Source organism: Azospirillum himalayense, assembly GCF_042657465.1.
Classification (GTDB): Bacteria; Pseudomonadota; Alphaproteobacteria; order Azospirillales; family Azospirillaceae; genus Azospirillum; species Azospirillum himalayense.
Genome location: NZ_JBHSLC010000118.1, coordinates 229,863 through 284,738, shown reverse-complemented (window position 1 = coordinate 284,738; position 54,876 = coordinate 229,863). Strand labels below are relative to the sequence as shown.

Sequence of the window (54,876 nt, the reverse complement as noted above, 5' to 3'; positions counted from 1 at the left end):
CAGGTACCAGCCGTCCACCAGCACGAAGAAGATGATCTTGAACGGGATCGCCACCATGGTCGGCGGCAGCATCATCATGCCCATCGACATCAGGATCGACGACACCACCATGTCGATGATCAGGAAGGGCAGGAACAGCAGGAATCCGATTTCGAAGGCCCGCTTGATTTCCGAGATCATGAAGGCGGGGACCAGGACGTGCAGCGGGGTCTGCTCGGCGTCCGTCACGTTCTCGATGCGCGCCATGTCCATGAACAGGCGCAGGTCCTTCTCGCTGGTGTGCTTCAGCATGAACTCGCGCAGGGGGGCGACCGTGCGGCGGAACGCCTCCGTCTCGTCGATGTCCTGGTTGATCAGCGGCTGGATGCCCTGGTTGTAGGACCGCTCGAACACCGGAGCCATGACGAAGAAGGTCAGGAAGACCGCCAGAGACATCAGCACCGTGTTCGGCGGCACCTGCTGGATGCCCAGCGCCGAGCGCAGGAAGGACAGCACGATCACGATGCGTGTGAAGGCCGTCATCATGATGAGGATCGACGGCGCCAGCGACAGCACCGTGATCAGCGCGACCATCTGGACGATGCGCCCGGTGGTCGATCCCCCGGCGTCGCCCAGGTCGAAGGTCATGCTTTGCGCCAGCGCCGGCCCGGCGGCCAGCGCCCCGGCCACCCCGATTGCCAGCGCCAGCAGGCCGGCGAACGCCAGCCGCTTGGTCATGCCCCCGCCGGTGGTCATGACCGTTCCCCGGCGGGCGGCAGGGCGGTGGATGGCAGGGCGGCGGATGGCGGAGCGGAGGCTTCGGCCAGTGCGCCCTGGAAGCCGCCGCGCGGCGCCTCGTCGACCACCTGGTCGCCGAAGGCGCTCAACAGCAGCAGATGCTCGCGGTCGTCGCGGCGGACCAGCACCAGCCGGCGCTTGCCGTCGAGCGGCAGCACCTCGACGACGCCCAGCCGGCGCTGTCGTCCCGACTTGGCGGTCATGCCGCCGAAGCCGATGCGGCGCATCACCCAGGCCACCAGCACGATCAGCGCGATGACGAAGGCGAGGGCGAGAACGAATTGGATGTACTGGTCGAGGCCCATGGATCAGGTCAGCTCTGTCGGGACGGCGTGGCCGGCGGGTCGGGCGGAAGGTCGCCGGGCGCGGCGGAGGCGCCGCGGCCATAGGCGGCGCTGGCACGCTGGCGCGCGGTGTGGGGGTCGTGGCGCCCCTCGGCGGCGGCGGCCAGCGTCTCCCTCTGGCGGGTCAGCGCGGCCGCGACGGCGTCCAGGGTCGGCAGCAGGCGTTCCAGGGCGGCGGCCAGCTCGGCGTCGCCGCGGGCGGACTGCGCCTCGGCGCACAGGGTGGCGACACGGGTGTCGAGCCCGGTCAGGTCGGCGGCCAGTCCGGCCTCCATCTGGGCACGGGTTTCCTCCAGCGCGGCGGTCAGCGCCTGGATGTCGCGGCGGAGCGTTGGGGTGCCGGTCACGGCGCCTCTCCGGCGGTCGGTTCCGCGGACGGTGGCAGCGTGCCGTTGGCGCGGTAGACGTAGGCGAGGATCTCGGCCACGGCGGCGATGGCCTCGATGGGGATTTCCGAGTCGATGTCCACCGCCGACAGGATCTGCACGAGGTCGGCGTCCTCGCGCACCTTCACGCCGTTGGCGAAGGCCAGCTCCAGGATCTGCTCGGCCACATGGCCCTTGCCGGTGGCGACCACGCGGGGCAGGGACTGGTCGCCCAGCTCATACTTCAACGCGACCGCGACGGGCCGGTTGGGGAGGGGGCGGTGGTTCGGAGTCGGCTCGGACAAGGGGCTCCTGCCGGATGGCCTGTGTCGATGGGCGTATCCTGGCGGAACATGCTTAACGAAGCATGAAGCTCAAGCGTGACAGCGGAGGGCGAAGCGGTGCCCATGGCCGGTGTGATAGGTGGGATTCATCTTTGATTAACTGAAACGGCGGAAGATCGGAATGCTGTGATGCATCCCGCCCGCCTTGCTGCGCGCCTTCGCGCGTCCGGGCGGCAGGCCCTCAGACCGGAACCCGGCGATGAATCTCGAAAATCTCGGCCTCTTCAAGCTGATGTCGCGCAAGATGGGCTGGCTGACCGAACGCCAGAACGTGATCGCGGCGAACATCGCGAACGCCGACACGCCGGATTACAAGGGCCGGGACCTGAAGCCCTTCACCTTCCGCGACGCCTTGTCCGACAGCCGCCGCCTCCAGCCCAGCGCGACCAACGCCTCGCACCTCCAGGGGACGCGCGGCGCGGGCGGGCTGAACCAGGAGCAGCGCCAGCGCAATCCCTACGAGACGGCGCCGGACGGCAACACCGTGGTCCTGGAAGAGCAGATGCTGAAGCAGGGCCAGACCGGCATGGACTTCCAGACGATCACGAACCTCTACAAAAAGCAGGTCAACCTGATCCGCTCCTCCATCCGCAGCGGCGGTTAAGGAGCGGCGGGGGTCGGGCAGAAGGAGGCGGAACATGGATCTCTACACGTCGATGGCGGTGTCCGCGTCCGGCATGAAGGCGCAGGGCACCCGCCTGAAGACCATCGCGGAAAATCTGGCCAATGCGAACACCACGGCGGAAACGCCGGGTGATCTGCCCTATCGGCGCAAGGTCGTGATGTTCCAGAACGCCCTGGACCGCCAGATGGGGGTCGATCTCGTCCGCGTCGCCAAGATCGACGTGGACAAGAAGGACTTCGAGCGGCGCTACGACCCCTCGCACCCCTCCGCGGACGCCGACGGCTACGTTCTGCTGCCCAACGTCAATTCGGTGGTCGAGGCGATGGACATGCGCGAGGCGCAGCGTTCCTACGAGGCCAACCTGTCGGCGGTCGACAGCGCCCGCCAGATGCTGACGCGCACCATCGACATCCTCCGCGCCTGAAGCCGCGACGCTTTTTCTGAAGGAAGGACGCACGTCCCATGGTCAACCCGATCAACGCCGCCGCGGCCTACGCGAACACCGCCGCCTCCACGACTGGGCCGGGCATGGCCCCGCGCAACGGCGTCAGCTTCGGCGACGTGCTGGAACAGACCGCCAAGGAGGTCATCGGCGACCTCAAGCAGGGCGAGACGATGACCGCCAAGGCCGCCGTCGGGCAGGCCGACCTGACCGACGTGGTCCAGGCCGTCACCAACGCCGAGGTGACGCTGCAGACCGTCACCGCCGTGCGCGACAAGGTGCTGTCGGCCTACCAGGAAATCCTGCGCATGCCGATCTGACGGCGCCTTGCGGACCCTGGGCGAAGCGTCATGAGCGAAACCGACGTCATTGAGATCTGCCGCACCTCGATCATCACGCTGGTGTTCGTGGTGGCGCCGGTGCTGGTCGCCATGATGGTGGTCGGCACGGTCATCTCGGTGTTCCAGGCGGTCACCCAGATCAGCGAGCAGACCTTGGCCATGGTGCCGAAGGTGCTTCTGGTCTTCGGCCTGTCGATTCTGCTGATGCCCTTCATGCTGGGCGAGTTGCGCTCCTTCTTCGAGCATGAGGTCGCCGACCGAATCGTCGCCATCGGCACCGGCGTGAACACGGTCCCCAACGCCGGAAACCTGCCCGGCGGCGGCGGATGAACCTGCTTCAGCAGTTTTTGGGCGACCAGATCTTCCTCTGGTTGCTGGTGTTCGCGCGCGTCGGGACGGCCTTCAGCATCATGCCGACCATCGGGGACGCCTTCGTCTCCGCCCGCACGCGCCTTCTCTTTTCCGTCGCGGTCAGCGTTCTGGTGGCGCCGGTGCTGGGCGACCGCATGCCGCCGATGCCCGACAACGCCTTCCGCCTGCTCGTCCTGATCGCCGGGGAGGTGACCGTCGGCATCTTCATGGGCACCGTCGCGCGCCTGCTGATGGGTGCCCTGGAGGTGGCCGGGACGATCATCGCGCTGCAGTCCGGCCTGTCGAACGCCCAGATGTTCAACCCGGCCATGGCGTCGCAGGGATCGCTGCCCGGCGCCCTGCTGGGTTGGCTGGGGCTGCTGCTGATCTTCATCACCAACCTGCATCATCTGCTGATCATGGCGGTGGTCGACAGCTATTCGACCTTCGCGCCGGGAGCGGCGATTCCCATCGACGACATGGCCAACGTGGTCGGGCAACTGGTCGGCAAGTCCTTCGTGATCGGCGTGCAGATGTCGGCGCCGTTCCTGATCTCGGGCATGCTGTTCGCGCTGGCGCTGGGTCTGCTGAACAAGCTGGCGCCGCAGATCCAGGTGTTCTTCCTGTTCACCTCGCTCCAGGTCGCGCTGGGGCTGTTCATGTTCGCCCTGACGCTGGCCGCCATGATGATGTTCTGGCTGACCCACTTCGAGGCCGCCTTCGTCGATTTCCTGAGACCGGGCTGAGCGGGGAGAGAGCCGGTGTCCGAAGACGCGGATGAATCATCCAAAACAGAAGATCCGACGCAAAAGAAGCTTGAAGAGGCCCACAAGCAGGGCCAGTACGCGATGACCCAGGAAATCGGCAACTGGCTGATGATCGCTGCGGTCCTGGTGATCCTGGTCACGACCCTGCCCGGAACGCTGAAGGGCATGGTGCCCCGCCTGAACTTCTTCTTCGAGAACCTGGATCAGATCCCCATGGACCAGGGCGGGGTCGGTGCGGTGCTGATGCGGGTGATGAAGGACATTCTGTGGGCGCTGTGGCTGCCGATCCTGTTCCTGCTTTTCGCCGGTGTGATCGGCACCATCGGGCAGAAGGGCTTCAACGTCTCCTGGGAACTGATCGCGCCGAAATTCAGCAAGCTGAATCCGATCTCCGGCATCGCCAACCTGTTCAGCGCCCAGAAGGGCGTCGATCTGCTGAAGAGTCTGGCGAAGGTCGCGGTGGTCGGCGTCGTCGCCTACATCGCGCTCCAGCCGATGATGCTGACCATCGAGCATTTCATCGGCATCGACATGATGATGCTGCTCCGCGAGATGGACGGCCTGACCTTCCGGCTGCTGGCCGGCGTGCTGGCCATCCTGACCCTGATCGCGGGGGCTGACCTGTTCTGGCAGCGCCACAGCTTCGACAAGAAGATGCGCATGACCAAGCAGGAGGTGAAGGACGAGCACAAGCAGGCCGAAGGCGATCCGCACGTGAAGGGCCGCATCCGTCAGTTGCGGTTCGAGCGGGCGCGCAAGCGCATGATGGCGGCTGTGCCCAGCGCCGACGTGGTGGTGACCAACCCGACCCACTTTGCCGTCGCGCTGAAATATGATGCCCAGACCATGGGTGCCCCCATGGTGGTGGCGAAGGGCGCCGACGCCGTCGCCTTCAAGATCCGCGAGATCGCCGAGGAGAACGGCGTGCCGGTGATGGAGAATCCACCCCTCGCCCGTGCGCTCTATGCCGCATGCGATATCGACGAGGAGGTTCCGTCCGAGCACTATCGTGCCGTGGCGGAAGTCATTACCTATGTCTTCAAGCTGAAAGGACGCGCGGTGCGGAACTGAAGGCCGTTCCCGGACCTTTCCTTGCGGCGAACGGCTGACCTGGAGTTCCGGTGGACGACACGACCTCTTCCTTTGCCGACAGCGCTCCCGCCGGACGGCGCACCGATGGTGTCGCGGGGGTGGGGGAGCGGCCCGGCGGCGCCTTCGCCACCGGCGTTCTGGCGGTCCTTCTTTTGGCCGGGCTGGCCGCGGCGGGGGCGGGGGTGGTTCTGGACCGCGACCCGCTGGCCTGGGCCGGGCTGACCACCGCGGGCGCGGGAGCCTTGGTCCTGGCGATCCGCATGGTCCGTGCACAGCGGCGGGTGGCCCGCGTCGGCTCCCTGCTGGGCAGCGCGCTGGAAGGGCTTCCGTCCGGCCAGCTGGTCTGCGACGGGGCCGGGCGTGTGGTCTTCGTCAACAGTACCTTCCGCTCGCTGACCGGCTGGAGCGAAGGAGAACCACCGTTGCGCGCCCTGGAGCGCCAGTTCGCCGACGATCCGGACAGCGCCGACGCCTTCCGCCGCCTGTGCGAGCGGGTGAAGGGCGGCTATTCCGGTTCCATCGAACTCGCCATCCGCCAGCAGGGGCGCGCCGCCGAATGGCGCCGCATCCAGGGCCAGCCCATCGACGGGCACGCCGGGGCCGTGATGTGGCGTGTCGAGGACATCACCGCCCGGCGCGAGCTGGAGCAGGTGACGCGCCGCGAGCAGACCCAACTCGTGGATTTCATGGACCACGCGCCGATCGGCTTCTTCTCGGTGGATCAGGACGGGCATTTCCAGTTCGTCAACGCGACCCTGGCAAAGTGGCTGGGCTGCGCGCCGGAGGATCTGGTCGAGGGCGGGCGCCGTCTCCACGACGTGCTGGCCCATCCGCCTGCCGCCTCCGCTCCCTACGACCTCCTGGAGGGCGGCGGGCTGGAGCAGCGCGGCGAGATCGCCATGCACGGGCTCCAAGGCCGCCGCTTCCAGGCCTATGTCGCGCAGGGCGTGGTGCGGGGCGAGGACGGCCGTACCTCGCACACCCGGTCCGTCGTGCGCGACCTGACGCCGGAACGGGAATGGCAGGAGGCCCTGCGCCTGTCCGAGCAGCGCTTCCAGCGCTTCTTCGAGGACGCGCCCATCGGCATCGCCCTGGTGGACGAGGGCGGGCGGCTGGCCGAGTGCAACCAGGCCTTCCTGGCGCTGATCGGCAGCGAGGCCGGCAACGTTCTCGGGCGGACCATGGCCGACCTGATCGTTCCGGCGGAGCGCGCCATGGTGACCGAGCGGTTGACCGCCGTGCAGGGCGGCTCCGACCCCGCCGCTCCGCTGGAGGTGCGGCTGTCCGGCGGGCGCGAGCTGGTGGCCCAGCTCTACGCGCGGCGGCTGGGCGGGGTGGGGCCGGTAGGGGCGGCGGGGCTGATCCTGCATTTCATCGACATGACCGAGCGCAAGGGGCTGGAGGCCCAGTTCGCCCAGTCGCAGAAGATGCAGGCGGTCGGCCAGCTGGCCGGCGGCGTCGCCCACGACTTCAACAATCTGCTGACCGCGATGATCGGCTTCTGCGATCTGCTGCTGCTGCGCCACAAGCCGGGCGACCAGTCCTTCAGCGACATCATGCAGATCAAGCAGAACGCCAACCGCGCGGCCAACCTCGTGCGGCAGCTCCTGGCCTTCTCGCGTCAGCAGACGCTCCAGCCGCGCATTCTCAGCGTGACCGACGTCCTGGCCGAACTCGGCAACCTGATGCGCCGGCTGATCGGCGAGAACATCGAACTGAAGATGCTCCATGGCCGGGACATCGGCTACGTCAAGGTGGACCAGAACCAGCTGGAGCAGGTCATCATCAACCTCGTGGTCAACGCGCGCGACGCCATGGCCGGGGGCGGGCGGCTGACCATCGTCACCTCCAACCATGTGGTGGAGCAGGCGCAGCGCCGTGAGCATGAGACCATTCCGCCCGGCGAGTATGTGTCCATCGAGGTGATCGACACCGGCTGCGGCATTCCCAAGGAGAATCTCCAGCGCATCTTCGAGCCCTTCTTCACCACCAAGGGGGTGGGGTCGGGCACCGGGCTGGGGCTGTCCACCGTCTATGGCATCGTCCGCCAGACCGGCGGCTTCGTGCTGGTCGAGTCGGAGAAGGGGGAGGGGACGACCTTCACCATTCTGCTGCCCCGCCACAAGGGCGAGGCCCGCCCCGACCAGGGCGAGCCGCGGGAGCGGCGCGGCAGCGACCTGACCGGCTCCGGCACCATCATGCTGGTCGAGGACGAGGACGCCGTGCGCGTCTTCTCCGCCCGCGCGCTGCGCAACAAGGGCTATCAGGTGCTGGAGGCCAAGAACGGCGAGGCCGCGCTGCAGCAGATCGGCACGGACGGCAACCGCATCGACCTGCTGATCACCGACGTGGTGATGCCGCAGATGGACGGCCCGACCCTGGCCCGCCATGTCCGGCAAATGCGGCCCGACATGCGGGTGATCTTCATCTCCGGCTACGCCGAGGACCGTCTGGGCGAGATCGACGGGGTCGAGGTCGCCCATTTCCTGCCCAAGCCCTTCTCCCTGAAGCAGTTGGCTTCCAAGGTGAAGGAGGTCATCCGGGACGGCAAATAGCGGCGGCCTGGGGGCTGCGGCGCCGTCTATCCGACGCGCCAGCCGTGATAGGCCCAGCGTTCCGTTCCGGGAACGTCGAGAGCCTCCCACCCGTGACGCCCGGCGCCGATCGGGCGGTCCGACAGGACGAGCGCGCCCGGCGCCAGGAAGGGTTCGATCAGCCCGCCGATCCACTGGCGGATGCCGTCCTCGTCGTCTTCCTGCGCGCTGCCGATGTCGGTGTGGGCCAGCCGCACGCTGCCGCGGAAGCACTCCGCCGCGGCGGGCAGCGTGTTCCGGAAATCGCCCAGGAACAGCCGGTCCTCATCCGGGCGCAGGGCGGCGGGAACGCGCGCCCACATGTCGAAGACCAGGATGTCGCGCGGCGGGAACAGGCCGCGCAGATGGTCGTAGGTGCGGCCCTTGCCCAGACCGACCTCCATCACCAAACCAGGGGTTCCCGCAACGCAGCCGGCGGCCCAGCCGAGCGCGACGCGCTGGGTGGTGAGGCGGTCGATCATGCGGTCGAGCGTGGAGTGGACGGTCGTCATGCGTGGCTTTTCGGGGTGTCGTTGGAGGGGCATCTCCTCTTGAACGCCGCAGTTAAAATTCCGTTGCATGGCGCCGGATCGTCCCCAACTTGCGATGAGAACATTCGCGGAACTTAGAGCTTTGCGCAGGGGAACAAAGCTGGTACATTCCCTCTCACTGAATGACCGTTGGTGAGATCGTTGGCCCTGGGGCCGCGGATGTGATCTAACAAGGGGAGACGGGCATGTCGTCCGCACAGCTTCGTTTGGTCGAGAAGGATTCCATGGATAAGCAGAAGGCCCTGGATGCCGCTCTGGCGCAGATCGAGCGCGCCTTTGGCAAGGGCTCGATCATGAAGCTCGGCGCCCGCGAGAACACGGTCGAGACGGAGGTCGTTTCCACCGGCTCGCTCGGCCTCGACATCGCGCTGGGCATCGGCGGCCTGCCGCGCGGCCGCATCATCGAGATCTACGGGCCGGAGAGCTCGGGCAAGACGACGCTGGCGCTGCACGCCATCGCCCAGGCCCAGAAGGGCGGCGGCACCTGCGCCTTCGTGGACGCGGAGCACGCCCTGGACCCGTCCTACGCCCGCAAGCTGGGCGTGAATGTGGATGAACTGCTGATCTCCCAGCCCGACGCCGGTGAACAGGCGCTTGAGATCGCCGACACGCTGGTGCGCTCCGGCGCCGTCGACGTGCTGGTGGTCGACTCGGTGGCGGCGTTGGTGCCGCGCGCCGAGCTGGAAGGCGAGATGGGCGACAGCCACGTCGGCCTGCATGCCCGCCTGATGAGCCAAGCGCTGCGCAAGCTGACCGGCTCCATCGCCAAGTCGAACTGCCTGGTGATCTTCATCAACCAGATCCGCCTGAAGATCGGCGTGATGTTCGGCAACCCGGAGACGACGACCGGCGGCAACGCGCTGAAGTTCTACGCCTCCGTCCGTCTGGACATCCGCCGCATCGGCGCGATCAAGGACCGCGAGACGGTGGTGGGCAACCAGACCCGCGTGAAGGTGGTGAAGAACAAGATGGCCCCGCCGTTCCGCGTGGTCGAGTTCGACATCATGTACGGCGAGGGCGTGTCGAAGGTGGGCGAGCTTCTCGACCTCGGCATCCAGGCCGGCGTGGTGGAGAAGTCGGGCGCGTGGTTCAGCTACGACGGCACCCGCATCGGCCAGGGCCGCGAGAACGCCAAGAACTACCTGCGCAACAACCCGGCCACGGCCGACGCCATCGAGGCGAAGATCCGCGGCAACGCCGGTCTCGTCGCCGACGCCATGATGGGTACCCCGGAAACCGACGGGGACGCTGCTACGCCGGAGTGATCCGGTCGCTCCGTCGCCGACAGGATGGCCCCTCTCCGGTTCGCTGGAGGGGGGCCTTTTCTTTGTGCGGAGAGGCGGAGAAGTGCGGAGAGGCGGAGAATTGGTTCCGCTTAGAACGGAACGATCAGGCGGCCCCAGGCGCGGGTGTCCTTGCCGCCATAGTTGGTCTCGCTAACCGTGCGAGTCAGGTAGCCCTGCAGGATCACCTTGTCGAAGTTGTAGCCGGCCAGGGCGCCCAGGGCGATCTGGTCCTGCTTCCGGTATGTGGAGGTCGGCTTGTTCAAATCCCAGGAGGCGAAGCCGACCGGGCCGACCGTCCACTTCCCGAAAGTCTTCGTGGCGGTGACGTCGATGTTCAGGAAGTCCGGGTTGAGCGTCCGCGATTCCGAACGGGTGTGGATGCCGTAGATCGTGTTGGCGGTCAGGTTCCAGTCGTCGGCGGTGTAGCTGATGCCGAGGCGCTGGTTGATCGAGGTCGAGTCGAAGCCCAGCTTGTTGCCCACCGGGAGATAAACGCCCAGCAGGTAGCTGACGCCCAAGCCGTTCCCCAGGTCCCACGCCAGCTGGCCCGCGAGGAACGGGTTGTAGATGCCGCTCGTGTAATCGCTGTTCTGAACGCCCACGGCAAGTGCTGGCAGGGCGGCCAGCAATTGAAGGCGGGCGCCCAGGACCTTGGCGGGCGTCGCCCAGGCCAGCACCGGGATGTTCACCGCCAGCGTGGTGTCGGGGGCGCCGTTCTGGCCCTCGCGGACGCCCCAATCGAAGGTGTCGACGAAATAGACGCCTTCCGGCAACGGTGCGCCGACCGCAAGGCCGATGGTTTCGCCCGGTTGGGTCACCGATCCCGCCAACGCCGGTGAGCCCGCCGTCATGCACAACGCCGTCATGCAGGCGGCTGCCGCGACACCGCTCTTGAAGGCCAGAGAATCAATGGATTTGCGCAGCTTGGAGCCAAGATCATTCAGCATCGTGTTTGTTCTTTCCATATGCAGTGTCGTCCCCTGCAAGTCCCTCAAGGGCTTCTTGTGCCATGTTGACCAATACAAAGAGAAAACCCTTCAGTATCGGTCGGTTATCTTCGTGTGATGTTTGCTAATACGCTTGATGTGATGCGGGGGCGCAATGGTACTTTCGTTTGTGGAATCGCCTTCATGCGATGAATTCCATTTCGCACATGCAAAATTTCTGTGCCTTGAATGATAGGGTTGAGAATGGATGGAGGATGCGCTGGTGGGGTTCGCATCTTGCCCCTTGTGCATAAGTGCAATTGGTAATGATCTGAAAATAAAAGACAGTGGATTTCTGTGAAGATTCTTTAAATTATTGCGTAATACTAAAGAACAATACGGCCGATTCGAAGCATTAAGCTTCTGTTGTTGATGTCTTTGCAATGCAGCATGGGGATTTCGGTGCAAATAGGACTTTCGATCAAACGGTATTCAAAGATGACGCGCGTTGACTGCGCCGCTTGGGCCGGCCCTGTCGGGGGTGGAGCGCGAGGCCCGTGCCATCGCGGTCCGCAGCCCCGCTGGCACTCTGTGGACAGCCACACCAACTCACGTTAAAAGCACGGTTCGGCCGCGAACAAGGCCGCGCCGCCGATTGTAGCCGACCGTAGCCGGAGCCTGGACAGCTTATGAAGACCGCCAACGACATCCGCCGCACGTTCCTGGACTTTTTCGCGAAGAACGGTCACCAGATCGTGGAGTCGTCGCCGCTGGTTCCGCGCAACGACCCGACGCTGATGTTCACGAACGCCGGCATGGTGCAGTTCAAGAACGTCTTCACCGGGGCGGAGCAGCGGCCCTATTCGCGCGCGACCACCTCGCAGAAGTGCGTGCGCGCGGGCGGCAAGCACAACGACCTGGACAACGTCGGCTACACGGCACGGCACCACACCTTCTTCGAGATGCTGGGCAACTTCTCGTTCGGCGACTACTTCAAGGACGACGCGATCGCCTTTGCCTGGAACCTCGTGACGAAGGAGTTCGGGCTGCCGGCGGACAAGCTGCTGGTCACCGTCCACAGCTCCGACGAGGACGCGGCGGGCATCTGGCGCAAGGTCGCCGGCCTGTCGGACGACCGCATCATCCGCATCCCGACCGACGACAATTTCTGGCGCATGGGCGACACCGGCCCCTGCGGTCCCTGCTCGGAGATCTTCTTCGACCACGGCCCGCACATCGCCGGCGGTCCTCCGGGTTCGCCCGACCAGGACGGCGACCGCTTCATCGAGATCTGGAACCTCGTGTTCATGCAGTATGAGCAGCGCGGTCCCGACGACCTGATCGCCCTGCCGAAGCCGTCGATCGACACCGGCATGGGGCTGGAACGACTGGCCGCCGTGCTCCAGGGCAAGCACGACAACTACGACATTGACCTGATGCGGGCGCTGATCGTGGCCTCCGCCGAGGCGACGAAGACCGCCCCGGACGGCCCGCACGCCGTCTCGCACCGGGTCATCGCCGACCATCTGCGTTCCTGCTGCTTCCTGATCGCCGACGGCGTTCTGCCGTCGAACGAGGGCCGCGGCTATGTGCTGCGCCGCATCATGCGCCGCGCCATGCGCCACGCCCACATGATCGGCGCGCGCGAGCCGCTGATGCACCGCCTCGTCCCGGCGCTGATCCAGCAGATGGGCGACGCCTATCCGGAACTGAACCGCGCACGCGCCCTGATCGTCGAGACGTTGAAGCTGGAGGAGACCCGCTTCAAGCAGACGCTGGAGCGCGGCCTGCGCCTGCTGGAGGACGAGGTCGGCCGCCTGGGCGAGGGGCAGCCGCTGCCCGGCGACGTCGCCTTCAAGCTGTACGACACCTACGGCTTCCCGCTCGACCTGACCCAGGACGTGCTGCGCACCCAGGGCCGCCCGGTCGACGAGAGCGGCTTCAAGGCCGCCATGGACGAGCAGCGCCGCAAGGCCCGCGAGTCCTGGGCCGGCTCGGGCGAGGCGACGACCGAGAAGCTGTGGTACGAGCTGAAGGACGAGCTGGGCGCCACGGAGTTCTTCGGCTACGACACCGAGGTCGCCGAGGGCAAGGTGACCGCCATCGTCAAGGGCGACGCCCGCGTCGAGCAGGCCGCCGCCGGGGACGAGGTGCTGGTCATCGTGAACCAGACGCCCTTCTACGGTGAATCGGGCGGTCAGGTAGGCGACGCCGGGGTGATCTTCTCCGCCGAGGGCACCGAGGTCGCCGTCTCCGACACCCAGAAGAAGCTGGGCGCCGTCTGGGCCCATGTCGGCACGGTCACCAAGGGCACGCTGAAGGTCGGCGACGTGGTTGAGCTGCGCGTGGACACGGAGCGCCGCTCGGCCATCCGCGCCAACCACTCGGCCACACACCTGCTGCACGAGGCACTGCGCCGCCGCTTGGGCGAGCATGTCACCCAGAAGGGTTCGCTGGTCGCCCAGGAGCGCCTGCGCTTCGACATCAGCCAGCCGACCGGCCTGACCCCGGCGGACATCGCCGCGGTCGAGGACGAGGTGAACCGCCGCATCCTCGGCAACAGCGAGGTCGTCACCCGCCTGATGTCCCCGGACGAGGCCCGCGCCTCCGGCGCCATGGCCCTGTTCGGCGAGAAGTACGGCGACGAGGTGCGCGTCGTCTCCATGGGCGGCCCGCACGGCGAGCTGGACCGCGACTACTCCATCGAGCTGTGCGGCGGCACCCACGTCCGCCGCACCGGCGACATCGGCCTGTTCAAGATCGTCGCCGAGGGCGCCGTCGCCGCGGGCGTGCGCCGCATCGAGGCGCTGACTGGCACCGGCGCCAAGGCCTGGCTGTCGGAGCGCGATCATCTGCTGACCGAGGCGGCGTCCGTCCTGAAGGTCCGTCCGGAGGACGTCCCGTCGCGCCTCGCCGCGCTGGTCGACGAGCGCAAGAAGATGGAGCGCGAACTGGCCGAACTCCGTCGCCAAGTGGCGATGGGCGGTGGTGCCAAGGCCGAGGGTGGCAGCGAGGCCAAGGACATCGCGGGCGTCAAGTTCGCAGCCCGTGTGGTCGAGGGGCTGCCGGCCAAGGACCTGAAGCCGATGGCCGACGAGCTGAAGAAGCAGGTCGGCTCCGGCGTCGTCGTTCTGATCGCGTCGAACGAGGGCAAGGCGTCCATCGTCGTCGGCGTCACCGACGACCTGACCGGCAAGATCAGCGCCGTCGATCTGGTGCGCGTCGGTGCGGAGGCTCTGGGCGGGAAGGGCGGCGGCGGCCGTCCGGACATGGCCCAGGCCGGCGGTCCGGACGCCGCGCTGGCGCCCGCCGCCGTCGAGGCCATCGAGAAGGCGGTGGCGGCGAAGGCCGCCTCCTGACCAACCTCCGGCGAAGGCCGCCTCCTAACCGCGTTTCTCGTCCGAGGGCACCGGCTCCAACGCGGGTGCGCTCGGCGGGTGCTGGCGAATGACGAGGCCGGGGCGGTCGGGAATGCCGTAGCGCCGGTATTCCCGCGCCAACTGTCCCGTCAGGGCCAGCCCGGCCATGCGGATGTCCGCGGCCAGCGAGGCTACCGGCGCGTCCAGCGTCTTGGGGCGATTCCGCTCCACCAGGACATGGCCCAGCCACGCCGCGCCGTAGCCGACCAGCGGCGCCGCCATAAGCGCCCGCCAGTCGCGGCGGGCCAGTCCCACCCCAAGCAGGGCTGCAGCTGACAGCGTGCCGACGACGTGCAGCGCCCGGTTCGTCGGGTCGCGGTGCTGTTCCAGATAAGCGGGCCAGAAGTTCGGATCGGTCGCCATGGCGGACTCCTTCCGCGGGGGAACGCCGGGCGACCCGCGGCGGTTCCGTCTTGCATGACGCTCGCCGTGCTGGAAGGATGCGCGGGTCAACGAACAATACCGCGGAACCGACTGGCATGCGCTTCACCGGCACCGACTCCTACGTCGCCACCGACGACCTGATGGTGGCCGTCAACGCGGCCATCACGCTTGAGCGCCCGCTGCTGGTGAAGGGGGAGCCGGGCACCGGCAAGACCGTGCTGGCCCAGGAGGTCGCCCGCGCCTTGAGCAAGCCGCTGCTCGCCTGGCACATCAAGTCCACCACCAAGGCGCAGCAGGGCCTCTACGAGTACGACGCCGTCAGCCGCCTGCGCGACAGCCAGCTCGGCGAGGAGCGGGTGCACGACATCGGCAACTACATCGTGCGCGGCAAGCTGTGGGAGGCGTTCGAGGCGCCGGAACCCCCCGTGCTGCTGATCGACGAGATCGACAAGGCCGACATCGAGTTTCCCAACGACCTGCTGCTCGAACTCGACCGCATGGAGTTCCACGTCTACGAGACGCGGCAGACGGTCAAGGCGGCGCGGCGCCCCCTCGTCATCATCACCTCGAACAACGAGAAGGAACTGCCGGACGCCTTCCTGCGCCGCTGCTTCTTCCACTACATCCGCTTCCCCGACCGCGACACGATGGAGCGGATCGTGGACGTCCATTATCCCGGCCTGAAGCAGGACCTGCTGCGTGAGGCGATGTCGCTGTTCTACAGCCTGCGCGAGGTGCCGGGCCTCAAGAAGAAGCCCTCCACCTCGGAACTGCTCGACTGGATCAAGCTGCTGATGGTCGAGGACGTGGACCCCGAGACCCTGCGCGCCAAGGATGCCCGCAGCCTGATCCCGCCACTGTGCGGCGCGCTCCTGAAGAACGAGCAGGACGTGCATCTGCTGGAACGGCTGGCTTTTCTCGCCAAGCGGGAAGGGCGCTAGGAAGCGCTTGACCGCGGCCGCCCATCTGGGGCAGCCTGAACCCATGCAATCGACCCCGCACCTGAACCGAATGCGAATTACCGCCCCGGCGCTCTGACAGAGGGCGCCGGACCGCGAGCGTTCGTTTTCGCAATCTGGTGTGGAGTGTGGCGTGTCCGTGCGCCCTGGGTCTTCCGGAACCCGCAATCCGGTTCATCACGATCCCCTGACCCGTCGCTTCACGCGTCCGTTGCGCCATCCGGCGGAGCGAATGCGGGGCTCCGCGCGAATTATCGTCCCGGTCCGCTGACGCGGGCCGGGTTTCGCGCCTTCCTTTTCCGCCCCCGTTTCGTTCCCTCCGCCCGAGGACTTCCGCGATGCCGTCCGCGCACGCCACCCGTCTGCCTTCCGTTTCCGTCCGCCATGATGCTGAAGACCGTCTGCCGTCCTGGCTCCCCCTCTCCGCCATCGAGGACGCCGCCGAGCGTCTGCATGGGCGGATCGTCCGCACGCCGCTGCTGCCCGCTCCGGTGCTGGGGCGTGACGTCTGGCTGAAGGCGGAGACCTTCCAGGCGACCGGTGCCTTCAAGGAGCGCGGCGCGCTGAACCGTCTGCTGCGCCTGACGGCGCTGGAGCGCGCCGCCGGTGTCGTCGCCATGTCGGCGGGCAACCATGCCGCCGGACTGGCGCTGCACGCCCAGCGGCTCGGGGTGGCGGCGACCATCGTCATGCCGGTCACCGCGCCGCGCTGCAAGGTGGAGCGGACCGAGGCGCTGGGTGCCGAGGTCGTGCTGTCCGGGTCCAATGTGGGCGAGGCGAAGTCCTGCGCGCTGCAATTGGCGGCGGAGCGGCGGCTGACCTTCGTTCATCCCTACGACGATCCGGACGTGATCGCCGGGCAGGGCACGGTGGGGCTGGAGGTGCTGGCCGATCGCCCGGACCTCGACACGCTGGTGGTGCCGGTGGGCGGCGGCGGCTTGCTGGCTGGCATGGCGGCGGCGGTGAAGGCGCGCAAGCCCTCCGTCACCGTGGTCGGGGTGCGGCTGGCGCGCCGGCGGGGACCGACCTTGGCCGACGGGATCGCGGTGGACGCGCTGGGCAAGCTGCCGCAGGCGCTGCTGGCCGGCTTCGTCGACACCCTGGTCGAGGTGGAGGAGGCGGAAGTCGCGGCAGCGATGCGGACCCTGCACGGCTCCTTCGGCATGGTGGCGGAAGGAGCCGGTGCCGCCGCGGTGGCGGCCCTGCTGGCCGGGAAGGCGCCGGCGGAGGGCCGGACCGTCGCCGTGCTGTCCGGCCGCAACGTGGATTCCGACACGCTGGTGCGGACGCTCGCTGCCGCTTGATCGACATCAAAGACCGCGGGGCCGGGACAGGCCCAGGATCATCCTGCGGGCGCACCGTCCGGAAGACGGTGGCCTTGCAGGCAAAAGGCCGGTCGTCCCCGTGACACGTCTGGTGTCCCTCCTCGCGCTTGTGGTTCTGGCCATCGGGCTTCTCGGCGGTGCCGCGCCCATGCGCATGGCGGACCTCCCGGCGCCGCACTGCGAGTCCACCGCGGTGCAGGATGCCGCGGACTGCGATATCCACCACCCGACGGACAGCCAAGTTCCGGGAAAGACCCACGCGCACGGCACCGCCGGGTGTCTCTGCCTGAGCGGGGCCTGCGACCTGACCGGTCTGCCGGCCCGGATCGGTGTGCCCTTCGGCCACCGCCTCGCGACCTTGGTTCCCGGCGCGGACGCCGAGCCCGCCGCCACCGCCCACGCGCCGCCGCTGCCACCGCCGCGCGCCTGACTCCCGCCGTTCCGTCGCCTTTTCCCCGACCTGCGGACGTGCCCGGTCTTACGCCGATCGCGGCACCGGCGCGCCCGCCGAACACGCGCGAGTCACCTCATGACCATGACCCACTACATGGAACTGCTGGCCGTCAACCAGCCCTGGAACCTGCTGATCTTCATGGCAGTCCCCGTCATCCTGGCCGAGACGGTGGCGATCAGCGAACTGTACCTGCTCTACACCCGCGACTATGACGGCCCGGTGCGGCGGCTGAACCGCTGGGCCGGCATCACCGTCGGCGTCTATTTCACGGGCGTCTTCGTCCATCTGATGCAGAACGCCGTCGTTCCGCTGACCATATCCGGCGGCTGGCGCGGGCCGGCGGACGTGCTGGCGGTGGGCTTCTACCTCGCCGGCATTGTCCCGCTCGGCGGCATCGCGCTCCTGGACCTCGGGCTGATCGGCCGGGGCCGCGGCGAACATGGCCGCATGGCGATCCACGCGGCGCTGGTCGGGCTGTTCCTGATCGTCGCCCACATCGCCATGATCTTCGGCATGCTGGACCCGACGCTCCTTACCGATGCCGCCGCGGTCGGCGGGCACACGATGCACTGAACGGACGCGGACTGTCCCTCTCCCGCCCCGGGAGAGGGACTTTTCAGGGCGCCATGAACACGCTGCGGTGCCGGCCGATCTCGCCGCTGGTCAGGTCGCGCGCCAACACCGTCACGTCGGTCGACCCCGGCGTCGCAGCGCCCCGCGGCACGCGGACGAAGATGCGGTAGGTCGCCACCGAATCGGCTTCCGCGGCGAGCGTCAGCGAACTTCCCGACTGGGCATCCACGCTGGCGACCGACAGGTCGGCGTTCGCCAAACCTTCCACCGACAGGCGGTAGGTCCGTGCCTCGTGCGTCTTGTTGAGAATCTTGACGGTGTAGGCGTTCTGCACGTCGCCGTTCGACTGCTGCACATAGAGCGGCGCGCGGTCGCGCAGCACGCTGACGTCCAGCGTCGGCCGCATCGCGAGGGAGATCGCCATGGCGCCGGCCACCACGAGGATGATGAGCGCGTAGATCACCGTGCGCGGGCGCAGCAGCCGAACCGGGGCCGCCTGACCGTCAGCCTTGGCGACCTGATTGGAGCGGTTGTCGAACAGGATCAGGTCGCCGGGACGTCCGACCTGGGCCATCACGTCGTTGCAGGCGTCCACGCACAGGCCGCAGCCGATGCAGGAGATCTGCTGGCCCTTGCGGATGTCGGTGCCGGTCGGGCAGACATGGACGCAAAGCTTGCAATCGATGCAGTCGCCCAGCCCCTCCGCCGACCGCTCCTCCCAACTCTGCGACTTGCGCAGCGGCGCGCGCCCTTCGCCGCGCCAGTCCTGGTAGGTGACGACATAGGTGTCCTCGTCCACCATCGCCGCCTGGAAGCTGCGCCACGGGCAGACGTAGATGCAGATCTGCTCGCGCGCCCAACCGGCGAAGAAATAGGTCGTGGCGGTGAACAGCCCGGCGAAGGCCAGGACCTTCCATGACACTTCACCCGTCGCGATCTCGCGCAGCAGGGTCGGGGCGTCGTTGAAGTAGAAGATCCAGGCGCCGCCGGTGACCAGGGAGATCGCCAGCCAGATGGCGTGCTTCGACGCCTTCAGCCCCAGCTTGCGCGCCGACAGCGGCGCCTTGTCGAGCCGGATGCGCTCGGTGCGCGGGCCTTCCAGCTTGCGCTCCACCCACATGAACAGGTCGGTCCAGACCGTCTGCGGACAGGCGTAGCCGCACCAGATGCGGCCGAGCAGGGTGGTGGCGAAGAAGATGCCGAAGGCGCCGATGATGAGCAGGCCGGTCAGGTAATAGACCTCCTGCGGCCAGATCTCGATCCAGAAGAAGTAGGCGCGCCGACCCACCATATCGACCAGCACCGCCTGATCAGGAATGCCCGGCCCGCGATCCCAGCGCAGCCAGGGCGTGACGTAATAGACGCCGAGCAGGACCGCCAGGGCCAGCCATTTCAGGCGGCGGAAGCGGCCGTGGACATCGGCGGCGTAGACCTTGGGGCGATGCACGAACCAGCGCTCGCGCGGCTGGTCGGCGTCGTGGGCGGCGGGGGCCGGAGAGGTGAGGGACATGGCGTGCGACCTTGCTTTGACGCGGCGGTCAACCTAGCCCCTCCTTTATAAGCCTTCCGTGATGTTGTCACACTGCGGTAAATCAGCCGCCACGGCGGCGAAATGGGTCTAGACCGCCTCGCCGCGCAACTCGGCCAAGCCGTCCTCATAGGCGCGGTCGAACAGGGACTCCAGCCGCGCGTCGGTGCCGCGCAGGCCGGCGACGACCGCGTGCGCCCACTCGAAATACTCGATCTTGCGCTCCAGCGGCCAATCCGCGGGGGGGCTGTGGGCCATGGAGCGCAGGTTGGACACCTTGTCGGCCAGTTTCACCAGCTTGGCGCGGGAGGAGGCGGTGGGAGCGGCGTCGATCTGCCGTTGCTTGCGCTCCGCCTTGCGCAGGCGTTTGTCGTCGGTGGTCTCGGCGACGACGCCGGCGACCTCCGCCCCGAAATGCTGCTCGATCTCTTCATAGGAGGCGTCGGTGTCCTCCAGCGTGTCGTGCAGCAAGGCGGCGATGACCACCACCGGGTCATTGCCCGCCGTCGCCTCGGCGCACAGGAACGCCACCTCCGACAGGTGGTTGAGGTAGGGCTCGGCGCGCACGCCCTTGCGGCGCTGGTCGATGTGCTTGTGCGCGGCGAACTCCAGCGCGCGGGCGAAGTCGAGAAGGGCTGTCATGGCGTTCCTGGCGGGTCGGCGCTACGATGAGGGCGGATGGGGACGAAACCCCACGGGGGGAAGCGGCATGTTCACGGGTTTCTTCTTCGAACTGCGCAAGGCGGGCGTGCCGGTCTCGCTGAACGAGTACCTGACGCTCATGGAGGCCATGAAGCGCGGCGTCGCCGCCTTCCGCGTCGAAGACTTCTATTACCTCAGCCGGGCCTGTCTGGTGAAGGACGAGCGCAATCTCGACCGCTTCGACCGCGTGTTCGGACAGGTCTTCAAGGGGCTGGAAGAGGCGGAGGGCGCCGGGGGCGACGCGATTCCCGTGGTCGACCTGCCGGAGGAATGGCTGCGCAAGCTCGCCGAACGCTTCCTGACCGACGAGGAGAAGGCGCAGATACAAGCCCTGGGCGGCTGGCAAAAACTCATGGAGACGCTGGTGGAGCGGCTGGCCGAACAGAAGGGTCGGCACCAGGGCGGCTCCAAATGGATCGGCACCGCCGGAACCTCGCCCTTTGGGGCCTACGGCTACAACCCGGAGGGCGTGCGCATCGGCCAGCAGGAATCCCGGCACCGCCGCGCCGTGAAGGTGTGGGACAAGCGGGAGTTCAAGAATCTGGACGATCAGGTCGAGATCGGCACCCGCAACATCAAGGTGGCGCTGCGCCGCCTGCGCAAGTTCGCCCGCACCGGGGCGGCCAGCGAGCTGGATCTGCCCGGGACCATCCGCGCGACCGCCAGCAACGCCGGCTGGCTGGACCTGAAGATGGTGCCGGAGCGGCACAACACGGTGAAGGTGCTGCTGTTCCTCGACATCGGCGGTTCAATGGACGACCACATCCGGCTGGTCGAGGAGCTGTTCTCGGCAGCGCGGGGCGAGTTCAAGCATCTGGAGCACTTCTACTTCCACAACTGCGTCTACGAAAGCGTGTGGCGCGACAACAAGCGCCGCCACGACGAGCGCACCCCGACCTGGGACGTGCTGCACACCTATCCCGCCGACTACAAGCTGGTCTTCGTCGGCGACGCGGCGATGAGCCCCTACGAGATCGCCTATGCCGGCGGCAGCGTCGAGCATTGGAACGAGGAGCCGGGGCAGGTCTGGCTGCAGCGGATGCTGTCGGTCTACAGCCGCGCCGTCTGGCTCAACCCCACGCCGGAATCGCGCTGGGGCTACACCGAGAGCACTCGCATGCTGCAGCGGCTTTTGGGCGGGCGCATGTACCCGCTGACCTTGCAGGGTCTGGACGCCGCGATGCGCGAACTCGTCCGGTGATAGACCCGGGCAACCAGATGCCCTCGGGAATTGATTAAAACTTATATAGTTTTCAATCCATTGGAGCAAGTCTGGTGGAGAGATTCAATATTGCGCTATCACGAACCACTGTTTATCAATCGTTGGAGATCTCGTCTTTCCAAGACATGCAAATTCGAACTGATTTGCTTCGGAAACGGCATGAATTTTCTTTCTTTGCAGATTGGAAAGTCCGAGTCGCAAAGTTAAGTATCTGAACATTCATTGGATTTGTATTGCTATCTGATACAATCTGAGTCTGGTTTTCATTCGTTTTAAACATTGGTCGTCATTTTTGCTGCTTCTCAGCAACATTACTGGGCAAAGAGTTGCTGAGAATCGTTCGACCTTGAATACATACGATTGCATTACGGAGCATGAAGCTTCTCGTACACAGAATGCAGTCGATGAGGGTCAGGGAAAATGGCGGGTCTTCTTGCGCGCATCAGCATCAGCGGCAAAATCTACAGCGTTGTCGCGATCCTGGGAGTGGTGGCTGTCATCATTGGTGGTGTCGGCTCCATTGGAATGCGGACCTATGACGACAAATTCGACCAGATTCAGAACTGGTCCCGGCGGGCGTTGATCAACGAGCAGATCAACAGCCTGATTTACAAGGTCGTCATGGACAGCCGCGGCATCTACGCCGCGGACGGAACGGCCGACGCCACGCCCTACGCCAAGAACATCCTCGGCGCCACCGGCGAGCTGGAAAAGCTCATGGGCAAGCTGGAGACGCTGCAGCCGCCGGAAAACAAGGTGATCTTCGCCGAGATCCAGCAGACGGCCCGCGCCTTCGTCCTGCACCGCAACGAGGTCGCCCGCCTTGGGATGGAGGCCTCCACGGACAAGGCGCGCGAGCATGGCGACACCCCCGAGGCCCGCGCGCTCCGCACCAAGCTGGGCCGGTTCATGGAGACGGCCTCCGAACGCAACATGCGGGGCATCGCCGAGGCCAACGATGAATTGGCCGCCGTGAACAGCCTGATGACGACGCTCATGATGGTGGTCGGCATCGGCGGCGGGCTTGGCGCTCTGGCGTTGAGCGTCCTGGTCGCGCGCGTCGGCATCTCCCGTCCGATCGCCGGGATCACCGACGTCATGGCCCGTCTGGCGACCGGCGACACCTCGGTGACGGTGCCGGGCCTCGGCCGTGGCGACGAGATCGGCGGCATGGCCAAGGCGGTGGCGGTCTTCAAGGACAACGCCGTGGACCGCGAGCGCATGCGGGTCGCCGAGGAGGCGGAACGCCGGGCCAAGGAGCGGCGCACCCACGCCGTCGAGGAGCTGGTGCAGTCCTTCGACCGCAACGTCTCCGGCATCCTGCGCACCGTCGCGTCGGCCGCCACCGAGCTGGAGGCCACGGCGCAGAGCATGCTGACCACCGCCGACCAGACCAAGGGGCAGGCGGCCAGCACGGCGGCGGCGGCCGAGCAGGCGTCGGTCAACGTGCAGACGGTCGCCGCGGCGACCAACGAGCTGAGCGCGTCGATCAACGAGATCAGCGGTCAGGTGACGCGCTCCACCACCATCGCCAGCCACGCGGTGGGCGAGGCGCAGCAGACCAACGAGCGCGTCCAGGGCCTTGTCGCGCAGGCGCAGCGGATCGGCGACGTGGTGAAGCTGATCACCGACATCGCCAGCCAGACCAACCTGTTGGCACTCAACGCGACGATCGAGGCGGCGCGCGCCGGGGAGGCCGGCAAGGGCTTCGCCGTCGTGGCGTCGGAGGTGAAGAACCTCGCCAACCAGACCGCCAAGGCGACGGAGGAGATCGCTTCCCAGATCGCCTCCATGCAGGAGGCCACCGGCGGGGCGGCAGCGGCCATCAACGGGATCGGCGACACCATCGGCACGATCAGCGAGATCGCCACGATCATCGCCTCGGCGGTGGAGGAGCAGGGGTCGGCGACCGGCGAGATCGCCCGCAACGTGCAGCAGGCCGCGCAGGGCACCCATCTGGTGACCACCAACATCACCGAGGTCAGCGACGGCGCCACCCAGACCGGCTCCGCCGCCACCCAGGTGCTGGGCGCGGCCGGGGAGCTGTCCCGCCAGTCGGAGGTCCTGCGGACCGAGGTGGAGCGCTTCCTGGCCGGCATCCGCGCCGCGTAAGGAGGGTTCGGGGGTGTGCGAGGAAGCGCACCCCCGCCCATTCTCATCCTGAACGGACCGAACGGCGTTTGCCGGACCGAAATCCCGTTTTTATCGTCACGGACATTCGTGTTCGAATGGAGGGGTACCGTGGCGAAATCCTATCTGGCGTCCTGGAAGAAGGCGAAGGACCGCTTCGAAAAGACAACGGGCAAGAAGAAGCCCGATCCCAAGAGCCGTTTCGGCAAGCTGTTCAGCAAGATCAGCTCGACCGGCCTGGAAGGCGCGCTGAAGAGCTACGACGCCGCCACGACCGTGCAGGATGCGCAGAAGCACGCCCGTGCCTTCCAATCCGCGGCCGGCGGCTACATCCCCACGCTCGACGCGGCGGGCAAGGCGGCCAAGCAGGACGGCGACGCGGTCTACGCCGAAGCCTGCGCCGACATGGTGGCGTCGTTGAACAAGATCGCCGGCAGCGTCGTGACGGATCTGGAACGGTTCGACGACCTGCCGAAGACCATCGACGGCTATTTCAAGTCGCCATACTGGTTCAAGTTGCTGAACAAGATCGCCAAGCAGGAAATGTCGCTCGAGAATGTCGAGCTGTACGACAAGATCCTGAAAGGCAAGCTGTCGAAGGCGGAGCCTGCGGAAGAGGCATACAAGGAATACGTGGCCGTCCGCTCACCCAAGGAAGTGAACATCGGGTCGGGAACCCGGAGCGCCTGCAAGAAGTGCGCGGATCAGGGCGCCTGGACCGCCATGCCTTGGGACAAGGTGGCGAAGGATCTGGGAGCCAACCTGGCCGACACCATCGGACGCCTGCACAGCGCGCTCGCCAAGGGCGAGATCTGACGGCCGGCGGCCGGTTGACGCGGTCAGGTTGACGGGGCGGGCCTCCGCCGTCACTTTGAGGACCAGCCCTTCAGGGGCGGCCCTTCAAAAATGGTCTCGGGAGGCTCCGCCATGTACATCGCCATGAACCGTTTCCGCGTGCGTCCGGACTCGGAGCAGGACTTCGAGGAGGTCTGGCTGAACCGCGAGGTCCATCTGAACACGGTTCCGGGCTTCGTGGAGTTCCACATGCTGCGCGGCCCGCGTTACGAGGACCACCGCCTCTACTCCTCCCACACCGTCTGGGAGTCGGAGGCGCATTTCCAGGCCTGGACCCGCTCGGAGGAGTTCCGCGCCGCCCATCGCGGGGCGGGGGACCGCAAGCCGCTCTATCTCGGCCCGCCGCAGTTCGAGGGCTTCGAGGTCATCCAGACCGTGGTGGGGAAGACCGTGGGGCGCGAGGGCTGAGCCGCCGGGTGCGCTCAGCCTTTCAAAGCATCCTCGTCGCCGATCAGGCGGTGGGCGATGGCGACGGTGATGAGGCCGGCGAGCAGAAGGCCGTACTGCCACAGGCTGGACCAGTCGCCGGTCTGCACGTCGCCCGCCACCGCCTGGACCGGACGCACGATCAGCTGCCGCAGCAGTGTGATCATCGCCACCTCCAGGAAGACCCGCAGGTGGAAGCGGTTGGTCCGCACATAGTCGACCTCCGCGGAGATCAGCGCGGACAGCGTCCAGACGATGAACAGCACGCCGAGCGCGTGCAGGAAGCCGTGCGCCAGCTGGTCCTTCTGGAAGGCCGCCCAGGCCTCCACGAAGAATTCCCAGACCACCATGGCGCTCGCCGCGACCAGGGCGATGGCCAGGACGACGTGCAGCAGCCCGTTGAAGGACTTCAGGGCGCGGATCAGGCCCTGTTCGAGAAGCGAGTTGGACGGGGCGCGGGAGAGCGATTGCAGCATCGTGGCTTGTCGCAAGGTCGAAGGGTGCGGGAAGATAGAAGCCCAACCCGGCGGACGCCCCCGCCGTTTTGCCATTGCCGCCATGGGGAAAACGCAAGCATTGCAGATCAGCGTCAAGTCGCCGCATCAATGGTCCCGGCTTTGCAGGTGGAAAAAGGCACCGGCCATTGAACTCCAGCCCTGATTTCGTCTAGGGTCGCCGCGGTCCCTCCGGCGTCGTTCCTTCGAGGGTTCCCCCAGGAGTGAATGGATGCGCGAAACCACCCCCATCACGGTCGCCCGCGGCGACGGCATCGGTCCGGAGATCACCGACGCGGTGCTTCACGTGATGGAGGCCGCCGGTGCCCGCTTGAAGGTGGAGGAGGTGCCGGCGGGCGAGCAGGTCTACCGCCGCGGCCATCTGGGCGGTCTGGACGCCGCCGGCTGGGGCTCGATCCGCCGCACGCGGGTCTTCCTGAAGGGGCCGATCACCACGCCCCAGGGCTATGGCAACAAGTCCCTGAACGTCACCGCGCGCACCACGCTGGGGCTGTTCGCCAACGTGCGGCCCTGCGTGTCGCACCATCCCTACGTCCGCACCCGGCACCCGCGCATGGACGTGGTCATCATCCGCGAGAACGAGGAGGACCTCTACGCCGGGATCGAGCACCGCCAGACCGACGACGTGATCCAGTCGGTCAAGCTGATCTCCCGGCCGGGGTCGGAGCGCATCGTCCGTTACGCCTTCGACTACGCCCGCGCCAACCACCGGCGTAAGGTGACGGCCTTCGTCAAGGACAACGTCATGAAGATGACGGACGGGCTGTTCCTGAAGATCTTCAACGAGATCGCCGCCGAATATCCGGAGATCAAGGCCGACCATCTGATCGTCGACATCGGCGCCGCCCGTCTGGCCGACCAGCCGGAGCGGTTCGACGTGATCGTGACGCTGAACCTGTACGGCGACATCGTGTCGGACATCGCCGCCCAGATCACCGGCTCGGTCGGGCTGGCCGGCTCCGCCAACATCGGCGACGCCTGCGCCATGTTCGAGGCGATCCACGGCTCGGCGCCGATGATCGCGGGGCAGGGGATCGCCAACCCGTCGGGTCTGCTGATGGCCGCCGTGATGATGCTGGTCCACATCGGGCAGGGCGACGTGGCGGCGCGCATCCACAACGCCTGGCTCAAGACCATCGAGGACGGCGTCCACACCGTGGACATCTTCAACCGCGGGGTCAGCCGCCAGCGCGTCGGCACCCATGCCTTCGCCGACGCGGTGGTGGAGCGGTTAGGCCAGATGCCGGTGACGCTGCCCACCGTCGGCTACGCCGTCACCGCGCGGCCCGCCTATGAGTCCGGGGTGCGGCTGTCGCCCCGCCGCAAGGCGGTGAAGGAATTGGTCGGGGTGGACGTGTTCCTGCACTGGCCGGGCGGCAACCCGGACGAGCTGGCCGGGCTGGTCCTGCCGGTGGCGACCCCGGCGCTGCGGCTGTCGAGCATCTCCAACCGCTCGCAGAAGGTCTGGCCGGAGGGCAACATCGGCGTCTTCTGCACGGACCATTGGCGCTGCCGCTTCCTGGCGCCGGAGGGCGTGGCGGTCGGCCACCCCGACATCGTCGAGCTGCTGTCAGGGCTCGCCCGCGCCGGGCTGGACTTCACCCAGACCGAGAATCTGTGCAACTTCGACGGCAAGTCCGGCTTCTCGGCAACGTAGAGCGCGAAGCGGGGGAATAATCGTCCCCGGCCGGGCGTCCAGACGGGCAGGACATCCTTCCAATGGGAGCGCCGCCGCATGCCTCTGCCAAAGCCGCCTCCCCTTCCTTCAGGGAACGGCGCACCAGCCAGCGGCGCAGTGGACGAGCGGGCCATTGCCGCACAGGTGCCGCGGCTGCGCCGCTACGCCGCAGCGCTGGCCGGCAACCTGTCCGACGCCGACGACCTCGTGCAGGACTGCATCGAAAAGGCGCTGGCCAACCGGCACACGCTGCGGGACGTCACCCGGCTCGGCGGCTGGCTGCTGTCGATCCTGCACAACCTGCACGTCTCCGGACTGCGCTGGCGCCGCCGCCGCGGGCCGGAGGTGCCGGTGGAGGAGCTCGCCAACGATCTGGCGCTCAGCGCCGCCCCCGCCGACCGGACGGAGGTGCGGGATTTCGTGCGCGCCTTCAACCAGCTGTCGGAAGAGCACCGGGCCGTGCTTCTGCTGACCGGGCTGGAAGGGCTGTCCTACCGCGAGGCGGCGGAGGTGCTGGGGGTTCCGGTGGGAACCGTCATGTCGCGGCTGGCCCGCGCCCGGGAACGGCTGCGCGTCCTGCTGGACGGCGGGACGGAGCAGGCGGTGAGGAGGATCAAGTGATGGACACCGAACCGGACGCTCCGGTGACCGAGGCCGAGCTGCACGCCTGGATGGACGGCGAATTGCCGGAGGCGCGGCGCGGCGAGGTCGAGCGCCATCTGGCGGGCAACCCCGATCTTGCCCGCCGTTTCGAACGCTACCGCGCCCAGCGGGCCATGCTCCAGGGAACCTTCGGCCCGCTGATCGACCGCCCCTTGCCGGCGGCCCTGGTGCCGCCCTACGCCCGCGCGCCGGGCCGGCCGGCGGTGCGCACGCGCCGATGGCTTCCGGCGCAGGCCGCGGCGGCGGTCCTGCTGGTCTTCGTCGCCGGCGGGGCGGGGGGCTGGTGGCTGCGCGGCTGGTCGGGCGGGGCGGGCGGCGGTGGCGCGGCCTTCGTCGCCGACGCGGTGGCCGCGCACCGGGTCTTCGCGGTGGAGGTTCGCCATCCCGTGGAGGTCGGCGCCGACCAGCAGGCGCATCTGGTGGGCTGGCTGTCCAAGCGCCTGGGCAAGCCCCTGCAGGCGCCGCGGCTGGCCGACAAGGGCTACGATCTGGTGGGCGGGCGGCTGCTGTCCGACGCGCGGGGGCCAGCGGCCCAGCTCATGTACCAGGATGCGGCCGGTCGCCGCATCACCCTGTACATCCGGCCGGCCTCCGACGCGCCGGACACGTCCTTCCGGTTTGCCCAGGACGGCAACGTCCAGGCTTTCTACTGGCGGGACAACGGTTTGGCATGGGCGGTAACGGGTGACCTCGACCGAGTGACCCTTTCGGCCATAGCCGAGGAGGTGTACGGCGCGTTGAACTCATAACACCCACAGACTTATGCACAGGAATGTTGTTCGAGCCCCCTATCCCTCTATCCGGCCATCTGGTAGCTTGGCCGGCGTTGGGCACAAAATATTGCGCCTTATGGAAAACGGCCGTCTGGTCGGAAGGTATATTGGTTAACCAAGTCACCGGTTACCGGACCACGGGAGACAGGGGATGAGTTGGACGGACGAACGGGTTCAGCAGCTTAAGGACCTCTGGGCCCAGGGGCTGAGCGCGAGTGAAATCGCGGACATCCTGGGCGACATCACCCGCAACGCGGTGATCGGAAAGGCGCACCGCCTCGGCTTGTCGGGACGCCCGTCGCCGATCAAGAAGAAGCCGACCCGCGGCGCGACGATCCTCGCTTTGACCGAGCGCATGTGCAAATGGCCGGTCGGCGACCCGAAGCACCAGGATTTCCATTTCTGCGGCAAGCCCTCGCTGCCCGGCCTGCCGTACTGCGCCGAGCACGCGGCGGTGGCCTACCAGCCGGCGTCTTCCGGCAAGAAGCGCGACGAGGACCGCAACACCGGTGAGCGCAACGTCGGCGCTGCCTAGACTCCGCCGGATTTCTCCGCCGGATTTCCGGATTTCGGGCGCTCTTCACGCGGGCGCCCGCCCGACACGGCGACCGGATCGCCGGCTGTAAGAGCAGCGCCGGTCAGATCGGCGCCGCGGTGATCGCCCACCAGCTTCCGGCGATCAGCATCGCCGAGACACCCGCCGCCGCCACGCCCAGACCCAGACCGGCGGCGACCGCCAGACCGTCCTTCACGATCAGCCCCAGCGCGATCACCAGCACCGCCAGACCGGGCAGGGTGTTGCCGAACGGGATTGGGAGGGCGATCAGAACGCCCATCACCAGCACGAAAAGGCCCAGCGGCCGCAGAACCCCCTGATGGGTCAGCGATGGCCAACGCGTGCGCAGCCGGGCCTCCAGCCGCTCGACCAGCGGTGTTCCCTTTTCCACGATCTTTTCAAGCGTGCCGCGCGCCACACGGCGGCGCCCGATCCAGCCCGGCACCTGCAGACGGTCGCGGCCGACGATCATCTGGATGGCCACCAGCGCCAGCACCGTGCCGAAGATCATCCCTGCCGGCAGCCCCGGCGTCGGCACCACGGCCGGGATCGCCAGCGCCAACAGCAGAAAGCCCGGCGCACGGTCGCCGAGTTGGCCCAGCACCTCCCCCAGCGTCGGCTTGTCGCCGGTCATGCGCCCGTGCAGCTTTTTGAGCAGCGCGGACGCCCGTGCCGGGTCCCGCGCTGGGTCCTTCGTGTCCATGACCTGTCCCAAACCCCCTGCTCCATCGTCGCCGGGTGGATGTGGTGGCGCGGCGGCCCGCAGGAAAGGGGGCCGGGACAAGGTTGGAGGTCAGTACTCCTCGACCTCGTGCTTCAACTGCACCAGACGGCCGCTCAGCAGCGACAGCATGAGCTGCACCACCATCTCGTGGACGATCAGCGTGTGACTGTTGCCGCTGTCCTGCATGTGCTGGCGCAGCGCCTCGCGCACCTTCGGTACGCCGGTCACGTCGATCAGCACGTCCACCGCCTCGCCGAGCCGGGCGAGGTCCATGAAATCGGTCGTGGTGGCGACGCCGCGCGCGCGGGCGAGCCGCATGCCGGGCGCCTCGGCATCCAGGTCGGCGACGCCGAGAATCTCGACGAAGGGAGCGTCCAGAAGCTGCGTCAGCAGGGGCGTTCCGGTTTCGCCGGCGCCGATCACGGCGATGCGGAAGATGTCCTTGGCCATGGGAAAAGTCTCGAATTCCGGTTCGTCAGGTCCGCGCCGGCATCGCGCCGCGCAGGCAAGAAAAAAGCGGGGAGCCGAAACTCCCCGCCGCAACCTTACATCGACCCGGCGTCCCGTTTGACCGGGACGCGTCGTCGCACCTGACGCGGCCGTCGCGTTACGCCCAGGTCGCGTTACGCCCAGGCGGCCATCTTCTTCTGCAGGTTCTCGTCCAGCTTGTCGAGGAACTGCTTGGTGGTCAGCCAGGGCTGATCCGGACCGATGAGGATCGCGAGATCCTTGGTCATGAAGCCCGACTCGACGGTTTCGACGCAGACGCGTTCCAGCGTCTCGGCGAACTTCACCACGTCCGGCGTGTTGTCGAACTTGCCGCGGTAGGCCAAGCCCTGCGTCCAGGCGTAGATCGAGGCGATCGGGTTGGTGGAGGTCTCCTTGCCCTTCTGGTGCTCGCGGTAGTGGCGGGTCACCGTGCCGTGGGCGGCCTCCGCCTCGACGGTCTTGCCGTCCGGCGTGATCAGCACCGAGGTCATCAGGCCCAGCGAGCCGAAGCCCTGCGCCACGATGTCCGACTGCACGTCGCCGTCGTAGTTCTTGCAGGCCCACACGAAGCCGCCTTCCCACTTCAGGGCCGAGGCGACCATGTCGTCGATCAGGCGGTGCTCGTAGACGAGGCCCTTGGCCTTGAACTGGGCGGCGTAATGCTCGTCGAACACCTTCTGGAAGATGTCCTTGAAGCGCCCGTCATAGGCCTTGAGGATCGTGTTCTTGGTGGACAGATAGACCGGGTAGCCGCGCTCCAGGCCGTACATGAAGCTGGAGTGGGCGAAACCCTCGATCGACTCGTCCAGGTTGTACATGCCCATGGCGACGCCGGAGGCGGGGAAATCGTACACCTCGTGCTCGATCGGCTCGCCGCCGCCTTCCGGCACCCACTTGATGGTCAGCTTGCCCTTGCCGGGAACGACGAAGTCGGTGGCCTTGTACTGGTCGCCGAAGGCGTGACGGCCGATGATGATCGGCTTGGTCCAGCCCGGAACATAACGCGGAACGTTGGAGCAGACGATCGGCTCGCGGAAGACGGTGCCGCCCAGGATGTTGCGGATCGTGCCGTTCGGCGACTTCCACATCTTCTTGAGATTGAACTCCGTCACCCGCGCCTCGTCCGGGGTGATGGTCGCGCACTTGACGCCGACGCCGTACTGCTTGATCGCGTTGGCGGACTCGACCGTCACGCGGTCGTCCGTCTTGTCGCGGTTCTCGACGCTGAGATCGTAGTATTTCAGGTCGACGTCGAGGTACGGCAGGATCAGCTTGTCCTTGATGAACTGCCAGATGATGCGCGTCATCTCGTCGCCGTCGAGTTCGACGACCGGATTGGCTACCTTGATCTTCGTCATGGGTGCGAGTTCTCCCCGAACGGGTAGGGGTTGTCTTATGCTTGGACGCCGGGCGCGCTGTGCGAGGGCACGGGCCGGGGCGTCCATCCGAAGACGGGCCCCGGTTCCCCGGACGGAAACGGATGGCGGTTATATAGCACCGGGGCACCGCCGAAAGAAAGGACCGCGGGGCATCAAAACAGACGATATCGCGCTGAAAACGGCGCAATTTGCGCGATCTGGTCCTACCACTTGGCCTTTTCAGAGCTTTTGTGTGGGAATCTTCAACGCGGGCTCCGGTTCATAGGCCAGCGCGGCAAACACGTCGTCCACGTCATCGACGACGGTGTACAACGCGCGGTGCGCCGGCTGGGTGAAACCCTGCGCCACCGTATGGTCGATCAGGCCGAGCAAGGGGCGCCAGTAGCCGTCCACATCCACGATCACCACCGGCTTGTCGTGCAGGCCCAACTGCTTCCAGGTCAGGATCTCGAACGCTTCGTCGAGCGTGCCGAGGCCGCCCGGCAGCACCACGAAGGCGTCGGCCCGGTCGACCATCATGCGCTTGCGGGTGTGCATGCTGTCGACGACGTGCAGTTCGGTCAGGCCGGTGTGCTCGATCTCGACGGACTGGATGTGCTCTGGGATGATGCCGATGACCTGGCCCCCGGCGGCGAGCGCCGCGTCGGCCGCGATGCCCATCAGCCCGACGCGCCCGCCGCCGTAGACGAGCTGGATGCCCCGCCGGGCGAGCCCTTCACCCAACATATGGGCGGCCTCCTTGTGGACAGCGGCGACGCGGCTGGATGAGCCGCAATAGACGCAGACGGAATTCGGGGCTCTCATCGCTCACCCTTTCTCGCCGGTTGGGTACACGTTCCGGTGACTGTTCCGGTGCGCCCGGCGGGGTCACCTATTGCAAGGGAATAGCAAAGCCGGGGCGGCGTCTACCCGGACATCGGACTTCAGCCCATCGGGAGGGAACATTATGGATTCGCGCGTCGTCAACGCCCTGGCCGCCATTTCGGTGGCCACGTTCCTGTTCCTCGGCTTTGGCGGGGGCTTCGGCGGCGGGATCGGCTTTCTGACCGGCGGGGGCAAGGCGAACGCGGGCGGCGCCTCGACGGTTCAGGCCACGGAAACCAGCGTCTCCGCAGCTGACCTTTCCTCCAGCCGCCATTCCGAGACGGTCGCCAAGCTGGAAAAATGAGTTCGGGAGCGCGGGTACCGTCCCGTCCGGCGGCGCGAAGGCGGTGTGCCGGTCCCGATGCGGCTATGCGTCTGCTCCATCGGCGGTGTTCAGTTCCGCCGCCGCAATCTGCTATTCTGCCGCAGGCCGGCGTGTCCGCCGGCAATGATGCGGCGGTGCTCCGGTGAAGCAAGCTCTCCTGTTCGGCGGTGCGGCGACAGTCGCCGCTGCCGCCGTTGTCGCGTATCTGGCCTTCGATCCGGCGCCTGCGCCGGGCTTCCGCGCCGGAACGGCCGGGTCCGGAACAACCGTCGCGCTGGGCAGCGTGTCCCCGGCCAAGCCGCCGGCCACCGCGCCCGCCCCGGCGAAGGCCGCGGAGGAGCCCGCCGGTCCGCGATTCGACATCGTGCGCGTCGCGCCCGACGGCGCCACCGTGATGGCCGGCCGCGCCACGCCGGGCTCGTCGGTGACCGTCCATGACGGGGAGCGCGCGCTCGGCTCCGTCAACGCCGACGCGCGCGGCGAATGGGTCCTTCTTCCCGAACAGCCCCTGGCCCCCGGCGCCCGCGAACTGAGCCTTTCGGAGAAGGCGACCCCCGCCGCCGAGCCGACGCCGTCGGAGCGCGTCGTGGTGGTCGTGGTGCCCGATCCGCCGCCGGCCACCGGCGGGGCGTCCTCGGAAGCTCCCACAGGTCCCCTGGCCGTCGCCATGCCGCGCGATGGGCTGGGCGACGGGCGGGGCGGCAGCACGATCCTGCAGGCTCCGAAGGGGCCAGCCGCCCCCGCGACCCGCGGCGTGGCGGCCCCGCCGCCGCCGGGGGGCGTGTCTCTGGAAAGCATGGACTACGACGCCTCGGGACAGGTCGCCATGGGCGGCCGGGCGCAGCCGGGAAGCGCCGTGCAGCTCTATCTCGACAATCTTCTGGTCGGCAGCGCCCACACCGACCCGAACGGCCAGTGGCGGCTGCGCCCGGAACGCGCCGTGCCGCCGGGCGTCTACACGCTGCGCGCCGATCAGGTGACCGACTCGGGCAAGGTCACCGCCCGTGTCGAACTGCCGGTTCAGGTGTCGGAGGTTCCGGCCAGCCTGCCGGACGGCCGGTCGATGGTCGTCCAGCCCGGCAACAGCCTGTGGCGGATCGCCCGCTCCACCTACGGGCACGGCGTGCAGTACACGCTGATCTACGAGGCCAACCGCGGCCAGATCCGCGACCCGGACCTGATCTATCCCGGCCAGATCTTCGCGCTGCCGGTCTCGAACTGAGCTTTTTTCGAACTGACTTTACAGATACGGGGCGAGCAGGCGCAGGAAGGGGCGCGCCTGCTGCAGCGCGACCACCGTCTGGTGGATCAGATCCTCCGGCGTCGCCTGCCCCTCGAACTCCGCTTCGGAGAACAGCAGGATCTTCTGGCCTTCCTGGACGAGGAAGCGGGTTCCCCGGCGGTCCTGGATGCCGCGCAGGATGGCCAGGAGCTGGCGCCGCCGCTCCGGCGACTGGGCGGTGTAGGGGATGTGGCCGATCTCCGCCCATACCTGCGAGCGCGACTTTTCCCCGTCGAAGCCGACGGCGATGCTGAAGGGCAACCCGTCGGCCATGAAGTGCAGCCGCGCCGGGCGCGGCGGCTGGGCGATGCCCAGCACCCCTTCGGGGGTCATCACGAAGGTGTCGGGGCTGAAGGGCAGGGCGGTCTGCGAGACCTGCGCGAGCGACGGCATGGCCTGAAGGCGGGCGGCGGGAACGGACACGGGGGCTCGCTCATTCCTGTGGTGTCGGTGGCGTCACTCTCCACCTTCCCTGCTAAAATTCTGTAAAGGGCGGGGGATGCTGTCTAGAATGCGCCGCTCCAACGATCCGAGGCTGAAGTAACCGGCGATGTCCGCCCTCAACACCGTAGTCGTTCCGATCCACCGCGCCGGCTGGCCCTTCATCGCCGCCTTCGCCGTGGTCTCCCTGATTCTCGGGCTTGCCGTGGCGAAGCCGCTGGGCTGGCTGGGTCTCGTGCTCACCCTGTGGTGCGTGTATTTCTTCCGCGATCCCGATCGCGTGACGCCGACGCGCCCCGGCCTGCTGGTCAGCCCCGCCGACGGGCGCGTGACCATGATCGTTCCCGCGGTTCCGCCGCCGGAGCTGGGCATGGGCGACAAGCCGCTGACCCGCGTCAGCATCTTCCTCAACGTCTTCAACGTGCACGTCAACCGCGTGCCGGCGGACGGCACGGTGGTCGCGGCGGAGTACCACAAGGGCACCTTCGTGAACGCCGCGCTGGACAAGGCCAGCGAGGAGAACGAGCGCGCCGCCTTCCGCCACCGTCTTCCCGACGGGCGTGAGATTGCCTATGTGCAGATCGCCGGCCTCGTCGCCCGCCGCATCCTCTACTGGGTGAAGGCCGGCCAGGAGGTCAAGGCGGGCGAGCGGTTCGGCCTGATCCGATTCGGCAGCCGCACCGACGTCTATCTTCCGGACGGCGTGGCCCCGCTGGTCTGCGTCGGGCAGACGGCGATCGGAGGCGAGACCGTGCTGGCCGACCTGACCGCCACCGAACCGCAACGGCAGGGGGATGTCCGCCGATGAAGCGACCGGTCTTCAAGCCGGCAGTGTTCCGCAAGCGCCGGGCGCGCCGCCCGCATCCGCGGCTGAAGGGGTTGTCGATCAACCATCTTCTGCCCAACGTGCTGACGGTGCTGGCGCTGTGCTCCGGCCTGACGGCCATCCGCTTCGCCATGCACGAGCGGTGGGAGCAGGCGGTCGTCTGCATCGTCATCGCGGCGATCCTCGACGCGCTGGACGGGCGGATCGCCCGCCTGCTGAACGGGCAGAGCAAGTTCGGCGCGGAGCTGGACAGCCTGTCCGACGTCATCAGCTTCGGCGTGGCCCCCGCCTTCATGATGTATCTGTGGGCGCTGAACGGCGCCGGCAGCCTGGGCTGGATCGCCGCCATGGCCTACGCGGTCTGCGCGGCGCTGCGGCTGGCCCGCTTCAACTCCCGCCTGGACGTCGACCTGCCGCCCTGGGCCTTCAACTACTTCACCGGCGTTCCCGCCCCGGCGGGCGCCGGTCTGGCCGTCCTGCCCATGGTCATCGGCTTCGAGGCCGGGCCGGACATCGCCGGCCATCCGGCCGTCGTGGTGCCCTGGACGCTGGCGATGGGCGGGCTGATGGTCAGCACGCTGCCCACCTTCTCCTTCAAGGGCATGCGGGTGCCGACCCAGTATGTGGTGCCGGGTCTGGTCGGCGTCGGCCTGCTCGCCGCCTCGCTGGTCAGCCAGCCCTGGTGGACGCTGGCCTTCCTCGGGCTGGCCTATCTGGCGAGCCTGCCCTTCTCGGTGGCGCAGTTCCGCAAGCTGCAGCAGGCCGCCCAGCTGATGAAGGAGACGGAGGAAACGCCGACGGAGGAGACTGTCGTCCCCGCTTCGGACGCGCCGCCCCCGTCGCCTGAAATGGTGTCTGAAAAGACCAGGACGCCCTCGTCCGACTGACGCCGGACGCCCGCCCTTGCCGTCATTCGGCGGCGGCGGGCAGGTCCAGCGGCAGGGTCCGTTCGGTCACGGCGACCGTCAGGACCATCGGGATCTGGCGCAGGCAATTGCCGACATGGTTCGACTCCGCGGCGACCATGCCGGCCATTTCGACCTCCATGGTCAGCGTCTCGCCCAGCAGGCGGCTGTTCAGCGACAGGGGCACGAGGCCGCGCTTGGCGAACAGCTCCAGCACGCGGGGCAGGGTGCCGGGATCGGCATCGGCCTGCACGGCGAAGCGGACGAGGCGGTTCGGATCGGTCGGACGGGATTCGGCGGCGGGCGCCGCCAGCGTGACGGTGGACAACGTGACGGTGGACATGGGTCGCTCTTACCTTGGTCTTGAGTCGATGAGTGCAGGGTCAGACCTGCAGACGCGCGAAAACCCCGGCTCTCACACGAGAACCGGGCTGCTAATTCGCAGACCCAGGGTAAGGTGACGGTCCATCATGGGCGTCAGGATAGGGCGATGGGCGGCCATGGTCAATGGAGTCGGCAAATTCCCTCTCCCGCCCCGGGAGAGGGAAGGGGCCCGCGCCGCAGGCGTGGGAAGGGTGAGGGTGTTGCCCAGGATCACCGCCTTGATCCTTGTTCGACCCTCACCCGCCCGCTGCGCGGGCACCCTCTCCCGGGGCGGGAGAGGGGAATTACGCTCTCAACAGGACACGCGAAGTCATGAACGACAACGGCATCCACATCCGCCCGGCCGAGCCGGACGACGCGCCGGACTTGGCGCGGCTCATCGACATGGCCGGCGGCGGCGTCTACGAGTTCCTGCTCGACGGGCTGGTGCCCGGCCAGACGGCGGCGGAGATGCTGGTGCCGGGACTCGCGGGCACGTCAGGGTCCTTTTCCCACCGCCATTCGGGCGTGGCGGAGGCGGCGGGGCGCATCGTCGGGATCGTCCACGCCTATCCCGTGGACTGGATCAAGACCCAGGACTACAGCGGGCTGCCCGCCGACCGGCTGGCCCACATGGAAGATTTCAACCGGGTGCACGACTGGGGCAGCTATTTCCTGTCGGCGCTGGCCGTCGATCCGGCGTGGCGCCGCCGCGGCATCGCCTCCCGGCTTCTCGCCTGGGTCTATGAACGGGCGCGCCGCGGCCGGTTCGACCGGGTGACGCTGCATGTCTGGGCCGACAACGCCGACGCCCGCCAACTCTATGCCAAGGAGGGCTTTGCCGAGATCGGCCGCGCCGACATCCCCTGGCACGAGCGGCTGCCGCACCAGGGGGGAAGCGTGCTGCTCCGGCGCCCGGTCTGAGCCCGGTCTGATCAGCGGTCCGGTTACTTGCCCGGCTTCAGCTGGTCGCGGGTCAGCCAGAAGACCTCGCCGAAGCTGTTGGCGGTCTCGACCCAGAAGAAGTCGAGGTCAGGGTACTCGGCTTCCAGGATCTCACGGCCCGTGCCGAATTCGCAGAGCAGGCCGCCTTCCGGCGTCAGGTGCTTGGGCGCCTCCTTGAGGATGCGGCGCACGATGTCGAGCCCGTCCTCGCCGGACGCCAGGGCCATCTGCGGCTCGTGGCGGAATTCCGGTGGCAGGTTGGCCATCGCCTCGGCGTCCACATAGGGCGGGTTGGTGATGATGACGTCGTACTTGCGGTTCTTCAGCGGCGCGAACAGGTCGCCGTGGTGCAGGGCGATGCGGTCCTCGAACCCGCTGTCCGTCACGTTGCGCTTGGCCACCTCCAGCGCGTCGGCGGACAGGTCCACCGCGTCCACCTGGGCCTCCGGGAAGATCTGCGCGGCCAGGATGGCGAGGCAGCCGGAGCCGGTGCAGAGGTCGAGAACCCGCTCGACCTCCGTCGGGTCCTCCACCAGCGTGAAGTCGTCGCCGCCGATCAGGTCGGAGAACAGGATCTCCCCGATGTAGGAGCGCGGGACGATCACCCGCTCGTCCACATAGAAGGGGATGCCCTGGATGTAGGCCTTGTTCAGCAGGTAGGAGGCCGGCTTGCGGGTCTCCACGCGGGCGTGCAGCAGGTCGGCGACCTTGCGGCGCTCCGCCAGGGTCAGCCGGGCGTCCACGTAGGGGTCGAGTTGGTCGATCGGCAGGCTCAGCCCTTCGAGCACCATGAACACCGCCTCGTCATGGGCGTTGGTGGTGCCGTGGCCGTAATCCAGGTCGGCCTCGGTGAAGCGGCTGACGCCGTAGCGGATCAGGTCGCGGACGGTGCGCAACTCGGTCGCCGCGTCGGCGGGGGTGAGGTCCAGGGAGGGCTTGGTCACTTACAGGATCTCCAGAACGCTTTCCGGCGGGCGGCCCACACGGGCCTTGTCGCCCGTGACGACGATGGGCCGCTCGATGGCGGCGGGGTTGGCGGACAATGCGGCGATCAGGGCGTCGCCGTCGAGATCCTTGGCGATCCCGGCCTCCGCCGCTTCCTTGGCGCGCAGGATGTCGCGGGGACCCTTGCCCAGCTTGGCCAGGATGGCCTTCAGCTCGGCCGGGCCGGGCGGGGTCTTCAGATACTCCACGACGGTGGGCTCGACGCCCCTGGACCTCAGAAGCTCCAGCGTCTGGCGCGACTTGGTGCAGCGCGGGTTGTGGTAGATGGTGACGTCGCTCATCCCGGTGTTTCCCTCGCTCTTCCCAGCCATGGCTTTGTCGGTGGCAGGAATACACCCGCTCCGCGTGCGGCGCCAACCCGCCATGCGGAATGGCGGCGGCGGCGCAACATCCCTCGCGTGACAAGGCCGGCGCTTGGCATTACCTTGCGCGCTCGCATTATTGGCGGCCCGCCGCGTGCGGGGCCATTCATTTCGACGGATTCCGGCCGTGACGAAGCTCTCGCTCTCCAAGGACAAGATCAACATCCTGCTGCTCGAAGGCGTTCACGACAACGCCATCAACGAGCTGGCGCATGGCGGCTACGCCACCGTGGAGCGTCTGCCGCACGCGCTGGACGAGTCGGAGCTGCTGGAGCGCATCGGGTCCGTCCACATGCTGGGCATCCGCTCGCGCACCCATCTGACCGCCAAGGTGCTGGAGGCCGCGACCCGCCTGTTCAGCGTCGGCTGCTTCTGCATCGGCACGAATCAGGTCGATCTGAAGGCCGCCCGCCGACTCGGCATCCCGGTCTTCAACGCGCCCTATTCGAACACCCGGTCGGTGGCGGAGCTGGTGATCGGCGAGATCATCATGCTGATGCGCGGCATCTTCTCGAAGTCGAACCTCGTGCATGGCGGCGGCTGGATGAAGTCGGCCAAGGACAGCTACGAGATCCGCGGCAAGACGCTGGGCATCGTCGGCTACGGCCACATCGGCACGCAGGTGTCGATCATGGCCGAATCGATGGGCATGAAGGTCCGCTACTACGACGTCGTGAACAAGCTGGCGCTCGGCAACGCGCAGCCCTGCCACTCGCTGGAGGAACTGCTGGCGGTGTCCGACGTGGTGACCCTGCACGTCCCCGACACGCCGCAGACCCGCGACATGATCGGCGAGGCGCAGATCCGCGCCATGAAGAAGGGCGCCCACCTGATCAACGCCGCCCGCGGCAAGGTCGTGGTGATCGAGGCGCTGGCCGCCGCCCTGAAGGACAAGCACCTGCTGGGCGCCGCCATCGACGTCTTCCCCAAGGAGCCGGGCGGCGACAAGGAGGTGTTCGAGAGCGCGCTGCGCGGGCTCGACAACGTCATCCTGACCCCGCACATCGGCGGCTCGACGATGGAGGCGCAGGCCAACATCGGCACCGAGGTGTCGCAGAAGCTGATCGAGTATTCGGACAACGGTTCGACCATGGGGGCCGTGAACTTCCCGCAGGTCGGCCTGCCGGTCGTCCACGCCGGCTCCACCCGCTTCCTGCACGTCCACGAGAACCGTCCGGGCGTGCTGCGCAAGATCAACGAGGTCTTCTCGGGCCGCAACCTGAACATCGCCGCGCAGTATCTCCAGACCGACCCGGAGTTGGGCTACGTCGTGGTGGATGTCGACGGCGACGTGGACGAGAACGAGGTGGCGAGCGATCTGCGCGCCATCGAGGGCACGCTGAAGGCCCGCTTCCTCTATCCGGGCAAGCGCTGAGGTCCGGCGTTGCGGCCCTTGCCCTCGGCGGGGGCCGCACCGACATAGGCGGAATGATGCTCCGCCCGTTTCGACCGCGTGTGCGCGCCGGCCTCCTGACCCTCCTGTGCCTGGGTGGGGGAGGGCTTGGCTTTTCCGCACCCGCGGCTGCGCAAACCGCGACGGCCCACGGCGGGATCGCCGCCTGTCCGGACTTCGCGCCGGCCCGCGTGGTCCTCGATCTGCAGATCGCCCCGCTGCGCACCGATTACAGCCAGTCGATCCGCCAGCTGGCCCAGAAGCCGGGGCGGCGGCCCGTCGCGGGGCGGACCGCCAACTCCCACACGCTGGGGCTGGCGGCGATTCAATACAATCAGCAATGGCAGGCCGGCGTCATGACGGCGTCGCTGGGGCAGGGCCGTTACTGCGGCGCGGCGCAGACTCTGACCGTTACCTTCGGCTACGACGAGCGGACCGTCTATGTCGCCCGCGAGCTGCCGCAGGGCAGTTGCATCCATGGCGAGGTGTTGGCCCACGAGATGCGCCACGTCACGGTGGACGAGCAGCTTCTGCGCGAGTATGTGCCGGTCCTGAAGCGGCGGCTGGAGGACGTGGTCGGCCGCGCCCGACCGGCCCAGGGGCGCTCCGAGCGGCAGGTGATGGCGGCGATCGAGCAGCCGATCAAGGCGGCGATGCGCCAGCTGATGGAGGAGTTCGGGCGCGAGCGGAACGCGCGCCAGGCCCGCATCGACACCCCCGCCGAGTACGAGCGCATCAGCCAGTCCTGCAACGGCGAGATCAACCGCTATCTCGGGCGCGTCTGACCCATCGAGCGGCGCGTCATCGCCGGCGCCCGCGTCGGGAGGCGTGACGGTCGATGAACTCCGGCGGCTTGCGGGACACCCAGCGCAGGAAGGCGGCGATGTCCGGGTGGGCGCGCAGGCCGGCGATGGTGTTGTAATGGTCGCGCAGTTCCGCCTCGCTCAACACCGCGTGGATCTTGGCGTGGCAGATGCGGTGCATGGTCACCGTGTCCCGTCCGCCGTAGGTGCGCGGGATCAGGTGATGCTCGTTCAGGCTGGGGCCGGGCACCATCGGGCGGCCGCAGAGCGGGCAAGGCGGATGGAACGACGGCGGATGGAACGGGTCTGGCGGCGGCATCGAGCGTCCGGTCGGGCGGCGGCCGTCAGGCGGAGGGTGCCGCGGGCAGGGCGGCGCGGATGCGGGCGACCAGCTCGTCGGCCTGATAGGGCTTCTGCAGGATGGGCAGCCCGTCCAGCGCCGAGGCCCGCTGGATCTCCGCATAGCCGGTGACCATCAGGACCGGCAGGCCGGGGCGCCGGGCGCGCAACTCCCGCACCAGCTCCAGCCCCGTCATGCCGGGCATCGCGTAATCGGTCAGCACGAGGTCCACCTCCGGTTCGCGGGCGAAGGCGTCCAGCGCGTCGGGGCCGCTCGACGCCTCCATGATGCGGAAACCGGCATGCTCCAGAACCGTTGCGGTCGCCATGCGGACCAGCGCCTCGTCCTCCACCAGCAGGATGGTGGCGGGGCGGGGCGGGGATTGCGCGGCCAAGGGCGGCTCGGCGTCCTGGTCCGCATCTTCCTCGACGTCGGCCCGCGGCAGATAGAGCGTCACCGTCGTGCCGGCGCCCAGCCGGGTCGTCAGGACCACCGTCCCGCCGGATTGCGCGGCCAGGCCATGCACCATCGACAGGCCCAGGCCGGTGCCGTGCCCGACGCCCTTCGTGGTGAAGAAGGGTTCGAAGGCGCGGGCCGCCGTTTCCTCGCTCATCCCGCTGCCGGTGTCGGCGACGGCAATGCACACGCAGTCCCCGGCGGCGAGGTCGAGCGGCCGTCCCTCCATGTCGTCCGGGCAATTGCCGGTGCGGATGGTCAGGGTGCCGCCCGCCGCCATGGCGTCCCGCGCGTTGATGGCGAGGTTGAGGATGGCCATTTCGAGCTGGTTCGGGTCGACCCGCGCCGGCCACAGGCTGGGGTCCGTCTGCGTCACGATGCGGGTGGTGCCGCCCAGCGTGCGTTCCAGCAGCCCGCCCATGCCGGTGACCAGGGCGCCGACGTCGACCGTCTTCGGCTCCAGCCGCTGCCGGCGGGAGAAGGCCAGCAGATGCTGGGTCAGGGTGGCGCCGCGCTCCACCGCTTTCTCTGCCATGTCGAGGGCCTGGGGGTGGCTGGCTCCACCGCTTTCCCCCGCGGCGCGCAGCAGGTAGAGCGAGGTGCCGATGGCCTGGAGCAGGTTGTTGAAGTCGTGGGCGATGCCGCCGGTGAGCTGGCCGATGGCCTCCATCTTGCGGGCCTGGTGCAGCGTCTCCTCGATCTCGCGCAGGGCTTGGCCGGTGCGCTCCCGCTCCTCGACGTCGCGGGCGACGTGATAGGCGCCGATGCGCCGCCCACTGGAATCTAGGATGGTGCCGAAGGCCAGCTCGTAGCGCTTGCGCTGCAAAGTGGGATCGCCCAGCTCCTCCACGATGGTGAAGCGTTCCCCGCCCAGCGCGCGGCTCCACAGGGACTCCGTGGTGACCTGCGCGGTGGGCAGATGCTCCATCATCTCCAGCAGGCTCTGGCCGATGGCCGGGCGGTGGCCGTACAGCGCCTCGACCTCCCGCTGGTAGGCGCCGTTGAACAGGATGTAGCGAAGCTCCTGGTCCACCGCGACGATCAGGTCGGTGGAGCTTTCGATGATCGCGGCGAACAGGCGGCGGTCGGAGGCGTGACGGTCCACCAACTCGCCCAGCTGCATTTCATGGGCGCGCCGCCGCTCCGTCACGTCCTCCAGGACGCCGACGGAGCGGGTGGTGCCGTCCGGGTCGGTCAGACAGGAGCCGCGCATGGCCAGCCAGCGCACCTGCCCGTCGGGCGAGCCCACGGGGAACTCCGCCTCCAACTCGCCCTTCGACGGGTCGTCGCGGAAAAGGGCGGCGCGGATGGCGTTGCGGTGGTCCGCCGCGACGTTGCGGATCCAGGATTCGACCGAGGCGCCGTCGAGCACCGGGACTCCCAGGAGGGCGGCGGTCTGGTCCGAGCCGTGGAAGCGGCGGCTGCGCATGTCGTAGCGCCAGACCCCCAGCCCGACGACCTCCATGACCAGCCGCTGCTGCGCCTCGCTGTCGCGCAGGCGGCGGGCTGCCCGGTTCAGCGCGCCGGCCACCGCATTGACCTCGCGGATCGGCGCGGGGGCGGACATCACCAGCGCGGCATGCGGGCCGTCGCGCCCCAGCGCCAGGGCGGAACCGGCCAGCGCCGCCACCGGATCGGCGATGCGCCGCCCGACCACCAGCGCCATCGCCAGACTGACGAGCAACAGGATGCCGCCGCCGCACAACACCAGCGTGACCGAGCGGCGCATGGGCTCGGCGATCAGCGTTTGCGGGACGCCGACGGCGACGGTCCAGCCCGACAGCTCCGACCGGGCGAAGGCGTTGAACAGCGGCGTGCCGTCCCGCGCCACGGCGGTGAAGGTCCCGGAACCGGCCGAGGCGGTCCGGCGGAACACCTCCGCCGAAATCGGTGTGCCGGTGAAGGTGTCGGAGGCCGAGGTCCGGGTGATGACGACCCCTTGCCGGTCCCATAGGGCGGCGATCCATCCCTCCGGAAGGCTCTGCTGGCGCAGCACCTCGATGAACATCTCGGTCGGGATGCTCATGGCAAGCACATGCTCCGAGGGTCCATTGCGCGTGATCGGCAACGCAACGGCGACCAGGGGGCGTTGGGCGACAACGCCCGTGAAGATCTCGGAAATCTGGGTCTGACCGCTGTCCGCCGTCCGCCGGACGAGGCCCGTCACCGCGGTGCGGGGAAGCGGCTCCCCGAACGGGCGGCGCGTGTTGATCAGCTGCTGGCCTTGGGCGTTGCTCAGCACGATGTGGACGCCCTCGCGCCGGGAGCCCTTGTGCTGAAGCACCTCGGTCGCCTGCCGGTGGAAGGCGGCGAGATCGCCCTTCGCCAAGTGGGGGGAGGTGGTGAGAACCTGGAGCGCCGTCTCCATCGCCATGAGTTCGCGGTCGATGGCGACGGCCAGCGTCCGGGCCAGATCCTGGCCGGATCGCTCGATCGCGGCGCTCTGCGTCTCGGCCATGCGGAAGACCGTCCAGCCGGCGAATCCCAGCATCGGCAGCAACGCCGCCATGACCAGGAGCACCAGCCCGGTGCGGAGCGACAGCCCGCCGGCCTGGGTTTGGTCGTCGCCCGCCACGCCGTCGTTCACGGCGGGTGCGTTGTCATCCTGAGCGTGCACAGGCAAGGGATGTCATGCTCCGGTATGCATGGCGCGGGACGCGCCCGTAACCATCGCAGAGTCCGGCAGCAAAGGACACACCTTTGACGGAGCAGGGTTTTTATCGAAAGGGGTGGAAATACGGCTCATTCATTCGATCGAATGAGCCCCGCGAAGGCGAGGAACGTGAAGCCTCGGTGTGTGTATAGAAAAAGGAGCCGCAAGCGGCTCCCTCTCCATCATCGGCTGGTGCGTCTGCCGGGCGTCAGGCCGGCTGCTTGCCGTCCATCAGCGCCACGAAGCGGTCGAACAGATAGTGGCTGTCCTGCGGGCCGGGCGAGGCTTCCGGGTGGTACTGTACCGAGAAGACCGGCTTGTTCTTCAGCCGGATGCCCTCGTTGGTGCCGTCGAACAGGCTGACGTGGGTCACCTCGGCGTCGGCGGGCAGGGTCTCCTCCATCACCACGAAGCCGTGGTTCTGGCTGGTGATCTCCACCCGGCCGGAGGCCAGGTCCTTCACCGGATGGTTGGCGCCGCGGTGGCCCAGCGGCATCTTCTTCGTCTTGGCGCCCAGCGCCAGCGACAGCATCTGGTGGCCCAGGCAGATGCCGAACATCGGCAGGCCGGTGTCCAGCAGGCCCTTGATCGTCGGCACGGCGTATTCGCCGGTGGCCGCGGGGTCGCCGGGGCCGTTGGACAGGAAGACGCCGTCCGGCTTGTGGCGCATCACGTCCTCGACGGTGGCGGTGCCCGGAACCACGGTCACCTTGCAGCCGGCCGCGGCGAGGCAGCGCAGGATGTTGCGCTTGGCGCCGAAATCGATCGCCACGACGTGGAAGCGCGGGCTCTCCTGCGTGGCGTAGCCGGCGCCGAGCGTCCAGGCGCCCTCATCCCAGCCGTAGGTCTGGCGGCAGGAGACGTCCTTGGCGAGGTCCATGCCCTCCAGCCCCGGCCAGCCCTTGGCCTTGGCGATCAGAGCGTCGAGGTCGAACTTGCCGTCCGGCGCGTGGGCGACGACGCCGTTCGGCGCGCCCAGGTCGCGGATGCGGCGGGTCAGGCGGCGGGTGTCCACCCCGGCCAGACCGACCAGCCCGTAGCTCTTCAGCCAGTCGTCGAGGTGGCGCGTGGCGCGCCAGTTCGACGGGTCGGTGACGTCGGCGCGCAGGATCAGGCCGCGCGCGGCGGGGGTCACCGTCTCGATGTCTTCCGGGTTGGCGCCGGTGTTGCCGATGTGCGGGAAGGTGAAGGTGATGATCTGCCCGGCGTAGCTGGGGTCGGTCAGGATTTCCTGATAGCCGGTCATCGAGGTGTTGAAGCACACCTCGCCCACCGAATCCCCCACCGCACCGATGCCTCGGCCCTTGAAGACGGTGCCGTCGGCCAGAACCAGGACACCGGTGTAAGCGCCGGCATCGCCCGCCGGGAGAGTCGATTGAGCCATCCTTCAGACCTTATCAAGAGCCGCCGCGGGCCACATATTCCTGCTTTGCGGAGCGTCGGCGCCGCGTCCCGCCCCGCTGGGCGCACGCGTCGTCGTCGGTCCGTGCCCCGCCATCCCGGTTCCTTGCGGTTCGGGTGTCTGAGCCTGGATCGATTAGTCGGGACGGGTGAGCCGGTCAACCGTATATGACGATTGGTACCCCGATTTCCAGCGGCGCGTTTGCATAATCGCCGTGCTTCACCGGTGGGGCTTGGCCGTTGGAGGGGTTGTGGAATGCGCTGGCGCGGGGTGGGAAGCGGCTCTTCGGAATTGACGTGGCAATCCGGCGCAAATTTAGGAATATTGCCGGTTCGCGCCGCGTCTCCCGCGCCATCCCACGGATGGGGACGGTGCGGATGCTGCCGAGCGGCCGTTATCGTTTCGACGTGACGAACCACCTGACGAACACGAAGGACACACGCAATGCTGCGCACGCGCCTGAACGAGGCTTTGAAGCAGGCGATGCTCGCCAAGAACCAGCGCGCCGTCTCGACCGTGCGCCTGATCCTGGCCGCGCTGAAGGACCGGGACATCGCGGCGCGCTCGCGCGGCGTCACCGACGGCATCGACGAGGCCGAGATCCTCTCCATGCTGCAGACGATGATCAAGCAGCGCGGCGAGTCGATCAAGCTGTACGAGCAGGGCGGACGCCTGGAGCTGGCCGAGCAGGAGCGCGAGGAGATCACCATCATCGAGGGCTTCCTGCCCAAGCAGATGTCGGAGGAGGAGGTGGCCGCCGCCGTCAAGACGGTGGTGGATGAGATCGGCGCCACCTGCATCAAGGACATGGGCAAGGTGATGGCGGAGCTGAAGACCCGTTACGCCGGCCAGATGGACTTCGCCAAGGTCAGCGGCACCGTGAAGCAGCAGCTGTCGGCCTGCTGACCGTGCGGTTTCCGATCTAGCACGGGGGGCTCCCGCCCATGGCCTTCCCGCCGCAATTCCTGGAAGAACTCCGCACCCGTCTCGCTTTGTCGGACGTGGTGGGCAAGCGCCTGCGCCTGATCCGCGCCGGCCGCGAGTACAAGGCGCCGTGCCCCTTCCACAACGAGAAGTCGCCCTCCTTCTACGTCAACGACCAGAAGGGCTTCTTCCATTGCTTCGGCTGCGGGGCGCACGGCGACATCATCGGCTTCGTCATGCGCCACGACAACCTCGCCTTCCCGGAGGCGGTGGAAGCGCTGGCCGGCGAGGCGGGGCTGCCGGTCCCGCGCGCCACCGAGGAGGACAAGCAGCGCTACGAGCGGCGCAAGACGCTGCACGATCTGGTGGAGCAGGCCGCCCGCTGGTTCGAGCAGCAGCTTTACGCCCCGGCGGGCCGCGCCGGGCTGGAGTATTTCCAACGCCGCGGGCTGGACACCGACGGCATGGCGCGCTTCCGCCTGGGCTTCGCCCCCGGCGATTCCGGCGCGTTGCGCGGCCAGCTTCTGAAGCAGGGCTTCTCGGAAGAGGACATGGTGACCGCCGGCCTGCTGAAGCGGCCGGAGGACGGGCGCACGCCCTACAGCTTCTTCCGCAACCGGGTGATCTTCCCGGTGACCGACCGGCGCGGCCGGGTGGTCGCCTTCGGCGGGCGCATCCTGGAAGGCGACGGCCCGAAATACGTCAACACCGCCGACACGCCGCTGTTCCACAAAGGAACTTTGCTGTATGGCCTGTCGCGGGCGCGGCAGGCGGCGGCGGACGGCAAGCCGGTGATCGTCGCCGAAGGCTACATGGACGTCATCGCGCTGGTCCGCGCCGGGTTCGAGGGGGCGGTGGCGCCGCTCGGCACCGCCCTGACCGAGACGCAGGTCCAGGAGTTGTGGAAGCTGATCCCCGACGCGGAAAAAGTGCCCTTTCTCTGCTTCGACGGCGACAACGCGGGACGGCGGGCGGCGTGGCGCGCGGTGGAGCGCATCCTGCCGCACCTCGCCCCCGGCCATTCCGCCCGCGTCGCTTTCCTGCCAGAGGGGGAGGACCCCGACAGCCTGATCCGCCTGCACGGTCCCCGCGCCATGCAGGAGGTGCTGGGCGAGGCCATCCCGCTGTCCGAGGCGGTGTGGCGCATGGAGACCGAGGGCAAGCCCACCGGCACCCCCGAATCGAAGGCGGCGGTGAAAGCCGCCCTGGACTCGCGGGTCGGGCAGATCGCCGACCGCGACGTGCAGGTCTTCTACCGCACGGAGATGCGCCGCCGCGTCGACGAGGCCTTCGCCCCGCCGCCGCGTCAGCGCAACGACCGCGGCCCCTGGGTTCCTGCAGGGCAATGGCAGGGCGGGGGGCAGGGCGGGCGTTTCGGCCAGCAGACGCGCCGGCACACGCCGGGCCTGCCGGGCCTGCGCACCGCGCCGCCGCCCGGCCACCGCCGCCGCAACCCCGGCAATCTCGCCGCCGCCCGGGAGCGCGTTCTGCTGGCGGTGATCATCAATCACCCCGAACTGTTTGATGAGTTGGGCGAATCGCTGGGCATGCTGCCGTTTCCCGACCGGGAATTGGAGGAATTGCGCCAAGCGGTCATCGGATTGCTTGCTGAACGGCGGGAAAACGACTCGGGACTTGACGCCGCATCGCTTTGTCGCCACTTGTCTTCCGCCGGCTATGATACCATTGTCCGCTCTCTGCTCAGCGAGTCGACCTATGTCCATGCCGGCTTTGCACGCCCGGACGCGTCCTCCTTGGACGCGAAGCGGGGGTGGTGGCCGACATGGCATCACCTGCATCACAGGCAGGTGATGGCCGATTTGAGAGAAGCGGAGGCGGCTTTGGCCCGTGACAACAGCGAGGCGAACTTCGCGCGGGTCGTGGCCCTTCAACAGGAGGTCATCAGGTCCGGAATGGGTATGACGGATGACGAGGATCTCGACGATGCCTAGCGGCCAGCGCCGCCGGGCGTGGTGCGGAAGGGAAGGGCCGGAGGGAATGAGACCCGGAGGGGTCTGTCCGGACAAGCTCCGGAACGGTTCACAACCGGTTTAAGCAGGTGCGGATCGACAGCGGGGGGCCGCTGCGATGCGTGCTATGGGTTTTTATAATGGGGTAATGCGGGGGCATCGATCGCATGGCCACGAAAGCTGCGAACAGCGTTGAAGTTTCCGAAGCCCGGGACGAGGCCGGCGACGGCCCGCTCATGGACGGCATGGGTCTTGCCGTCAAGAAGATGATCGCCCGCGGCAAGGAGCGTGGCTACGTCACCTATGACGAGCTGAACGCTGCCCTGCCGCAGGATACGTCGTCTTCCGAGCAGATCGAAGACACGATGGCCATGCTCTCCGAGATGGGCATCAACATCGTCGAATCGGAAGAGCAGGACTCGGAAGGCAACGCCAACGCCGACGGCGAGGGCGAAGGCCGGTCCGCCGGCAATCTGGACGATGACGACATCGGCCGCACCGACGACCCCGTGCGCATGTATCTGCGCGAGATGGGCTCGGTCGAGCTGCTGTCCCGCGAGGGCGAGATCGCCATCGCCAAGCGCATCGAGGCCGGGCGCGAGATGATGATCGGGGCGATCTGCGAATCGCCGTTGACCATCCGCGCCATCCTCGAGTGGCACGACGCCCTCATGGAAGGGAAGATGCTGCTGCGCGACATCATCGACCTGGACGCCACCTACGGCGGCGGCCCGGACGGTGAGGAGATGCCCGAAGGTCTTGCCGAACCGGTGGAAGCCGCCCCGGAGGAGACCGAGGAGGAGCGTCCGCCGCGTCCCGAGGGCGAAAGCGAGGAGGAAGGCGACGAGGACGGCGAGAACAGCCTGTCCCTGTCGGCCATGGAAGCCGCGCTGAAGCCGCAGGTCATCGAGACCTTCGAGAAGATCAAGACCACCTACGACAAGCTGCACAAACTGCACGAGGGCCGCATCGCGGCCATCCAGCGCGGCGAGGACGTGGCCAAGCAGTCGGACAAGAAGTACGACAAGCTCAAGACCGAGATGGTCGAGCTGATGAACACGGTGCGCCTGAACAACCAGCGCATCGAGCAGCTGGTCGAGCAGCTCTATGCCCTGAACCGCAAGCTGACCGGCTTCGAGGGCAAGCTGCTGCGCATGGCGACCGACTGCCGCGTGAAGCGCGAGGACTTCCTGAACCACTATTTCGGGCACGAGCTCGACCCGAACTGGCTGGAGCGCATCCGCGGCCTGAACCCCAAGACCTGGGGCAAGTTCTACGACAAGTACGAGGCCGACATCCGCAAGACGCGCGACGGCGTGTCGAGCATCTCGGATGAGGCCAAGCTGCCGATCAGCGAGTTCCGCCGCATCGTCTCCACCGTCCAGAAGGGCGAGAAGGAAGCGAGCCGCGCGAAGAAGGAGATGGTCGAGGCCAACCTGCGCCTCGTGATCTCCATCGCGAAGAAGTACACGAACCGCGGCCTGCAGTTCCTGGACCTGATCCAGGAGGGCAACATCGGCCTGATGAAGGCGGTGGACAAGTTCGAGTACCGGCGCGGCTACAAGTTCTCGACCTACGCGACGTGGTGGATCCGTCAGGCGATCACCCGCTCGATCGCCGACCAGGCGCGGACCATCCGCATCCCGGTCCACATGATCGAGACGATCAACAAGCTGGTCCGCACCAGCCGCCAGATGCTGCACGAGATCGGCCGCGAGCCGACCCCGGAAGAGCTGGCGGAACGCCTGATGATGCCGCTGGAGAAGGTCCGCAAGGTCCTGAAGATCGCCAAGGAGCCGATTTCCCTCGAAACGCCGATCGGCGACGAGGAGGATTCGCATCTCGGCGACTTCATCGAAGACAAGAACGCGGTCCTGCCGCTCGACGCCGCCATCCAGGCGAACCTGCGCGAGACGACGACCCGCGTCCTGGCCTCGCTGACGCCGCGCGAGGAGCGTGTGCTGCGCATGCGCTTCGGCATCGGCATGAACACCGACCACACGCTGGAAGAGGTCGGCCAGCAGTTCAACGTGACGCGCGAGCGCATCCGCCAGATCGAGGCGAAGGCGTTGCGCAAGCTGAAGCACCCGTCGCGGTCGCGCAAGCTGCGCAGCTTCCTGGACACCTGAGGTTTCCGGGAGCGCAGGCTCCGCACGGATTGCGGTCGTATGGAAAGCGGGGGACCTTCGGGTCCCCCTTTTCATTTCGGGCGCCTTCATTTTGGCTGCGGCCTCTATCGAACGGGGTTGCATAAGCCCCCGGTTCTGGGCACATTCGGCATCCCTTGGTGGGGGCCTGTAGTTCAGCGGTTAGAACGCGCCGCTCATAACGGTGTTGTCGTCGGTTCGAATCCGGCCGGGCCCACCAAGCTTTCCAATGGGTTGCCGCCCAATGGTTGCCGCTCCGAAAAGCTGTCGGGAAAACAGGACTCCCTAGGTTGCTCGGATCGGTCAAGATGCGCGCGGGGGCTTCTCCATGGCGACGGTGCAGGAAGCGCTGGGGCTTGCGGTCGAGTATCATCTCCAAGGTGCATTGACGGAGGCCAGGGAGCTTTACGGACGAATCCTCGCCGTCGAGCCGGACCAGCCTCACGCGCTGCATTTGCTGGGTGTGCTCGACGGGCAGCAGGGCCGCCCGGTGGAGGCGGTGGCGCGGATTCGTCGCGCCATCGCCAGTGCCCCGGACATCGCCGACTTCCACGCCAACTTCGGCAAGCTGGTCCTGGGGATGGGCCGGACGGACGAGGCGGCGGCGCTCCACCGCCGCGCGCTGACGCTGCGCCCCGGCCACCCGGACGCGCTGGCCGCTCTGGCGCCGCTGCTGGCCGAAGGGCCTCCGACCGACGAGGCCGTGTCGGTGTTCCGGCAAGTGCTGCACTTGAGGCCCGAGGACGGCGGCCTGTGCTTCTCCCTCGCGCGGATGCTGCGGGCGCGGGGGGAGGAGCGGGAAGCGGCGGCGGCCTATCGCCGTCTCATCGCGCTCGACCCCACCCATGGCGCGGCCTGCAACAATCTTGGCAACCTCCTGCGCGCCGGCGGTGCCGTGGCGCAGGCGGCGGTCTCCTTCCGCTGCGCTGCGCGGCTCTCGCCCGGCTCGGCGATGGTGCTGGTCAATCTCGGCGCGGCGCTCGCCGATCTCGGGCGCACCGAGGCGGCGGTGGTGGCGTTCCGTCGGGCGGTCGCCTGCCAGCCCGACAACGGCGACGCCTATTTCGGGCTGGGCAGCGCGTCATCCGGGCCTTGCACACCCGACCGTCTGCGGGTGTTGAACCAGGGGCTGCGCGCCGCCCCGGACCATCCGGGCCTGCTGTACGCCTTGGGTGTGCTCCACGCCGGCCGCGGCGACGACGCTGTCGCCGCTGGCCTTCTGACCCGGGGGGTGGAGGCCGCACCGTGGGACGCCGCGTGCCGGATGGCCTTGTGCGTCGCGCAACTTCGCCACGTCTACGCCGACGACGCGGAACTGGCGTCCAGACGGACGGCCTATGCGCACCATCTCGCCGCGCTCGATGGGCTGATCGGTCCGGGCGCTCCGGCCGACGTGCGGCGGAGCGCCGCCGATCTCGCGGGCGCGCATCTGCCTTTCCTGCTGGCTTACCAGGGCTTGGACAACCGGGCTTTGCAGGAAACCTACGGCGGTATCATGGCCGGGCTGATGCAGGCGCGATTGGGGAGCCGCATCCCGGCCATCCCGGAAACGCCTGGCGCCTCGGCCCGCCCCCGGCCGGTCCGGGCGCGGTTGCGGGTCGGCATCGTCTCCTCGTATTTCCACGACCATTCGGTGTGGCGGGCGATCCTGGCCGGCTGGCTGACCCAGCTCGATCCGGAGCGTTTCACCCTTCTGGGATACCATGTCACCGGCGAGGAGGACGCCTGCACCGCTCTGGCCGCGTCGCGGTGCGCGGTGTTCCGTCGCTGCCTTGGCACCGTGGAGCGCTGGGCGGAGGCCATCGTCGCCGACCGGCCCGACGCGCTGCTGTTCCCCGAGGTCGGCATGGAGCCGATGACCCATCGGCTCGCGGCGCTCCGCCTCGCGCCGGTGCAGGCTGTGGCCTGGGGGCACCCCGACACGACGGGGCTGCCCACGCTCGACCATTATCTGTCGGGCGACCTGCTGGAGCCGCCGGATGGAGACGCCTTCTACAGCGAGCGCCTGCACCGGCTTCCCAACCTCGGTTGCTACGTCGAGCCCACGCGGCGCCCCGTCGCGTCGGTCACGCGCGGGCGGTTCGGCCTGTCCGACGGGGCGCCGGCATTTCTGTGCAGCCAAAGCCTGTTCAAGTACCTGCCGCAGCACGATCATGTGTTTCCCGCCATCGCCGCCGCTGTGCCGGGAAGCCGGTTCCTCTTTTTCCGGCACAGCCAATCCACCGTCACCCGCATCTTTGAAGATCGGCTGGAACGGGCCTTCGCTCTCCAGGGAATCGACAGCCGGGAGCGCTGTGTCTTCGCCGATCCGCTCGACCATGATGCGTATCTTGCGACCCTGCGGGTGATGGACGTCTATCTCGACAGCATCGGCTTTTCCGGATTCAACACGGCCTTGCAGGCGGTGGAGGCGGGGCTTCCGTTGGTTACCCTGCGGGGGGGCTTCATGCGCGGACGGCTTGCCGCCGCCCTGTTGGACCGCCTCGACATGGCCGATGTGGTCGCCCAAGGTCCGGACGACTTCGTTGCGGACGCCGTTCGTCTGGGGCTCGACCCCGCGGCGCGGGCCATCCGCAGATCCCGCCAGACCGCCGCTCTTCCCGTCGTCTATCGTGATCGGGCGACCATCACCGGACTGGAGCGGTTTCTGGCGGGATAGCCGTGACGGCGGAGGCTGTTCCCTCCGCGGGCGGCCCAAGGTCGCGGCGCAGGCAGACGGCGCTGCCGGGGCAGAGGCCGGCGAACTGTGCGCTGGCGCGGATGCCCGGCGGTGCCTCGCTCCGTTCCGCACGCGTGAAGCCGATGCGTTCGAAGAAGCCGGCGGCGCCGATGGTCAGCAGCCACAACCGCTCCAGACCGAGCGCCAGAGCTTCGCGGGAGAGCGCGTCCACGACCGCATGGCCATCGCCCTTGCCGCGGCGGTCCGGCGGCACGACGACCGAGCGGAGGAGGCCGTCGCGCCCATAGATCTCCAAGCCGCCGTAACCCAGGAGCCCATCGGGGTCGTCGACGCGCCAGAAGCGCCGCCCTGCGTCGGCGATGTCCTGGTTCGGCAAGCCCTCCATGGCGAGAAGAACCGCGAGAGCCGGCAATTCCTGCATCGTCAGCGGCGTGGCCGTCCGTGATCCCGTCATGACGGCTTCCTCCCCTTCGGTCCGTTCGCGGCGGGTGCGAACAATTCCCGAAAACAAGAATAACGCCGCCGGATCGCCTGATCCAACCGCGTTCGACACCGTGTCGTGGGAACTTGTATGGGAAGAGGAGAGTGGCGCGCCCGAAGAGATTCGAACTCCTGACCCCCAGATTCGTAGTCTGGTGCTCTATCCAGCTGAGCTACGGGCGCTTCTCTCTGCCGCGGCGTCGGCGGGGCCGTCGTCTGCGGTGGCGCGGTTTTTAATCGTGGCGTGGCCGGAAGGCAACCAAAATCGTCCGGCTCGTGAAATTTTTCCGGCAAGCGGATGTCAGCCCTTTGACGGACTACAGAATGGCGGCGGTTGGGCTTACCTTGGCGTGGAGAGCGACCAGCCAGAAGGGCATTTGAGAACAGCTATGGGCATGACGTTTCTGAGCCGCGCCGTTATGGGGCCGGTGGGGTTGCTGACGGCGCTTTCCGTGACGGCAACGATCGGGGCGGCGGCAATCGCGACGGCACAGGCGGCGGACGACCGGTCCGGCGCCGCGGTGCTGGTGTCCGCGGCCATCGGTAACGAGGTCGTCCAGATGGTCGAACTCGGCCCGAAGGTCATCCAGGTGACCGTCAACGACCGCGTCGTCTACGAGGACCGCGAGGGGCGCACCCTGTCCTTCGTGAACGCCTACAACATGGAAGGGCGCTGGCTGGTGCTGCTTCAGGAGAGCGTGGACGGCAAATGCGCCGCGCGCTTCCGCGTGCTCGACCTCGGCGGGACCAAGCCCTCCGTCTCGCTGCCGTT

55 protein-coding genes and 2 tRNA genes (2 of these 57 running past the window's edge) are annotated in these 54,876 nt (G+C 67.8%); 34 read left to right on the top strand and 23 right to left on the bottom strand.

Annotation, left to right across the window (positions count from 1 at the left end):
- The 4 genes in view from fliP to ACFPMG_RS33250 are tightly spaced (at most 8 nt apart) and all read right to left on the bottom strand, a layout consistent with a single transcriptional unit that may run on beyond the window.
- Window positions 1–735: the 5' portion of a flagellar type III secretion system pore protein FliP gene (gene fliP / locus ACFPMG_RS33265; RefSeq protein WP_377000211.1), read on the bottom strand. It extends 39 nt beyond the left edge of the window; only the first 735 of its 774 coding nucleotides appear in the window; its start codon is at window positions 733–735; its stop codon lies beyond the left edge, outside the window.
- Entirely contained in the window at window positions 732–1,082 is a 351-nt protein-coding gene (locus tag ACFPMG_RS33260; protein ID WP_377000209.1) for a FliO/MopB family protein, read from the bottom strand. Before ACFPMG_RS33260 ends, fliP begins: the two co-directional genes overlap by 4 nt.
- Window positions 1,083–1,090: 8 nt before the next feature.
- Window positions 1,091–1,468 carry a hypothetical protein gene (locus ACFPMG_RS33255; protein WP_377000208.1) on the bottom strand — a complete coding sequence of 126 codons (378 nt, stop codon included), beginning with the start codon at window positions 1,466–1,468 and terminating at the stop codon, window positions 1,091–1,093.
- A complete protein-coding gene (locus ACFPMG_RS33250) occupies window positions 1,465–1,791 on the bottom strand; it encodes an EscU/YscU/HrcU family type III secretion system export apparatus switch protein (RefSeq protein ID WP_377000206.1) in 327 nt (108 codons plus the stop codon). Before ACFPMG_RS33250 ends, ACFPMG_RS33255 begins: the two co-directional genes overlap by 4 nt.
- A gap of 238 nt (window positions 1,792–2,029) precedes the next feature.
- Here ACFPMG_RS33250 and flgB point away from each other — a divergent pair, with 238 nt between their 5' ends.
- From flgB to ACFPMG_RS33215, 7 genes are read left to right on the top strand one after another with little or no spacing between them, the layout of a single operon-like run.
- Complete coding sequence (gene flgB / locus ACFPMG_RS33245; protein ID WP_377000204.1) at window positions 2,030–2,434, top strand: flagellar basal body rod protein FlgB; 405 nt, start codon at window positions 2,030–2,032, stop codon at window positions 2,432–2,434.
- A gap of 34 nt (window positions 2,435–2,468) precedes the next feature.
- On the top strand, window positions 2,469–2,879 hold the full coding sequence (gene flgC, locus ACFPMG_RS33240) for a flagellar basal body rod protein FlgC (protein ID WP_094302992.1): 411 nt from the start codon (window positions 2,469–2,471) through the stop codon (window positions 2,877–2,879).
- Between the two features lie 38 nt (window positions 2,880–2,917).
- Window positions 2,918–3,217 carry a flagellar hook-basal body complex protein FliE gene (fliE, locus tag ACFPMG_RS33235; protein WP_014240969.1) on the top strand — a complete coding sequence of 100 codons (300 nt, stop codon included), beginning with the start codon at window positions 2,918–2,920 and terminating at the stop codon, window positions 3,215–3,217.
- Between the two features lie 30 nt (window positions 3,218–3,247).
- Window positions 3,248–3,568, top strand: coding sequence for a flagellar biosynthetic protein FliQ (locus tag ACFPMG_RS33230; RefSeq protein ID WP_377000201.1), 321 nt, complete (start codon window positions 3,248–3,250; stop codon window positions 3,566–3,568).
- On the top strand, window positions 3,565–4,335 hold the full coding sequence (fliR, locus tag ACFPMG_RS33225) for a flagellar biosynthetic protein FliR (RefSeq protein ID WP_377000199.1): 771 nt from the start codon (window positions 3,565–3,567) through the stop codon (window positions 4,333–4,335). Before ACFPMG_RS33230 ends, fliR begins: the two co-directional genes overlap by 4 nt.
- Window positions 4,336–4,350: 15 nt before the next feature.
- Complete coding sequence (gene flhB, locus ACFPMG_RS33220) at window positions 4,351–5,427, top strand: flagellar biosynthesis protein FlhB (protein WP_377000197.1); 1,077 nt, start codon at window positions 4,351–4,353, stop codon at window positions 5,425–5,427.
- 50 nt (window positions 5,428–5,477) lie between these two features.
- The gene (locus tag ACFPMG_RS33215) at window positions 5,478–8,003 is read left to right on the top strand and encodes a PAS domain S-box protein (RefSeq protein ID WP_377000195.1); all 2,526 of its coding nucleotides are present in this window, start codon (window positions 5,478–5,480) and stop codon (window positions 8,001–8,003) included.
- Window positions 8,004–8,029: 26 nt separating this feature from the next.
- On the opposite strand, the gene ACFPMG_RS33210 is transcribed toward ACFPMG_RS33215, so the two are convergent.
- The gene (locus ACFPMG_RS33210; RefSeq protein ID WP_377000193.1) at window positions 8,030–8,533 is read right to left on the bottom strand and encodes a class I SAM-dependent methyltransferase; all 504 of its coding nucleotides are present in this window, start codon (window positions 8,531–8,533) and stop codon (window positions 8,030–8,032) included.
- Between the two features lie 224 nt (window positions 8,534–8,757).
- On the opposite strand from ACFPMG_RS33210, the gene recA reads away from it, so the two are divergent.
- Window positions 8,758–9,837: a recombinase RecA gene (recA, locus tag ACFPMG_RS33205; protein ID WP_094302986.1), complete on the top strand. Its 1,080-nt coding sequence runs from the start codon at window positions 8,758–8,760 to the stop codon at window positions 9,835–9,837.
- 110 nt (window positions 9,838–9,947) lie between these two features.
- On the opposite strand, the gene ACFPMG_RS33200 is transcribed toward recA, so the two are convergent.
- Complete coding sequence (locus ACFPMG_RS33200) at window positions 9,948–10,805, bottom strand: transporter (protein WP_377000191.1); 858 nt, start codon at window positions 10,803–10,805, stop codon at window positions 9,948–9,950.
- 668 nt (window positions 10,806–11,473) lie between these two features.
- Between ACFPMG_RS33200 and alaS the strand changes: the two genes are divergently transcribed.
- Complete coding sequence (gene alaS, locus ACFPMG_RS33195; RefSeq protein WP_377000189.1) at window positions 11,474–14,143, top strand: alanine--tRNA ligase; 2,670 nt, start codon at window positions 11,474–11,476, stop codon at window positions 14,141–14,143.
- A 24-nt stretch (window positions 14,144–14,167) separates the two neighbouring features.
- Here the strand turns inward: alaS and ACFPMG_RS33190 are convergent, their stop codons facing one another.
- A complete protein-coding gene (locus ACFPMG_RS33190; RefSeq protein ID WP_377000187.1) occupies window positions 14,168–14,566 on the bottom strand; it encodes an Mpo1-like protein in 399 nt (132 codons plus the stop codon).
- A gap of 116 nt (window positions 14,567–14,682) precedes the next feature.
- Here ACFPMG_RS33190 and ACFPMG_RS33185 point away from each other — a divergent pair, with 116 nt between their 5' ends.
- The 4 genes from ACFPMG_RS33185 (at window position 14,683) to ACFPMG_RS33170 (ending at window position 17,898) form a co-directional block, all read left to right on the top strand.
- On the top strand, window positions 14,683–15,528 hold the full coding sequence (locus tag ACFPMG_RS33185) for an AAA family ATPase (RefSeq protein WP_377000185.1): 846 nt from the start codon (window positions 14,683–14,685) through the stop codon (window positions 15,526–15,528).
- Between the two features lie 356 nt (window positions 15,529–15,884).
- The gene (locus ACFPMG_RS33180) at window positions 15,885–16,850 is read left to right on the top strand and encodes a pyridoxal-phosphate dependent enzyme (protein WP_377000183.1); all 966 of its coding nucleotides are present in this window, start codon (window positions 15,885–15,887) and stop codon (window positions 16,848–16,850) included.
- Window positions 16,851–16,962: 112 nt separating this feature from the next.
- Window positions 16,963–17,301, top strand: coding sequence for a hypothetical protein (locus ACFPMG_RS33175; protein WP_377000181.1), 339 nt, complete (start codon window positions 16,963–16,965; stop codon window positions 17,299–17,301).
- Window positions 17,302–17,400: 99 nt separating this feature from the next.
- A complete protein-coding gene (locus ACFPMG_RS33170) occupies window positions 17,401–17,898 on the top strand; it encodes a DUF6803 family protein (RefSeq protein WP_377000179.1) in 498 nt (165 codons plus the stop codon).
- 43 nt (window positions 17,899–17,941) lie between these two features.
- Here the strand turns inward: ACFPMG_RS33170 and ccoG are convergent, their stop codons facing one another.
- Window positions 17,942–19,408 carry a cytochrome c oxidase accessory protein CcoG gene (gene ccoG / locus ACFPMG_RS33165; RefSeq protein WP_377000177.1) on the bottom strand — a complete coding sequence of 489 codons (1,467 nt, stop codon included), beginning with the start codon at window positions 19,406–19,408 and terminating at the stop codon, window positions 17,942–17,944.
- A gap of 108 nt (window positions 19,409–19,516) precedes the next feature.
- A complete protein-coding gene (locus ACFPMG_RS33160) occupies window positions 19,517–20,068 on the bottom strand; it encodes an HD domain-containing protein (RefSeq protein WP_014240953.1) in 552 nt (183 codons plus the stop codon).
- Window positions 20,069–20,135: 67 nt separating this feature from the next.
- Between ACFPMG_RS33160 and ACFPMG_RS33155 the strand changes: the two genes are divergently transcribed.
- The 4 genes from ACFPMG_RS33155 (at window position 20,136) to hmuQ (ending at window position 24,743) form a co-directional block, all read left to right on the top strand.
- The gene (locus tag ACFPMG_RS33155) at window positions 20,136–21,329 is read left to right on the top strand and encodes a vWA domain-containing protein (protein WP_377000175.1); all 1,194 of its coding nucleotides are present in this window, start codon (window positions 20,136–20,138) and stop codon (window positions 21,327–21,329) included.
- Window positions 21,330–21,770: 441 nt separating this feature from the next.
- Complete coding sequence (locus ACFPMG_RS33150; RefSeq protein WP_377000173.1) at window positions 21,771–23,462, top strand: methyl-accepting chemotaxis protein; 1,692 nt, start codon at window positions 21,771–21,773, stop codon at window positions 23,460–23,462.
- Window positions 23,463–23,591: 129 nt separating this feature from the next.
- Window positions 23,592–24,296 carry a hypothetical protein gene (locus ACFPMG_RS33145; RefSeq protein ID WP_377000171.1) on the top strand — a complete coding sequence of 235 codons (705 nt, stop codon included), beginning with the start codon at window positions 23,592–23,594 and terminating at the stop codon, window positions 24,294–24,296.
- Window positions 24,297–24,407: 111 nt separating this feature from the next.
- Window positions 24,408–24,743 (top strand): antibiotic biosynthesis monooxygenase family protein, encoded by a 336-nt coding sequence (gene hmuQ, locus ACFPMG_RS33140; RefSeq protein WP_377000169.1) that lies wholly within the window; start codon window positions 24,408–24,410, stop codon window positions 24,741–24,743.
- Between the two features lie 14 nt (window positions 24,744–24,757).
- Here the strand turns inward: hmuQ and ACFPMG_RS33135 are convergent, their stop codons facing one another.
- The gene (locus ACFPMG_RS33135; protein WP_377000167.1) at window positions 24,758–25,237 is read right to left on the bottom strand and encodes a phosphate-starvation-inducible PsiE family protein; all 480 of its coding nucleotides are present in this window, start codon (window positions 25,235–25,237) and stop codon (window positions 24,758–24,760) included.
- Between the two features lie 250 nt (window positions 25,238–25,487).
- On the opposite strand from ACFPMG_RS33135, the gene ACFPMG_RS33130 reads away from it, so the two are divergent.
- From ACFPMG_RS33130 to ACFPMG_RS33115, 4 genes are all read left to right on the top strand, one after another.
- The gene (locus tag ACFPMG_RS33130) at window positions 25,488–26,933 is read left to right on the top strand and encodes an NADP-dependent isocitrate dehydrogenase (RefSeq protein WP_014240945.1); all 1,446 of its coding nucleotides are present in this window, start codon (window positions 25,488–25,490) and stop codon (window positions 26,931–26,933) included.
- Between the two features lie 78 nt (window positions 26,934–27,011).
- The gene (locus ACFPMG_RS33125; protein WP_377000164.1) at window positions 27,012–27,575 is read left to right on the top strand and encodes a sigma-70 family RNA polymerase sigma factor; all 564 of its coding nucleotides are present in this window, start codon (window positions 27,012–27,014) and stop codon (window positions 27,573–27,575) included.
- Entirely contained in the window at window positions 27,575–28,366 is a 792-nt protein-coding gene (locus tag ACFPMG_RS33120) for an anti-sigma factor family protein (RefSeq protein WP_377000162.1), read from the top strand. Before ACFPMG_RS33125 ends, ACFPMG_RS33120 begins: the two co-directional genes overlap by 1 nt.
- A 175-nt stretch (window positions 28,367–28,541) precedes the next feature.
- Window positions 28,542–28,925, top strand: coding sequence for a GcrA family cell cycle regulator (locus ACFPMG_RS33115; protein WP_014240942.1), 384 nt, complete (start codon window positions 28,542–28,544; stop codon window positions 28,923–28,925).
- Window positions 28,926–29,028: 103 nt separating this feature from the next.
- Here ACFPMG_RS33115 and ACFPMG_RS33110 read toward each other — a convergent pair whose 3' ends face one another.
- From ACFPMG_RS33110 to ACFPMG_RS33095, 4 genes are all read right to left on the bottom strand, one after another.
- On the bottom strand, window positions 29,029–29,649 hold the full coding sequence (locus tag ACFPMG_RS33110) for an exopolysaccharide biosynthesis protein (protein WP_377000159.1): 621 nt from the start codon (window positions 29,647–29,649) through the stop codon (window positions 29,029–29,031).
- Between the two features lie 90 nt (window positions 29,650–29,739).
- Window positions 29,740–30,120 (bottom strand): oxidoreductase, encoded by a 381-nt coding sequence (locus ACFPMG_RS33105; protein ID WP_377000157.1) that lies wholly within the window; start codon window positions 30,118–30,120, stop codon window positions 29,740–29,742.
- A 173-nt stretch (window positions 30,121–30,293) separates the two neighbouring features.
- The gene (locus tag ACFPMG_RS33100) at window positions 30,294–31,517 is read right to left on the bottom strand and encodes an NADP-dependent isocitrate dehydrogenase (protein ID WP_038526940.1); all 1,224 of its coding nucleotides are present in this window, start codon (window positions 31,515–31,517) and stop codon (window positions 30,294–30,296) included.
- Between the two features lie 240 nt (window positions 31,518–31,757).
- Window positions 31,758–32,342, bottom strand: a complete 585-nt coding sequence (locus ACFPMG_RS33095) for an LOG family protein (protein ID WP_377000155.1) — start codon at window positions 32,340–32,342, stop codon at window positions 31,758–31,760.
- A gap of 142 nt (window positions 32,343–32,484) precedes the next feature.
- Between ACFPMG_RS33095 and ACFPMG_RS33090 the strand changes: the two genes are divergently transcribed.
- Window positions 32,485–32,706: a hypothetical protein gene (locus tag ACFPMG_RS33090; RefSeq protein WP_377000153.1), complete on the top strand. Its 222-nt coding sequence runs from the start codon at window positions 32,485–32,487 to the stop codon at window positions 32,704–32,706.
- Between the two features lie 163 nt (window positions 32,707–32,869).
- Window positions 32,870–33,949, top strand: a complete 1,080-nt coding sequence (locus ACFPMG_RS33085; RefSeq protein ID WP_377000151.1) for a LysM peptidoglycan-binding domain-containing protein — start codon at window positions 32,870–32,872, stop codon at window positions 33,947–33,949.
- 18 nt (window positions 33,950–33,967) lie between these two features.
- On the opposite strand, the gene ACFPMG_RS33080 is transcribed toward ACFPMG_RS33085, so the two are convergent.
- Window positions 33,968–34,432: a hypothetical protein gene (locus ACFPMG_RS33080; protein ID WP_014240935.1), complete on the bottom strand. Its 465-nt coding sequence runs from the start codon at window positions 34,430–34,432 to the stop codon at window positions 33,968–33,970.
- Between the two features lie 127 nt (window positions 34,433–34,559).
- Here ACFPMG_RS33080 and ACFPMG_RS33075 point away from each other — a divergent pair, with 127 nt between their 5' ends.
- Both ACFPMG_RS33075 and pssA read left to right on the top strand, forming a co-directional pair.
- The gene (locus ACFPMG_RS33075; RefSeq protein ID WP_377000148.1) at window positions 34,560–35,258 is read left to right on the top strand and encodes a phosphatidylserine decarboxylase; all 699 of its coding nucleotides are present in this window, start codon (window positions 34,560–34,562) and stop codon (window positions 35,256–35,258) included.
- Window positions 35,255–36,163 (top strand): CDP-diacylglycerol--serine O-phosphatidyltransferase, encoded by a 909-nt coding sequence (gene pssA, locus ACFPMG_RS33070; RefSeq protein WP_377000146.1) that lies wholly within the window; start codon window positions 35,255–35,257, stop codon window positions 36,161–36,163. The genes ACFPMG_RS33075 and pssA overlap by 4 nt, the downstream gene beginning before the upstream one ends.
- A 22-nt stretch (window positions 36,164–36,185) precedes the next feature.
- Here pssA and ACFPMG_RS33065 read toward each other — a convergent pair whose 3' ends face one another.
- A complete protein-coding gene (locus ACFPMG_RS33065) occupies window positions 36,186–36,524 on the bottom strand; it encodes a hypothetical protein (RefSeq protein WP_377000144.1) in 339 nt (112 codons plus the stop codon).
- A 353-nt stretch (window positions 36,525–36,877) separates the two neighbouring features.
- Here ACFPMG_RS33065 and ACFPMG_RS33060 point away from each other — a divergent pair, with 353 nt between their 5' ends.
- The gene (locus ACFPMG_RS33060) at window positions 36,878–37,468 is read left to right on the top strand and encodes a GNAT family N-acetyltransferase (protein ID WP_377000142.1); all 591 of its coding nucleotides are present in this window, start codon (window positions 36,878–36,880) and stop codon (window positions 37,466–37,468) included.
- Window positions 37,469–37,491: 23 nt separating this feature from the next.
- Here the strand turns inward: ACFPMG_RS33060 and prmB are convergent, their stop codons facing one another.
- Together prmB and arsC are read right to left on the bottom strand one after the other, a co-directional pair.
- On the bottom strand, window positions 37,492–38,433 hold the full coding sequence (gene prmB, locus ACFPMG_RS33055) for a 50S ribosomal protein L3 N(5)-glutamine methyltransferase (protein ID WP_377000139.1): 942 nt from the start codon (window positions 38,431–38,433) through the stop codon (window positions 37,492–37,494).
- Entirely contained in the window at window positions 38,434–38,775 is a 342-nt protein-coding gene (gene arsC, locus ACFPMG_RS33050) for an arsenate reductase (glutaredoxin) (RefSeq protein WP_237903229.1), read from the bottom strand.
- A 208-nt stretch (window positions 38,776–38,983) separates the two neighbouring features.
- Here arsC and serA point away from each other — a divergent pair, with 208 nt between their 5' ends.
- Window positions 38,984–40,231 carry a phosphoglycerate dehydrogenase gene (serA, locus tag ACFPMG_RS33045; protein WP_377000137.1) on the top strand — a complete coding sequence of 416 codons (1,248 nt, stop codon included), beginning with the start codon at window positions 38,984–38,986 and terminating at the stop codon, window positions 40,229–40,231.
- 209 nt (window positions 40,232–40,440) lie between these two features.
- Window positions 40,441–41,034, top strand: a complete 594-nt coding sequence (locus ACFPMG_RS33040; protein WP_103040003.1) for a hypothetical protein — start codon at window positions 40,441–40,443, stop codon at window positions 41,032–41,034.
- 16 nt (window positions 41,035–41,050) lie between these two features.
- On the opposite strand, the gene ACFPMG_RS33035 is transcribed toward ACFPMG_RS33040, so the two are convergent.
- From ACFPMG_RS33035 to carA, 3 genes are all read right to left on the bottom strand, one after another.
- Window positions 41,051–41,371 (bottom strand): HNH endonuclease, encoded by a 321-nt coding sequence (locus tag ACFPMG_RS33035; protein ID WP_377000134.1) that lies wholly within the window; start codon window positions 41,369–41,371, stop codon window positions 41,051–41,053.
- Window positions 41,372–41,396: 25 nt separating this feature from the next.
- On the bottom strand, window positions 41,397–44,465 hold the full coding sequence (locus tag ACFPMG_RS33030; protein ID WP_377000297.1) for a response regulator: 3,069 nt from the start codon (window positions 44,463–44,465) through the stop codon (window positions 41,397–41,399).
- Between the two features lie 244 nt (window positions 44,466–44,709).
- Window positions 44,710–45,885, bottom strand: coding sequence for a glutamine-hydrolyzing carbamoyl-phosphate synthase small subunit (gene carA, locus ACFPMG_RS33025; RefSeq protein WP_377000132.1), 1,176 nt, complete (start codon window positions 45,883–45,885; stop codon window positions 44,710–44,712).
- 462 nt (window positions 45,886–46,347) lie between these two features.
- Between carA and ACFPMG_RS33020 the strand changes: the two genes are divergently transcribed.
- From ACFPMG_RS33020 to ACFPMG_RS33000, 5 genes are all read left to right on the top strand, one after another.
- On the top strand, window positions 46,348–46,809 hold the full coding sequence (locus ACFPMG_RS33020; RefSeq protein ID WP_014240919.1) for a GatB/YqeY domain-containing protein: 462 nt from the start codon (window positions 46,348–46,350) through the stop codon (window positions 46,807–46,809).
- Between the two features lie 38 nt (window positions 46,810–46,847).
- The gene (gene dnaG / locus ACFPMG_RS33015; RefSeq protein ID WP_377000130.1) at window positions 46,848–48,779 is read left to right on the top strand and encodes a DNA primase; all 1,932 of its coding nucleotides are present in this window, start codon (window positions 46,848–46,850) and stop codon (window positions 48,777–48,779) included.
- A 185-nt stretch (window positions 48,780–48,964) separates the two neighbouring features.
- Complete coding sequence (gene rpoD / locus ACFPMG_RS33010) at window positions 48,965–50,926, top strand: RNA polymerase sigma factor RpoD (RefSeq protein ID WP_377000128.1); 1,962 nt, start codon at window positions 48,965–48,967, stop codon at window positions 50,924–50,926.
- Window positions 50,927–51,088: 162 nt separating this feature from the next.
- Window positions 51,089–51,164: transfer RNA gene (locus ACFPMG_RS33005), tRNA-Ile, on the top strand.
- Between the two features lie 108 nt (window positions 51,165–51,272).
- On the top strand, window positions 51,273–53,603 hold the full coding sequence (locus tag ACFPMG_RS33000) for an O-linked N-acetylglucosamine transferase, SPINDLY family protein (protein WP_377000126.1): 2,331 nt from the start codon (window positions 51,273–51,275) through the stop codon (window positions 53,601–53,603).
- On the opposite strand, the gene arsN2 is transcribed toward ACFPMG_RS33000, so the two are convergent.
- Together arsN2 and ACFPMG_RS32990 are read right to left on the bottom strand one after the other, a co-directional pair.
- Window positions 53,572–54,078 carry an arsenic resistance N-acetyltransferase ArsN2 gene (gene arsN2 / locus ACFPMG_RS32995; protein WP_377000124.1) on the bottom strand — a complete coding sequence of 169 codons (507 nt, stop codon included), beginning with the start codon at window positions 54,076–54,078 and terminating at the stop codon, window positions 53,572–53,574. The two genes, ACFPMG_RS33000 and arsN2, sit on opposite strands and share 32 nt — an antisense overlap.
- Before the next feature lie 132 nt (window positions 54,079–54,210).
- Window positions 54,211–54,287, bottom strand: a tRNA-Arg gene (locus ACFPMG_RS32990).
- 212 nt (window positions 54,288–54,499) lie between these two features.
- On the opposite strand from ACFPMG_RS32990, the gene ACFPMG_RS32985 reads away from it, so the two are divergent.
- Window positions 54,500–54,876 carry the 5' portion of a hypothetical protein gene (locus tag ACFPMG_RS32985; protein WP_377000122.1) on the top strand. 130 nt of this gene lie beyond the right edge of the window, so 377 of the gene's 507 nt are visible here — the first part of the coding sequence; it begins with the start codon at window positions 54,500–54,502; its stop codon lies beyond the right edge, outside the window.

What these genes read in the sequence shown, in the direction of transcription:
- ACFPMG_RS33260 (WP_377000209.1), bottom strand. Translation starts at nt 1,082, where the DNA reads ATGGGCCTCGACCAGTACATCCAATTCGTTCTCGCCCTCGCCTTCGTC.
- flgB (WP_377000204.1), top strand. Translation starts at nt 2,030, where the DNA reads ATGAATCTCGAAAATCTCGGCCTCTTCAAGCTGATGTCGCGCAAGATG.
- flgC (WP_094302992.1), top strand. Translation starts at nt 2,469, where the DNA reads ATGGATCTCTACACGTCGATGGCGGTGTCCGCGTCCGGCATGAAGGCG.
- fliE (WP_014240969.1), top strand. Translation starts at nt 2,918, where the DNA reads ATGGTCAACCCGATCAACGCCGCCGCGGCCTACGCGAACACCGCCGCC.
- ACFPMG_RS33230 (WP_377000201.1), top strand. Translation starts at nt 3,248, where the DNA reads ATGAGCGAAACCGACGTCATTGAGATCTGCCGCACCTCGATCATCACG.
- fliR (WP_377000199.1), top strand. Translation starts at nt 3,565, where the DNA reads ATGAACCTGCTTCAGCAGTTTTTGGGCGACCAGATCTTCCTCTGGTTG.
- ACFPMG_RS33210 (WP_377000193.1), bottom strand. Translation starts at nt 8,533, where the DNA reads ATGACGACCGTCCACTCCACGCTCGACCGCATGATCGACCGCCTCACC.
- recA (WP_094302986.1), top strand. Translation starts at nt 8,758, where the DNA reads ATGTCGTCCGCACAGCTTCGTTTGGTCGAGAAGGATTCCATGGATAAG.
- ACFPMG_RS33200 (WP_377000191.1), bottom strand. Translation starts at nt 10,805, where the DNA reads ATGCTGAATGATCTTGGCTCCAAGCTGCGCAAATCCATTGATTCTCTG.
- alaS (WP_377000189.1), top strand. Translation starts at nt 11,474, where the DNA reads ATGAAGACCGCCAACGACATCCGCCGCACGTTCCTGGACTTTTTCGCG.
- ACFPMG_RS33190 (WP_377000187.1), bottom strand. Translation starts at nt 14,566, where the DNA reads ATGGCGACCGATCCGAACTTCTGGCCCGCTTATCTGGAACAGCACCGC.
- ACFPMG_RS33185 (WP_377000185.1), top strand. Translation starts at nt 14,683, where the DNA reads ATGCGCTTCACCGGCACCGACTCCTACGTCGCCACCGACGACCTGATG.
- ACFPMG_RS33180 (WP_377000183.1), top strand. Translation starts at nt 15,885, where the DNA reads ATGCCGTCCGCGCACGCCACCCGTCTGCCTTCCGTTTCCGTCCGCCAT.
- ACFPMG_RS33170 (WP_377000179.1), top strand. Translation starts at nt 17,401, where the DNA reads ATGACCATGACCCACTACATGGAACTGCTGGCCGTCAACCAGCCCTGG.
- ccoG (WP_377000177.1), bottom strand. Translation starts at nt 19,408, where the DNA reads ATGTCCCTCACCTCTCCGGCCCCCGCCGCCCACGACGCCGACCAGCCG.
- ACFPMG_RS33160 (WP_014240953.1), bottom strand. Translation starts at nt 20,068, where the DNA reads ATGACAGCCCTTCTCGACTTCGCCCGCGCGCTGGAGTTCGCCGCGCAC.
- ACFPMG_RS33155 (WP_377000175.1), top strand. Translation starts at nt 20,136, where the DNA reads ATGTTCACGGGTTTCTTCTTCGAACTGCGCAAGGCGGGCGTGCCGGTC.
- ACFPMG_RS33150 (WP_377000173.1), top strand. Translation starts at nt 21,771, where the DNA reads ATGGCGGGTCTTCTTGCGCGCATCAGCATCAGCGGCAAAATCTACAGC.
- hmuQ (WP_377000169.1), top strand. Translation starts at nt 24,408, where the DNA reads ATGTACATCGCCATGAACCGTTTCCGCGTGCGTCCGGACTCGGAGCAG.
- ACFPMG_RS33135 (WP_377000167.1), bottom strand. Translation starts at nt 25,237, where the DNA reads ATGCTGCAATCGCTCTCCCGCGCCCCGTCCAACTCGCTTCTCGAACAG.
- ACFPMG_RS33130 (WP_014240945.1), top strand. Translation starts at nt 25,488, where the DNA reads ATGCGCGAAACCACCCCCATCACGGTCGCCCGCGGCGACGGCATCGGT.
- ACFPMG_RS33125 (WP_377000164.1), top strand. Translation starts at nt 27,012, where the DNA reads ATGCCTCTGCCAAAGCCGCCTCCCCTTCCTTCAGGGAACGGCGCACCA.
- ACFPMG_RS33120 (WP_377000162.1), top strand. Translation starts at nt 27,575, where the DNA reads ATGGACACCGAACCGGACGCTCCGGTGACCGAGGCCGAGCTGCACGCC.
- ACFPMG_RS33115 (WP_014240942.1), top strand. Translation starts at nt 28,542, where the DNA reads ATGAGTTGGACGGACGAACGGGTTCAGCAGCTTAAGGACCTCTGGGCC.
- ACFPMG_RS33110 (WP_377000159.1), bottom strand. Translation starts at nt 29,649, where the DNA reads ATGGACACGAAGGACCCAGCGCGGGACCCGGCACGGGCGTCCGCGCTG.
- ACFPMG_RS33105 (WP_377000157.1), bottom strand. Translation starts at nt 30,120, where the DNA reads ATGGCCAAGGACATCTTCCGCATCGCCGTGATCGGCGCCGGCGAAACC.
- ACFPMG_RS33100 (WP_038526940.1), bottom strand. Translation starts at nt 31,517, where the DNA reads ATGACGAAGATCAAGGTAGCCAATCCGGTCGTCGAACTCGACGGCGAC.
- ACFPMG_RS33095 (WP_377000155.1), bottom strand. Translation starts at nt 32,342, where the DNA reads ATGAGAGCCCCGAATTCCGTCTGCGTCTATTGCGGCTCATCCAGCCGC.
- ACFPMG_RS33090 (WP_377000153.1), top strand. Translation starts at nt 32,485, where the DNA reads ATGGATTCGCGCGTCGTCAACGCCCTGGCCGCCATTTCGGTGGCCACG.
- ACFPMG_RS33075 (WP_377000148.1), top strand. Translation starts at nt 34,560, where the DNA reads ATGTCCGCCCTCAACACCGTAGTCGTTCCGATCCACCGCGCCGGCTGG.
- pssA (WP_377000146.1), top strand. Translation starts at nt 35,255, where the DNA reads ATGAAGCGACCGGTCTTCAAGCCGGCAGTGTTCCGCAAGCGCCGGGCG.
- ACFPMG_RS33065 (WP_377000144.1), bottom strand. Translation starts at nt 36,524, where the DNA reads ATGTCCACCGTCACGTTGTCCACCGTCACGCTGGCGGCGCCCGCCGCC.
- ACFPMG_RS33060 (WP_377000142.1), top strand. Translation starts at nt 36,878, where the DNA reads ATGAACGACAACGGCATCCACATCCGCCCGGCCGAGCCGGACGACGCG.
- arsC (WP_237903229.1), bottom strand. Translation starts at nt 38,775, where the DNA reads ATGAGCGACGTCACCATCTACCACAACCCGCGCTGCACCAAGTCGCGC.
- ACFPMG_RS33035 (WP_377000134.1), bottom strand. Translation starts at nt 41,371, where the DNA reads ATGCCGCCGCCAGACCCGTTCCATCCGCCGTCGTTCCATCCGCCTTGC.
- carA (WP_377000132.1), bottom strand. Translation starts at nt 45,885, where the DNA reads ATGGCTCAATCGACTCTCCCGGCGGGCGATGCCGGCGCTTACACCGGT.
- ACFPMG_RS33020 (WP_014240919.1), top strand. Translation starts at nt 46,348, where the DNA reads ATGCTGCGCACGCGCCTGAACGAGGCTTTGAAGCAGGCGATGCTCGCC.
- dnaG (WP_377000130.1), top strand. Translation starts at nt 46,848, where the DNA reads ATGGCCTTCCCGCCGCAATTCCTGGAAGAACTCCGCACCCGTCTCGCT.
- rpoD (WP_377000128.1), top strand. Translation starts at nt 48,965, where the DNA reads ATGGCCACGAAAGCTGCGAACAGCGTTGAAGTTTCCGAAGCCCGGGAC.
- ACFPMG_RS33000 (WP_377000126.1), top strand. Translation starts at nt 51,273, where the DNA reads ATGGCGACGGTGCAGGAAGCGCTGGGGCTTGCGGTCGAGTATCATCTC.
- arsN2 (WP_377000124.1), bottom strand. Translation starts at nt 54,078, where the DNA reads ATGACGGGATCACGGACGGCCACGCCGCTGACGATGCAGGAATTGCCG.